Annotated in this window: 54 protein-coding genes and 1 rRNA gene (1 of these 55 running past the window's edge); 40 read left to right on the top strand and 15 right to left on the bottom strand. The window is 67.1% G+C overall.

The window, feature by feature from the left end:
* Positions 1-38 carry the beginning of a MarR family winged helix-turn-helix transcriptional regulator gene (locus J2X42_RS14420; protein ID WP_310166250.1) on the bottom strand. The gene continues 493 nt to the left of window position 1, outside the view, so 38 of the gene's 531 nt are visible here — the first part of the coding sequence; the start codon lies at positions 36-38; its stop codon lies beyond the left edge, outside the window.
* Positions 39-79: 41 nt separating this feature from the next.
* On the opposite strand from J2X42_RS14420, the gene J2X42_RS14415 reads away from it, so the two are divergent.
* The 6 genes from J2X42_RS14415 (at position 80) to dapF (ending at position 5,731) form a co-directional block, all read left to right on the top strand.
* Positions 80-304 (top strand): DUF3046 domain-containing protein, encoded by a 225-nt coding sequence (locus J2X42_RS14415; protein WP_131132454.1) that lies wholly within the window; start codon positions 80-82, stop codon positions 302-304.
* A gap of 191 nt (positions 305-495) precedes the next feature.
* Positions 496-1,551, top strand: a complete 1,056-nt coding sequence (recA, locus tag J2X42_RS14410) for a recombinase RecA (protein WP_131132453.1) — start codon at positions 496-498, stop codon at positions 1,549-1,551.
* Between the two features lie 175 nt (positions 1,552-1,726).
* Positions 1,727-2,212, top strand: a complete 486-nt coding sequence (locus J2X42_RS14405) for a regulatory protein RecX (RefSeq protein WP_310166512.1) — start codon at positions 1,727-1,729, stop codon at positions 2,210-2,212.
* Positions 2,213-2,272: 60 nt separating this feature from the next.
* Positions 2,273-3,820 carry a tRNA (N6-isopentenyl adenosine(37)-C2)-methylthiotransferase MiaB gene (gene miaB / locus J2X42_RS14400; RefSeq protein ID WP_310166247.1) on the top strand — a complete coding sequence of 516 codons (1,548 nt, stop codon included), beginning with the start codon at positions 2,273-2,275 and terminating at the stop codon, positions 3,818-3,820.
* A 3-nt stretch (positions 3,821-3,823) separates the two neighbouring features.
* Positions 3,824-4,720 carry a tRNA (adenosine(37)-N6)-dimethylallyltransferase MiaA gene (gene miaA / locus J2X42_RS14395; RefSeq protein ID WP_310166245.1) on the top strand — a complete coding sequence of 299 codons (897 nt, stop codon included), beginning with the start codon at positions 3,824-3,826 and terminating at the stop codon, positions 4,718-4,720.
* Between the two features lie 66 nt (positions 4,721-4,786).
* Positions 4,787-5,731 (top strand): diaminopimelate epimerase, encoded by a 945-nt coding sequence (gene dapF, locus J2X42_RS14390; RefSeq protein ID WP_310166243.1) that lies wholly within the window; start codon positions 4,787-4,789, stop codon positions 5,729-5,731.
* Here dapF and J2X42_RS14385 read toward each other — a convergent pair.
* The gene (locus tag J2X42_RS14385; RefSeq protein WP_310166240.1) at positions 5,712-6,326 is read right to left on the bottom strand and encodes a methyltransferase; all 615 of its coding nucleotides are present in this window, start codon (positions 6,324-6,326) and stop codon (positions 5,712-5,714) included. The genes dapF and J2X42_RS14385 overlap by 20 nt on opposite strands.
* 428 nt (positions 6,327-6,754) lie before the next feature.
* On the opposite strand from J2X42_RS14385, the gene hflX reads away from it, so the two are divergent.
* Both hflX and J2X42_RS14375 read left to right on the top strand, forming a co-directional pair.
* Positions 6,755-8,323, top strand: coding sequence for a GTPase HflX (hflX, locus tag J2X42_RS14380; protein WP_310166237.1), 1,569 nt, complete (start codon positions 6,755-6,757; stop codon positions 8,321-8,323).
* A complete protein-coding gene (locus J2X42_RS14375) occupies positions 8,316-10,373 on the top strand; it encodes an ATP-dependent DNA helicase (protein ID WP_310166234.1) in 2,058 nt (685 codons plus the stop codon). Before hflX ends, J2X42_RS14375 begins: the two co-directional genes overlap by 8 nt.
* Before the next feature lie 90 nt (positions 10,374-10,463).
* Here J2X42_RS14375 and lexA read toward each other — a convergent pair whose 3' ends face one another.
* The gene (gene lexA, locus J2X42_RS14370; RefSeq protein ID WP_310166232.1) at positions 10,464-11,213 is read right to left on the bottom strand and encodes a transcriptional repressor LexA; all 750 of its coding nucleotides are present in this window, start codon (positions 11,211-11,213) and stop codon (positions 10,464-10,466) included.
* 337 nt (positions 11,214-11,550) lie between these two features.
* On the opposite strand from lexA, the gene J2X42_RS14365 reads away from it, so the two are divergent.
* From J2X42_RS14365 to J2X42_RS14330, 8 genes are all read left to right on the top strand, one after another.
* Entirely contained in the window at positions 11,551-11,961 is a 411-nt protein-coding gene (locus tag J2X42_RS14365) for a LysM peptidoglycan-binding domain-containing protein (RefSeq protein ID WP_310166231.1), read from the top strand.
* A 73-nt stretch (positions 11,962-12,034) separates the two neighbouring features.
* Positions 12,035-13,153 carry a histidinol-phosphate transaminase gene (locus J2X42_RS14360; RefSeq protein ID WP_310166230.1) on the top strand — a complete coding sequence of 373 codons (1,119 nt, stop codon included), beginning with the start codon at positions 12,035-12,037 and terminating at the stop codon, positions 13,151-13,153.
* A gap of 62 nt (positions 13,154-13,215) precedes the next feature.
* Entirely contained in the window at positions 13,216-13,842 is a 627-nt protein-coding gene (hisB, locus tag J2X42_RS14355) for an imidazoleglycerol-phosphate dehydratase HisB (protein ID WP_131132443.1), read from the top strand.
* A complete protein-coding gene (gene hisH / locus J2X42_RS14350; RefSeq protein ID WP_310166229.1) occupies positions 13,839-14,573 on the top strand; it encodes an imidazole glycerol phosphate synthase subunit HisH in 735 nt (244 codons plus the stop codon). The genes hisB and hisH overlap by 4 nt, the downstream gene beginning before the upstream one ends.
* Positions 14,574-14,732: a hypothetical protein gene (locus J2X42_RS14345; RefSeq protein WP_310166227.1), complete on the top strand. Its 159-nt coding sequence runs from the start codon at positions 14,574-14,576 to the stop codon at positions 14,730-14,732. It begins immediately after the preceding gene.
* Positions 14,733-14,786: 54 nt separating this feature from the next.
* Positions 14,787-15,533 carry a bifunctional 1-(5-phosphoribosyl)-5-((5-phosphoribosylamino)methylideneamino)imidazole-4-carboxamide isomerase/phosphoribosylanthranilate isomerase PriA gene (gene priA, locus J2X42_RS14340; RefSeq protein WP_310166225.1) on the top strand — a complete coding sequence of 249 codons (747 nt, stop codon included), beginning with the start codon at positions 14,787-14,789 and terminating at the stop codon, positions 15,531-15,533.
* Between the two features lie 21 nt (positions 15,534-15,554).
* Positions 15,555-16,451: an SseB family protein gene (locus tag J2X42_RS14335; RefSeq protein ID WP_310166222.1), complete on the top strand. Its 897-nt coding sequence runs from the start codon at positions 15,555-15,557 to the stop codon at positions 16,449-16,451.
* Between the two features lie 56 nt (positions 16,452-16,507).
* Positions 16,508-17,800: an MFS transporter gene (locus J2X42_RS14330; protein WP_310166220.1), complete on the top strand. Its 1,293-nt coding sequence runs from the start codon at positions 16,508-16,510 to the stop codon at positions 17,798-17,800.
* 83 nt (positions 17,801-17,883) lie between these two features.
* Here the strand turns inward: J2X42_RS14330 and J2X42_RS14325 are convergent, their stop codons facing one another.
* The gene (locus J2X42_RS14325; protein WP_310166219.1) at positions 17,884-18,270 is read right to left on the bottom strand and encodes a DUF1844 domain-containing protein; all 387 of its coding nucleotides are present in this window, start codon (positions 18,268-18,270) and stop codon (positions 17,884-17,886) included.
* Between the two features lie 10 nt (positions 18,271-18,280).
* On the opposite strand from J2X42_RS14325, the gene J2X42_RS14320 reads away from it, so the two are divergent.
* From J2X42_RS14320 to J2X42_RS14300, 5 genes are all read left to right on the top strand, one after another.
* The gene (locus J2X42_RS14320) at positions 18,281-18,613 is read left to right on the top strand and encodes a hypothetical protein (RefSeq protein ID WP_310166217.1); all 333 of its coding nucleotides are present in this window, start codon (positions 18,281-18,283) and stop codon (positions 18,611-18,613) included.
* Between the two features lie 43 nt (positions 18,614-18,656).
* On the top strand, positions 18,657-19,703 hold the full coding sequence (gene infC, locus J2X42_RS14315; protein WP_310166216.1) for a translation initiation factor IF-3: 1,047 nt from the start codon (positions 18,657-18,659) through the stop codon (positions 19,701-19,703).
* 116 nt (positions 19,704-19,819) lie between these two features.
* Positions 19,820-20,014 carry a 50S ribosomal protein L35 gene (rpmI, locus tag J2X42_RS14310; protein ID WP_009358635.1) on the top strand — a complete coding sequence of 65 codons (195 nt, stop codon included), beginning with the start codon at positions 19,820-19,822 and terminating at the stop codon, positions 20,012-20,014.
* A 117-nt stretch (positions 20,015-20,131) separates the two neighbouring features.
* Positions 20,132-20,596, top strand: coding sequence for a 50S ribosomal protein L20 (gene rplT, locus J2X42_RS14305; RefSeq protein ID WP_310166214.1), 465 nt, complete (start codon positions 20,132-20,134; stop codon positions 20,594-20,596).
* A 57-nt stretch (positions 20,597-20,653) separates the two neighbouring features.
* The gene (locus J2X42_RS14300) at positions 20,654-21,565 is read left to right on the top strand and encodes an RNA methyltransferase (protein ID WP_310166212.1); all 912 of its coding nucleotides are present in this window, start codon (positions 20,654-20,656) and stop codon (positions 21,563-21,565) included.
* A gap of 60 nt (positions 21,566-21,625) precedes the next feature.
* Here the strand turns inward: J2X42_RS14300 and J2X42_RS14295 are convergent, their stop codons facing one another.
* Positions 21,626-21,901 (bottom strand): GlsB/YeaQ/YmgE family stress response membrane protein, encoded by a 276-nt coding sequence (locus J2X42_RS14295; protein WP_056342958.1) that lies wholly within the window; start codon positions 21,899-21,901, stop codon positions 21,626-21,628.
* A 203-nt stretch (positions 21,902-22,104) separates the two neighbouring features.
* Between J2X42_RS14295 and J2X42_RS14290 the strand changes: the two genes are divergently transcribed.
* Positions 22,105-23,082, top strand: a complete 978-nt coding sequence (locus J2X42_RS14290; protein ID WP_310166209.1) for a cation diffusion facilitator family transporter — start codon at positions 22,105-22,107, stop codon at positions 23,080-23,082.
* A gap of 89 nt (positions 23,083-23,171) precedes the next feature.
* Here J2X42_RS14290 and J2X42_RS14285 read toward each other — a convergent pair whose 3' ends face one another.
* Positions 23,172-24,380, bottom strand: coding sequence for an MFS transporter (locus tag J2X42_RS14285; protein ID WP_310166207.1), 1,209 nt, complete (start codon positions 24,378-24,380; stop codon positions 23,172-23,174).
* Between the two features lie 81 nt (positions 24,381-24,461).
* Between J2X42_RS14285 and J2X42_RS14280 the strand changes: the two genes are divergently transcribed.
* Positions 24,462-24,914, top strand: coding sequence for a (deoxy)nucleoside triphosphate pyrophosphohydrolase (locus tag J2X42_RS14280; RefSeq protein ID WP_310166203.1), 453 nt, complete (start codon positions 24,462-24,464; stop codon positions 24,912-24,914).
* 22 nt (positions 24,915-24,936) lie between these two features.
* Here J2X42_RS14280 and J2X42_RS14275 read toward each other — a convergent pair whose 3' ends face one another.
* The 3 genes from J2X42_RS14275 to J2X42_RS14265 all read right to left on the bottom strand — a co-directional run bounded on the left by J2X42_RS14275 (position 24,937) and on the right by J2X42_RS14265 (position 27,287).
* On the bottom strand, positions 24,937-26,064 hold the full coding sequence (locus J2X42_RS14275) for an Rv2578c family radical SAM protein (protein WP_310166201.1): 1,128 nt from the start codon (positions 26,062-26,064) through the stop codon (positions 24,937-24,939).
* Positions 26,065-26,157: 93 nt separating this feature from the next.
* Positions 26,158-26,802 carry an SIMPL domain-containing protein gene (locus J2X42_RS14270; RefSeq protein ID WP_310166199.1) on the bottom strand — a complete coding sequence of 215 codons (645 nt, stop codon included), beginning with the start codon at positions 26,800-26,802 and terminating at the stop codon, positions 26,158-26,160.
* Between the two features lie 2 nt (positions 26,803-26,804).
* Positions 26,805-27,287 carry a hypothetical protein gene (locus J2X42_RS14265; RefSeq protein ID WP_310166196.1) on the bottom strand — a complete coding sequence of 161 codons (483 nt, stop codon included), beginning with the start codon at positions 27,285-27,287 and terminating at the stop codon, positions 26,805-26,807.
* A 225-nt stretch (positions 27,288-27,512) separates the two neighbouring features.
* Between J2X42_RS14265 and pheS the strand changes: the two genes are divergently transcribed.
* Genes pheS through J2X42_RS14250 form a run of 3 tightly spaced genes read left to right on the top strand, consistent with a single transcriptional unit; the run spans position 27,513 to position 31,786 of the window.
* The gene (pheS, locus tag J2X42_RS14260) at positions 27,513-28,574 is read left to right on the top strand and encodes a phenylalanine--tRNA ligase subunit alpha (protein WP_310166192.1); all 1,062 of its coding nucleotides are present in this window, start codon (positions 27,513-27,515) and stop codon (positions 28,572-28,574) included.
* 2 nt (positions 28,575-28,576) lie between these two features.
* Positions 28,577-31,120, top strand: coding sequence for a phenylalanine--tRNA ligase subunit beta (gene pheT / locus J2X42_RS14255; RefSeq protein ID WP_310166190.1), 2,544 nt, complete (start codon positions 28,577-28,579; stop codon positions 31,118-31,120).
* Between the two features lie 9 nt (positions 31,121-31,129).
* Positions 31,130-31,786: a 4'-phosphopantetheinyl transferase superfamily protein gene (locus tag J2X42_RS14250; protein WP_310166187.1), complete on the top strand. Its 657-nt coding sequence runs from the start codon at positions 31,130-31,132 to the stop codon at positions 31,784-31,786.
* An 18-nt stretch (positions 31,787-31,804) separates the two neighbouring features.
* On the opposite strand, the gene J2X42_RS14245 is transcribed toward J2X42_RS14250, so the two are convergent.
* The 4 genes from J2X42_RS14245 to J2X42_RS14230 form a co-directional block, all read right to left on the bottom strand.
* Positions 31,805-33,190 (bottom strand): M1 family metallopeptidase, encoded by a 1,386-nt coding sequence (locus tag J2X42_RS14245; RefSeq protein ID WP_310166186.1) that lies wholly within the window; start codon positions 33,188-33,190, stop codon positions 31,805-31,807.
* 42 nt (positions 33,191-33,232) lie between these two features.
* Positions 33,233-37,183: a Pls/PosA family non-ribosomal peptide synthetase gene (locus tag J2X42_RS14240; protein ID WP_310166182.1), complete on the bottom strand. Its 3,951-nt coding sequence runs from the start codon at positions 37,181-37,183 to the stop codon at positions 33,233-33,235.
* Between the two features lie 92 nt (positions 37,184-37,275).
* Positions 37,276-38,241 carry a quinone oxidoreductase gene (locus J2X42_RS14235; protein WP_310166179.1) on the bottom strand — a complete coding sequence of 322 codons (966 nt, stop codon included), beginning with the start codon at positions 38,239-38,241 and terminating at the stop codon, positions 37,276-37,278.
* 144 nt (positions 38,242-38,385) lie between these two features.
* A complete protein-coding gene (locus J2X42_RS14230) occupies positions 38,386-39,477 on the bottom strand; it encodes an acyl-CoA desaturase (protein WP_310166176.1) in 1,092 nt (363 codons plus the stop codon).
* Positions 39,478-39,651: 174 nt separating this feature from the next.
* On the opposite strand from J2X42_RS14230, the gene argC reads away from it, so the two are divergent.
* From argC to J2X42_RS14180, 10 genes are all read left to right on the top strand, one after another.
* Positions 39,652-40,683, top strand: a complete 1,032-nt coding sequence (gene argC, locus J2X42_RS14225; RefSeq protein WP_310166173.1) for an N-acetyl-gamma-glutamyl-phosphate reductase — start codon at positions 39,652-39,654, stop codon at positions 40,681-40,683.
* Positions 40,680-41,846: a bifunctional glutamate N-acetyltransferase/amino-acid acetyltransferase ArgJ gene (argJ, locus tag J2X42_RS14220; RefSeq protein WP_310166170.1), complete on the top strand. Its 1,167-nt coding sequence runs from the start codon at positions 40,680-40,682 to the stop codon at positions 41,844-41,846. The genes argC and argJ overlap by 4 nt, the downstream gene beginning before the upstream one ends.
* A 36-nt stretch (positions 41,847-41,882) precedes the next feature.
* Positions 41,883-42,842 (top strand): acetylglutamate kinase, encoded by a 960-nt coding sequence (gene argB / locus J2X42_RS14215; protein WP_310166169.1) that lies wholly within the window; start codon positions 41,883-41,885, stop codon positions 42,840-42,842.
* The gene (locus J2X42_RS14210) at positions 42,839-44,197 is read left to right on the top strand and encodes an acetylornithine transaminase (RefSeq protein ID WP_310166166.1); all 1,359 of its coding nucleotides are present in this window, start codon (positions 42,839-42,841) and stop codon (positions 44,195-44,197) included. Before argB ends, J2X42_RS14210 begins: the two co-directional genes overlap by 4 nt.
* The gene (gene argF / locus J2X42_RS14205) at positions 44,194-45,222 is read left to right on the top strand and encodes an ornithine carbamoyltransferase (RefSeq protein WP_310166165.1); all 1,029 of its coding nucleotides are present in this window, start codon (positions 44,194-44,196) and stop codon (positions 45,220-45,222) included. Before J2X42_RS14210 ends, argF begins: the two co-directional genes overlap by 4 nt.
* The gene (locus J2X42_RS14200) at positions 45,222-45,758 is read left to right on the top strand and encodes an arginine repressor (RefSeq protein ID WP_310166164.1); all 537 of its coding nucleotides are present in this window, start codon (positions 45,222-45,224) and stop codon (positions 45,756-45,758) included. The genes argF and J2X42_RS14200 overlap by 1 nt, the downstream gene beginning before the upstream one ends.
* Positions 45,759-45,836: 78 nt before the next feature.
* On the top strand, positions 45,837-47,042 hold the full coding sequence (locus J2X42_RS14195) for an argininosuccinate synthase (protein ID WP_310166162.1): 1,206 nt from the start codon (positions 45,837-45,839) through the stop codon (positions 47,040-47,042).
* 4 nt (positions 47,043-47,046) lie between these two features.
* Positions 47,047-48,495, top strand: coding sequence for an argininosuccinate lyase (argH, locus tag J2X42_RS14190; RefSeq protein ID WP_310166160.1), 1,449 nt, complete (start codon positions 47,047-47,049; stop codon positions 48,493-48,495).
* 179 nt (positions 48,496-48,674) lie between these two features.
* Positions 48,675-49,211 carry a pyridoxamine 5'-phosphate oxidase family protein gene (locus J2X42_RS14185; protein ID WP_310166158.1) on the top strand — a complete coding sequence of 179 codons (537 nt, stop codon included), beginning with the start codon at positions 48,675-48,677 and terminating at the stop codon, positions 49,209-49,211.
* A gap of 10 nt (positions 49,212-49,221) precedes the next feature.
* Positions 49,222-49,962, top strand: a complete 741-nt coding sequence (locus tag J2X42_RS14180) for a maleylpyruvate isomerase family mycothiol-dependent enzyme (RefSeq protein WP_310166157.1) — start codon at positions 49,222-49,224, stop codon at positions 49,960-49,962.
* 3 nt (positions 49,963-49,965) lie between these two features.
* On the opposite strand, the gene J2X42_RS14175 is transcribed toward J2X42_RS14180, so the two are convergent.
* Both J2X42_RS14175 and J2X42_RS14170 read right to left on the bottom strand, forming a co-directional pair.
* The gene (locus tag J2X42_RS14175) at positions 49,966-50,487 is read right to left on the bottom strand and encodes a methylated-DNA--[protein]-cysteine S-methyltransferase (protein ID WP_310166154.1); all 522 of its coding nucleotides are present in this window, start codon (positions 50,485-50,487) and stop codon (positions 49,966-49,968) included.
* Entirely contained in the window at positions 50,484-51,995 is a 1,512-nt protein-coding gene (locus tag J2X42_RS14170; RefSeq protein ID WP_310166153.1) for an AlkA N-terminal domain-containing protein, read from the bottom strand. Before J2X42_RS14170 ends, J2X42_RS14175 begins: the two co-directional genes overlap by 4 nt.
* A gap of 89 nt (positions 51,996-52,084) precedes the next feature.
* Between J2X42_RS14170 and J2X42_RS14165 the strand changes: the two genes are divergently transcribed.
* The 4 genes from J2X42_RS14165 to J2X42_RS14150 form a co-directional block, all read left to right on the top strand.
* On the top strand, positions 52,085-52,750 hold the full coding sequence (locus tag J2X42_RS14165) for a DNA-3-methyladenine glycosylase (protein ID WP_310166152.1): 666 nt from the start codon (positions 52,085-52,087) through the stop codon (positions 52,748-52,750).
* A 52-nt stretch (positions 52,751-52,802) separates the two neighbouring features.
* Positions 52,803-55,031 (top strand): AAA family ATPase, encoded by a 2,229-nt coding sequence (locus tag J2X42_RS14160; protein WP_310166151.1) that lies wholly within the window; start codon positions 52,803-52,805, stop codon positions 55,029-55,031.
* An 81-nt stretch (positions 55,032-55,112) separates the two neighbouring features.
* Positions 55,113-56,426, top strand: a complete 1,314-nt coding sequence (gene tyrS, locus J2X42_RS14155) for a tyrosine--tRNA ligase (protein ID WP_310166149.1) — start codon at positions 55,113-55,115, stop codon at positions 56,424-56,426.
* A 505-nt stretch (positions 56,427-56,931) separates the two neighbouring features.
* Positions 56,932-57,113 (top strand): 16S ribosomal RNA (locus tag J2X42_RS14150); the annotation flags it as partial.

Below are 57,113 nucleotides of genomic sequence, written 5' to 3'. Positions count from 1 at the left end.
GGGCCGGCGGGAGCGGGAACGTCGGGGGAGTTGCTCATGGCAACAATTCTAAGGTCCTGCTTCATGAGAGACTCTATTGGTGCGAATCAGTGACTACTGGCGTCTGATGGACGACGAATTCGGCTCCGGATACTCACGCGTCGTGAGCGGTTCCCTGATCCTTGCCGGGGTCGGCGGACGCACCGCGGACCAGGCACTGGCCGCGGGCGTGAGCCCCCGGCAGGTATGGCTGGCGGTCTGCGACGTCCAGGACGTCCCGCCGGAACGGCGCCTGGGCCGGGACATCAAACCCCTCCGCGACTGACCTGAACTGCGCTGACACGCCGCAGGATTGTTCGAATATCTGTTCGGGTAAAGCTATGCTTTTCCTAGTGGGTTATCCACATAGCCGATGTCATCCGGCCAGAATGTCAGTGGGTGCCATTAGCGTCAGAGATGACCAAGAAACGGCCGCTCAGGCCACTCCAAAGCGAGAAAGCATTAGAGGTGTGAACCATGGCGGCAGCCCCGGATCGTCAGAAGGCGCTCGACGCAGCACTGGCACAGATTGACAAGCAGTTCGGCAAGGGCTCGGTCATGAGGCTGGGCGACGAAGTCCGCGCCCCCATCGAGGTCATCCCCACCGGATCCATCGCATTGGACGTCGCCCTGGGAATTGGCGGCCTGCCCCGCGGCCGCGTGGTGGAGATCTACGGTCCGGAATCCTCAGGTAAGACCACCGTTGCGCTCCACGCCGTAGCCAACGCCCAGCGCCTGGGCGGCATCGCAGCCTTCATCGACGCCGAGCACGCCCTGGACCCCGAGTACGCCGCAAAGCTGGGCGTGGACACGGATGCGCTGCTGGTTTCCCAGCCGGACACCGGCGAGCAGGCCCTCGAAATCATGGACATGCTGATTGGCTCCGGCTCGCTGGATGTCATCGTCATTGACTCCGTGGCCGCCCTGGTGCCGCGTGCGGAAATCGAAGGCGACATGGGTGACAGCCACGTGGGCCTGCAGGCCCGCCTGATGAGCCAGGCGCTGCGTAAGATCACCGGCCGCCTGAGCCAGACCAAGACCACCGCCATCTTCATCAACCAGCTCCGCGAAAAGATCGGCGTCTTCTTCGGATCCCCTGAAACCACCACCGGTGGTAAGGCCCTGAAGTTCTACGCCTCCATCCGCATTGACGTGCGCCGCATCCAGACGCTCAAGGAAGGCGCGGATTCGGTCGGTAACCGTACCAAGGCCAAGATCGTCAAAAACAAGATGGCCCCGCCCTTCAAGATCGCCGAGTTCGACATCATCTACGGCCAGGGCATCTCCCGCGAGGGCGGAATCATCGACATGGGCGTGGAGCACGGCATCATCAAGAAGTCCGGTTCGTGGTTTACGTACGACGGCGACCAGCTGGGCCAGGGCATGGAGAACTCCCGCCGGTTCCTGCGTGACAACCCGGAACTCGCTGCCGAGCTTGAGCGCCTGATCAAGGAAAAGCTTGGGGTCGGGGTCAAGCCTGCCGAAGCCGATTCAAAAGACACACCGAAGCTGAAGGCTGTTGACGGCTTCTAGGGACACCGCGGACCTCACGGACGGTCCGGGCTTCGGCCCGGACTCCGGCACCGGTCCAGGCCGACGCCGGCGGGGCCGGGGCGGCGGACGCTCCGGTTTCGGACCGGACGGGCCCAGTCCGGATTCTTCGGTCGCGTCAGACCCGGAACCGGATCCTGCTTCAGTTGCACGTGCGATCGTGCTGCGGCAGCTGACCAGCTCGGCCAAGAGCCGGCTGCAGCTGTCGCGCAAGCTGGCCGAGCGCAACATCCCCGAGGACGTTGCCGAGGCCGTGCTGGACAGGTTCCAGGAGGTGCGACTCATCGACGACGCCGAGTTTGCGGACATGTGGGTGCGCAGCAGGTCCCAGTCCCGGAAGCTCGCCAAGGGCGCGCTTCGCCGCGAGCTGGCAGACAAGGGGATTGATGCGGACACGGCTGCCTCGGCGTTGGAACAGCTCTCCGACGAAGACGAGGAAAGTGCCGCGCGCCTGCTCGTGGAGCGGAAGCTGCGGCCCGGCACCGATCTCTCGGACCAGGCCGAGCGGGACAAGACCACCCGGCGGCTCGCGTCAATGCTTGCGCGCAAGGGGTACCAGCCGTCGCAGGCCTTCCGGATTGTCGGCGAGGTGCTCGCCTCGCGTTCGGACGGCGGGGACGGGGACAGCCTCCCTGAGGAGTAGGCCCATTGGGAGGACTTCCCGCCGGAGCGGCGATTTCCGCCGAACCGGTACCCTTAACAGGTGAGTTTGACCATTCCTTCCCCCGCATCCGGTACCGCCCCTTCAGCCGACCCTGCGGCGCCGCCCCGTACATATCAGGTGCGCACGTTCGGCTGCCAGATGAACGTGCACGATTCCGAGCGGATGGCGGGCATGCTCGAGGACGCCGGTTACGTACCGGCCGCCGGGGACCATGCGGACGTGGTGGTGTTCAACACCTGCGCTGTCAGGGAAAACGCTGACAACAAGCTGTACGGCAACCTGGGCATGCTGGCGCCGGTGAAGGCCGCCAACCCGGGCATGCAGATCGCTGTCGGCGGCTGCCTGGCACAGAAGGACCGCGAAACCATCCTCAAAAAGGCGCCGTGGGTGGACGCCGTCTTCGGAACCCACAACGTGGGGGCGCTTCCTGCCCTGCTGGACCGGGCACGGCACAACAACGAAGCCCAGCTGGAGATCCTCGAATCGCTGGATGTCTTCCCCTCCACGTTGCCTACCAAACGGGACTCGGTGTATTCCGGCTGGGTGTCCATCTCCGTCGGCTGCAACAACACGTGCACTTTCTGCATCGTCCCCGCCCTTCGCGGCAAGGAGAAGGACCGCCGCCCGGGTGACATCCTGGCCGAGATCCAGGCCCTCGTGGACGACGGCGCCATCGAAGTCACCCTGCTCGGCCAAAACGTCAACTCCTACGGGGTCGAATTCGGCGACCGCCAGGCCTTTTCCAAACTCCTGCGCGCCTGCGGTGAAATCGAAGGCCTGGAACGGGTCCGCTTCACCAGCCCGCACCCGGCGGCCTTCACCGACGACGTCATCGAGGCCATGGCCGAAACGCCCAACGTCATGCCACAGCTGCACATGCCGCTGCAGTCCGGCTCGGATAAAGTCCTGCGCGACATGAAGCGGTCCTACCGTTCCACCAAGTTCCTCGGCATCCTGGACAAAGTCCGGGACAGGATCCCGCACGCCGCCATCTCCACCGACATCATCGTGGGCTTCCCCGGCGAAACCGAAGAAGACTTCCAGGCCACCCTGGATGTGGTGGAAAAGTCCCGCTTCGCCACCGCGTTCACGTTCCAGTACTCCAAGCGGCCCGGCACCCCTGCTGCCGACCTTCCGGACCAGCTGCCCAAGGCCGTGGTCCAGGAGCGCTTCGAACGGCTGACCGCCCTCCAGGACAGGATCGCTGCCGAGGAAAACGCCAAACAGCTCGGCCGCCGCGTCGAAGTCATGGTCACCGCCCAATCAGGGCGCAAGGCAGGCGAAACCCACCGCCTTTCCGGACGCACCCAGGACCAGCGGCTGGTGCATTTCTCCGTTCCTGCGGGAGCACCCGCACCCCGTCCCGGCGACCTCGTGACGGTCACGATCACCGAAGCCGCTGCATTCCACCTGGTGGCCGACCCCACGGCGGAGGACTACAGCCTCCGTCGTTCCCGCGCTGGCGACGCCTGGGACAGGTCGCAGGCCGACTCGTGCGGGGCCCCGGCGCCGAGCGCGGCGAAGAATGCAGCCGGCCGCTCCGGCGTTTCGCTGGGCATGCCCTCGTTGCCGGTCCGCAGCGCCTGACCGGTGGCCAGTCCTCCGGTCATCGCCGTCGTTGGTCCCACCGGGTCGGGTAAGTCCGACCTCGCCGTCAGCCTCGCCCTTGCCTTGGACGGGGAAGTGATCAATGCCGACGCCATGCAGTTCTACCGCGGCATGGACGTCGGGACGGCCAAAATCACCCAGGCTGAACGCAGGGGAGTGCAGCACCATCTGCTGGACACCCTGGACGTGACCCAGGAAGCGAGCGTCTCGGACTTCCAGCAGCAGGCCCGCGCCATCATCGCCGACATCCACGCACGAGGGAAGCGGGCCATCCTGGCCGGCGGGTCCGGGCTGTACGTCCGGGCAGCGTTGGATGTCCTGGAATTCCCCGGAACCGACCCCGACGTGCGCGCGGTGCTGGAAGCAGAGCACGCAGCGGAGGGCACCGGACCGCTGCTGGCCCGGCTGCGGGCCGTTGACCCTGTGTCGGCGGCACGCGTCTCGGACACCCGCCGGATCATCAGGGCACTGGAAGTCCACCAGCTCACCGGCCGGCCATTCAGCTCCTTCATGCCCCGGCGGGAGTATTTCCAGCCCGCCATCCAGATCGGCCTGGCCGTGGACCGGGAACAGTTGCGTGAACGGCTTGCCCAGCGTGTCCACGCCATGGTGGACAACGGCCTGCTTGAGGAGGTCCGGCAGCTGGACAAGGCAGGCCTGCGCCACGGCAAGACCGCCCCGCGGGCGTTGGGCTACTCCCAGTTCCTTAGGGTTCTCGACGGCGGCGCCACCGTTGAGGAGGCCGCCGAAGAGACCATCGTGGCCACGCGGCAGTTCGCCAGGCGGCAGCTCACCTGGTTCCGTGCCGATCCCCGGATCAGCTGGCTGGACTGGAAAGACCCCGAACTGGCAGCACACGCGCTCACGCTCTGCGGCTGAACCGGCGCCTGCCCGCCGGGCGCAGCGGGTTTCTGATGCCCCGCAGTCGGCCGGTAACCTTGGAACATGGACGCTACCCCCGCAGAGACCCTCGAGCCCGCCATCTCCACCCTGGGCGGACTCCGCTTCTCGAAAGGCCACGGCACAGGCAACGATTTTGTCCTGATCGCCGATCCTGACGGCATCCACACCATCGGCCCCGACCAGGTTGCCGCGCTGTGCGACAGGCACCGCGGCATCGGCGGGGACGGACTCATCCGCGCCGTACCGTCGCGCTTCCTGCCTGAGGGCCGGGAACTGCTGGGCACAACCCCGGACGCCCAATGGTTCATGGATTACCGCAACGGGGACGGCTCCCTGTCCGAGATGTGCGGCAACGGCGTCCGGGTCTTCGTCCACTTCCTCCGCGCCGAGGGCCTGGTTGACCTGCCCGACGGCGGCGCCCTCACCATCGGAACCCGCGGCGGAATCAAAACCGTTGTCCGTACCGGCGAGGACTACGCCGTCGACATGGGCCCCTGGGAGTTCATTTTCCCCGGGGAAGCCTCCGCCAAGGCGATGGACTCCCTGGTCACGGCCGACGGCCTGGAAGTGCCGCGCCCCGCCCTCTCCGTCAGCATGGGCAACCCGCACACCGTAGTGGCCCTCGCCGAGCTTTCCGAACTGGAAGCCACCCGCCTGTTCACCGCCCCGCACGTGGATCCCACCCCGGCCAACGGAACCAACGTCGAGTTTGTGGTCCCCTCAGAGCCGCTGGTGCATGACGGTGTGGGCACTGTGACCATGCGGGTCCACGAACGCGGCGTCGGCGAGACCCAGTCGTGCGGCACGGGCGCCTGCGCTGCCGCCGTCGCCATCAGGCACTGGGCCGGGGCCGGGGCGCCTGACGCCTGGAACGTCAAGGTGCCGGGCGGCGTCGTCGGCGTCAAGTTCTTTGCCGGAGCCGGCGGGCACGAGCACGTCGAGCTCAGCGGCCCGGCGGTGATTGTGGCTAGCGGGACGCTTTCCTGACCCGCAGGATCCTGAAGGCTTTGGCTGTGGCTTCCCGGGTGACCGTGAACGAGCCGTCCAGTTCCTGTGACAGCCAGCGCTGCAGGGAGTCGGAACCAAGGTTTTTCTGGACTACCAGCCATGCGGAGCCGCCCGGTGCCAGCCGCGGAATCCACAGCTTCAGCAGTGAGTGCAGTTCGTCCTTCCCGATCCGGATGGGCGGGTTGGACCAGATGGTGTCGAAACGCAGGTCCGGGTCCACCTCGTCCGGCGTGCTGGCGGTAACGTTCCGCAGGCCGAGCGAAGCCGCGTTTTCGTTCGTCAGTGTGATGCAGCGCTCGTTGACGTCCACCGCGTAGACCTTCGCATCGGGCGAGTGCAGGGCCATGGTGATCGCGATGGGACCCCAGCCGCAGCCGATATCCAGCAGGTTCCCTGACTGCGCCGGCGCCGGGACCTCAGCCAGCAGCACGGCCGTACCCTTGTCGATTCCGTCAGGGCTGAAAATGCCGCCGGATGTCTGCAGTTTGCGCGTCTCCCCGGCCAGGTCCACCGTGAGCGGCTTGCGGGTGAACGGCCCTGCGGGCGATGCGCTGAAATAGTGTGCGGACTCCATAACTGGCCAGATTAGTTGGCCGTGAAGCGTAAGGGAAACCGCGCCGGACCGGGTCTGCTAATCTGGAAGGCATGTTCCTGATCTTCGAGTAGCCGGCACGGGTTGAACCCGTCCCGCAGCCACGTCCCGCAGCGATGCAGGTTTTCACCTTCCGCAGATGCGTCACCGACCAGGCCTTTGGCGCCCGGTTCGACCGCCGGGCAATACTCGAAGCCAGCCCTCACGCTGTGCCCTTCCCGGTGTTGCCTGCGCCTTTACCCACTCCACTACTTCGATGGATGTGGATCTACGTTGCGTGCCACCGCCTTGCACGGCGCGCGCAGCAGACCGGAGCCAGGATGACCGCCAGCCGTCAGCCCAGCGCGAATACGTCCCCACTCACCAGCAATCGGCACTATTCTGGAAATGCCGAATCTTCAAAGGAGACCATGACCAGCCAGCCCAACACCGGATCCGATCCAGCAGCCCAGGATATGAGCCCGGAGGAAATCCAAGCTGTCATCGACCGGATTCTCTCCAAGGATGTTCCGGCAAAACGCGGCGCCGCCGCTGAAGGCGACGGCAGGGCGGTGTTCGGCAAAGCCCAGGCAATTTCCCGCCTCGACGAAGAGCACAGCGCCTTCGACGGCGACCAGCAGGACCTCGAAGAGCGCAGGGCGCTCCGTCGTACCGCCGGCCTGTCCACGGAACTCGAAGACGTTACCGAAGTCGAATACCGGCAGTTGCGCCTGGAACGCGTGGTGCTTGCCGGCCTCTGGGCCGAAGGAACGCTCGCCGACGCCGAAAACTCACTGCGTGAGCTCGCCGCCCTGGCAGAGACTGCCGGTTCGGAAGTCCTGGACGGCATGGTGCAGCGCAGGGCAAAACCGGACCCAGGCACGTTCCTCGGGTCCGGCAAGGCCCAGGAGCTCAAGGAAATCGTGATGTCCACCGGTGCGGACACCGTGGTGGTGGACGCCGAGTTGGCGCCTTCCCAGCGGCGCGGCCTGGAGGACATCGTTAAGGTCAAGGTCATCGACCGCACGGCCCTGATCCTGGACATCTTCGCCCAGCACGCCAAGAGCCGCGAGGGCAAAGCCCAGGTGGAACTGGCCCAGCTCGAATACCTCCTGCCGCGCCTGCGCGGCTGGGGCGAGTCGATGTCCCGCCAGGCCGGTGGCCAGGTGGGCGGCGCCGGCGCCGGCATGGGTTCCCGTGGCCCCGGTGAGACCAAGATCGAACTGGACCGCCGCCGGATCCGGACGCGGATGGCCAAGCTGCGGCGCGAGATCGCCGCGATGAAGCCTGCGCGGGAAACGAAGCGGGCCAACCGCCGTCGTAATTCCGTGCCGTCCGTTGCCATCGCCGGGTACACCAACGCCGGGAAATCGTCGCTGCTGAACCGGCTGACCGACGCCGGCGTGCTGGTGGAGAACGCCCTGTTCGCCACCCTGGACCCCACCGTGCGCAAGGCAGAGACCGCGGATGGCCTGGGCTACACCCTGGCTGACACCGTGGGCTTCGTCCGTTCCCTTCCCACCCAGCTGGTGGAGGCCTTCCGCTCCACGCTGGAGGAAGTGGCGGACGCCGACCTCATCCTCCATGTGGTGGATGTTTCGCATCCGGATCCCGAAGGACAGATCGCCGCAGTCCGCAAGGTGTTCAGCGAAGTGGACGCCCGCAAGGTGCAGGAAATCATCGTCCTGAACAAGGTGGACGCCGCGGATCCGTTTGTGGTCGAACGCCTCAAACAGCGCGAGCCCCGCCACGTGGTGGTGTCGGCCCGGACCGGTGAGGGGATCGCCGAGCTGCTCCGCGAAATCAGCAGCTCCATCCCGCGGCCCAGCGTCAAGCTTGAGCTCCTCATCCCGTACAACCGCGGCGACGTGATCAGCAAGCTGCACAACACCGACGCCGAAATCCTGAGCCTTGACCATGGCGAGGACGGAACACGGGCCGTGGTGATGGTCCGGGAAGGCCTCGCGGCGGAACTGGAATCATTCGTCAGCAATGACTGAAACAGTGGCAAGTGAGTCCTCGGGTACGGCCGGCGAGCAGTTCGTCATTGAACTGCTCGACCGTGCCGTGGCCGGGATGGGCGGGCAAAGCCGCAGCGGACAGCACGAGATGGCCAGGCAGGTGGCCCGGGCCATCGAAACCGGCGACCACCTGCTGGTCCAGGCCGGCACCGGAACCGGAAAGTCGCTGGCTTACCTGATCCCGCTCATTGCGCATTCGCTCGTGAGCAACAAGCCCACCCTGGTTTCCACTGCCACCCTCGCCCTGCAGACGCAGATTGTGGGCCGGGACCTGCCGCGCCTGCTGAAAACCATCACCCCGGCCCTGGACCGCCCCGTGAAGGTGGCGCTGGTCAAAGGCCGCTCCAACTACGTGTGCCGGCACAAGCTTGAGGGCGGATTCCCCTCCGAGGAACCCGCCGAAGGGCAGCTGTTTTCCCTCGGCGAGGACACCAGCGTGCCGCACTTCGCCGCCGCGCTGGGGGGACCGTCCTCGCAGCTGGGCAAGGAAGTGGTGCGCCTGCGCGAATGGGCGCAAAAAACGGCCACTGGCGACCGCGATGAACTCCTTCCCGGCGTCACGGACCGGGCCTGGCGCCAGGTCTCCGTCACCTCGATGGAATGCCTGGGGGCACAGAAGTGCCCGATGGCGGCCGAATGCTTCAGCGAGCTGGCCCGCCAGGACGCCGCCGACGCCGACGTTGTGGTCACCAACCATGCCATGCTCGCCGTCAGTGCCTTCGAGGGCCTGGCCGTCCTGCCTGAATACGACGTTGTGGTGGTGGATGAGGCCCACGAACTCCAGGACCGGGTGACCGGGGCCGTATCCGGGCAGCTGTCCGTCGCCATGGTCCATGCCGCGGCGTCCGGCGCGCGGAAGCACACAGCCATCACGGTCGACGCCCTCAACGCCGCCGCTGCCAACCTGGAACTCGCCCTCGCCGGGGTGCCCAACGGGCTGCTTCCCAACGGACTCAACGACGAACAGCTGGACTGCATGGACCAACTGCGGGACGCCTGCCGGGCTGCCCTTTCCGACTCCAAGGGAGACAGCAGCCAAACCGCGGACGGCGGGCGCCAGCTCGCCCGCTCCCGCCTGATGCTCATCCTCGAACTCTGCGAACGGCTCATCGCGGCCCGTGAAAACCGGGAGGTGGTGTGGTTCTCCCGCGCCAGCACCTTCGATCCTCAGCAGGGCTACGCGCAGCCCGACGACGCCTCACCGGCGCTGATAAACATCGCGCCCCTCAGTGTCGCGGGAAGGCTGCGGGAGGGCCTGTTCGAAGGCCACACCGTGGTACTCACCTCGGCCACGCTGGCCATCGGCTCGGCGTTTGAACCGGCCGCCGGCGGACTGGGCCTCGTGGGCCAGGGCGCCCCGAGCTGGACCGGCATCGATGTCGGTTCCCCCTTTGACTACCCGAAGCAGGGGATCCTGTACGTTGCCGGACACCTGCCCAAGCCAGGCCGCGGAGTGTCGCCGGAAGCGCTGGAGGAACTCGAGGCGCTGATCAGGGCCTCCGGCGGCGGTGCACTGTGCCTGTTCTCCTCGCGCCGCGCCGCGGAAGAGGCAGCCGAGGCCCTGCGGCCCCGGCTGGGACTGAGCATCCTCTGCCAGGGCGACTCGACGATGACCGCGCTCGTCAAGCAGTTCGCCGACGAGCCTGACACCTGCCTCTTCGGCACCATGTCGCTGTGGCAGGGTGTGGACGTTCCTGGCGGCTCGTGCCGCCTGGTGGTGATTGACCGCATCCCGTTCCCGCGGCCGGACGACCCCCTGATGACCGCCCGCTCCAGGGCCGTGGCCCAGGCCGGCGGGAACGGCTTTATGTCGGTCTCCGCCACCCACGCCGCCATCCGGCTGGCACAGGGCGCCGGCCGGCTGATCCGGTCCACGGGCGACAAGGGCGTGGTGGCGGTGCTTGATTCGCGGCTGGCCACGGAGCGCTACGCCGGCTTCCTGCGGGGCGCGCTGCCGCCCTTCTGGCCCACCACGGACCGGAAGATCGCGTTCGCTGCCCTTGAGCGGCTGGCCAAGGAGCACACCTGAGTTAACTGCAGGGAGTTAAATGCAAAAGATCAGCTGGGACCGCCCCTCGCGGCGGGCCCGGCTGATCTATTTTTGCGGTAACTGACGGGCCTAGAGCGAGCGCAGGACCGAAACAACCTTGCCCATGATGGTGGCGTGGTCGCCAAGGATGGGTTCGTATTGGGTGTTCTGCGGCAGGAGCCACGTGTGGCCGTCCCGCTGGCGGAACGTCTTGACGGTCGCTTCGTCGTCCAGGAGAGCCGCAACGATGTCACCGTTGACGGCGTCAGCCTGGCGCCGCACCACCACCCAGTCGCCATCGCAGATTGCCGCGTCCACCATGGAGTCTCCGGCCACTTTGAGCATAAAGAGCTCGCCCTGCCCCACCAGCTGGCGCGGCAGGGGCATAACGTCCTCCACGACCTGGTCCGCGAGGATGGGCCCGCCGGCCGCGATCCGGCCCACCAGCGGGACCATGGCAGTGTCCATGGCGGTGGGCAACTCAGTCACTTTGCCCCCGCTGATGCCGCGCAGGGCAGCCGGCGCGGCTGAACCTGCGGCTTTGGATGTCCCGCCGTCCAGCGTCAGCGGCATCAGGACCTCCATGGCCCGTGGCCGCTTGGGATCCCGGCGAAGGTAGCCCAGCTTTTCCAGCTGCGAGAGCTGGTGGGTCACGCTGGACAGGCTGGCCAGGCCCACGGTGTCACCGATTTCACGCATGGACGGGGGATACCCGTTGTCATTGACCGAGCGCTGGATGGTTTCCAGGATCTTCTTTTGCCGGGCAGTCAGCCCTTTGGGAGTCCTTTGGGGCTGCTGACCCCGCTGGGTCGCCCTGCCGCCCGCGGCTGCTGCTGCCATGTTTGCCAATGCCTTTCCGTTGCCCCGGAGCCTTCCGGCCGCGGGTGCCGGGAGTCTCCGGCATTGATTGTCAGACCCTGCTGATCAACTACAGAGGTGGTTGATCTTTGGTTCAAACGTAGGCCAGCCACAACCCTTTTTCAAACATTTGTTCTAGCGAGTCTCGACAATGTTCGTTGATAAGTGCTAAAACAGAAGAAGCAAAGTTCGAACATGTGTTCTATTCGCTTCCCGCGGTATTCGAATATTCGAAACGGCAGGGCCAGCCCGCCGAGGCAGGCAGGCGGGCGGAAAGAACACTCCGGGCAGCACAGCATGGTCCAGGAGGGCTCATTTCATGTCAGCTTTTTCAGCATCGCAGGACTCCCGTCCGCAGTTCGTCTCGGTCCAGCACCTCACAGCAGTGCCCGATGTGCTGGTCCGCAAGGAACCGCTGCCGCCCCTTCGCCTGACGCGGCGCGGCCGGGTGGTCCTGATCGGCATTCCCCTGGTCCTGCTCGCGGCGATGCTCTTCCTGCTTGCGGGATTCCTGAACGCACCTGCCAAGGCCGCCGACTCCGCTGCGGACCTCTCGCTCACGCCGACGGTCTCAGTAACTGTGCAGCCCGGTCAGTCGCTCTGGGGGATCGCCGCCGCGGTGTCCCCGGAGCGGGATCCCCGGGATGTGATAGCGGACATCGTCCAGCTCAACAACCTCACGGCCGGAACGGTGCTGCCCGGCCAGCAACTGTTTGTACCTGCAAAGTAGCCCTGCAGGTTGTCAATGGCAGCCGGGAACCGTCACATTTTCGGGGTCCGCGCTTCGGCACTAAACTGTTCAGGTGAATGACCAGCTAGAGCGTCTGAACCGCCTTCCCCTCCGGACCAACCTTCGTGGCCTGTCCCCGTACGGGGCTCCGCAGCTCGATGTTCCCATCCTGCTGAACGTCAACGAAAACACCCATGGTGTTCCTGCGGACGTCCGGGCGGCTATCAGCGCGGCAGTCACCGAGGCCGCGGCGGGTCTGAACCGGTACCCGGACCGGGAGTTCTCAGAGCTTCGCGACGCGTTGGCGGAGTTCCTCGGCCACGGACTGGACGCGTCGAACATCTGGGCAGCCAACGGTTCCAACGAAGTGCTGCAGCAGATCCTCCAGGCCTTCGGCGGGCCGGGCCGGACGGCTCTTGGCTTCCCTCCCACGTACTCCATGTACCCGCTGCTGGCCAGCGGTACGGACACTGAATACATTGCTGGACAGCGTGAGGCAGACTACGGACTGAGCGCCGAATCGGCAGGCCGCCAGGTCAAGGAGCTCCAGCCCAACGTTGTCTTCCTCAGCTCACCCAACAACCCCACCGGAACAGGACTGGGCCTGGATGTGGTGGAAGCCGTGTACGCCGCCGGCGAAGCCAGCCAGACCATCGTGATCGTGGACGAGGCCTATCACGAGTTTGCCCACGACGGCACACCCAGCGCCCTGACGCTCCTGCCGGGCCGGGAACGCCTCATTGTCACCCGGACCATGAGCAAGGCGTTTGCCCTGGCCGGGGCCCGGCTGGGCTACATGGCCGCCGCTCCCGAAGTCACGGACGCCCTGCGGCTGGTCCGGCTCCCGTACCACCTCTCCGCCGTCACCCAGGCCACCGCCCTGGCCGCCCTGCAGCACCGCGAGGCGCTGATGGCGGACGTCGAGGACATCAAGGTCCAGCGCGACCGGATCGTTTCCGAACTGACCCGCCTGGGCCTCTCGCCCGCCGCGTCGGACTCCAACTTCGTCTTCTTCGGCGGACTGGACCGGTCCCACGACGTCTGGCAGCAACTGCTGGACGCCGGCGTGCTGATCAGGGACGTCGGCATCCCGGGCCACCTGCGGGTCACCGCCGGCACTGAGACTGAAACCACAGCCTTCCTCACTGCCCTGGAAGCCATCCTGGCCGGCCAGGCAAAGCTGCCCGCCTAAACTTGACCATAGCCGCGCCGCGCGCGCGGGACTTCCTCCTTCTCCGCAAAGGACATATGACCATGAGTTCCACCGGATCCAGCACTGCCGCGACCCGCACCGCACGCATGGAGCGTGCCACCAGCGAATCGTCAGTGCTTGTGGAGATCAACCTCGACGGAACCGGTGTCTCAAACATCGACACGTCCGTCCCGTTCTATGACCACATGCTCACGGCGCTGTGCAAGCACTCGCTCATTGACATGACGGTGAAGGCCACCGGTGACACCCACATCGACGTCCACCACACCGTGGAGGACGTTGCCATCACTTTCGGGGAAGTCCTGCGGACGGCCCTCGGCAACAAAGCCGGGATCCGCCGCTTCGGCGAAGCGACGGTTCCGCTGGACGAGGCACTGGCCCACGCGGTGGTGGATGTCTCAGGCCGGCCCTACCTGGTCCACGGCGGCGAGCCCGCCGGACAGGAATACCACCTGATCGGAGGCCACTTCACCGGGTCGCTGACGCGGCACGTCTTTGAGGCGATCACGCTGCACGCAGGCATCTGCCTGCACATGAACGTCATCGCCGGCCGGGATCCGCACCACATCGTGGAGGCACAGTTCAAGGCATTCGCCCGCGCACTGCGCGCAGCCGTGGAGCCGGACCCGCGCGTTGAAGGAATTCCGTCCACCAAGGGTGCCCTGTGAGTGGCCAGATCCTGCGCGACGGCGCTGTGATCGACCCGGCGGCCCTGAAGAAGCCGGAATCGCCGGAGGGCAAGCCCACGGTCACCGTCCTCGACTACGGGTCCGGGAACGTCCGCTCCGCAGTGCGTGCGCTGGAGCGGGCAGGCGCCGAGGTCATCCTCAGTTCCAGGCCCGAGGACGTCCTGAACGCCGACGGCCTGGTCGTGCCGGGCGTGGGAGCATTCGAAACGGTGATGCGCGAACTCAAGGCCGTGGACGGCATCCGCCTCATCGGCCGGCGGGTCGCCGGCGGACGCCCCGTGCTGGGCATCTGCGTGGGGCTGCAGGTCCTGTTTGAGGCCGGTGTGGAACACGGCACCGAGGCTGAAGGCATGGGGGAGTGGCCCGGAAAGGTGGAGCTCCTCCCGGCCGAGGTAGTGCCGCACATGGGCTGGAACACGGTTAAGGTCCCGGAGGGGTCCAAGCTGTTCGAGGGCGTCGAGGGCGAGCGTTTCTACTTTGTGCACTCCTACGGCGTCCAGGAATGGAATTTCGACGTTGTGCAGCCGAGGATGGCTCCGCCCTTGGTCACGTGGTCCGAGCACGGTGCGCCGTTCATCGCCGCCGTGGAGAACGGCCCGCTCTGCGCCACCCAGTTCCACCCGGAAAAATCCGGCGACGCCGGAGCCCGGCTCCTCCGCAACTGGGTGGATGCCCTGCGGAAGCCGGCGGCCGCGGACGGCAACGCGTAGATGTGGTCAATAGTCCTGATGGGGCTCGCCGGCCTTCTGGTCGGCGGCGCCCTGTCCTTCCGGCAGCAGCAACGGCCGCTCTGGACCCAATTAGGCTTCTACGTCCTGGCCGGCATGTCGCTGCTGGCTGCCTCCCTCCTGACGTTTTCCGGAAGCTAGCCTGCACCGGCGCTCCCGCCCCCACCAGCCGCACAACTACCTGAGGATTTTGAGATGACTACCGCAAACGATCTGCCGGTCCTTGAACTGCTGCCCGCCGTCGACGTCGTGAACGGCCAGGCCGTCCGGCTGGTCCAGGGCGAAGCCGGCAGCGAAACCAGCTACGGTACACCGCTGGAGGCTGCCCTTAACTGGCAGCAGCAGGGCGCCGAATGGGTGCACCTGGTGGACCTCGACGCCGCGTTCGGCCGCGGTTCCAACTCGGAACTGCTCCGCGAAGTCGTGGGCCGCCTGGACATCAAGGTGGAGCTCTCTGGCGGACTCCGGGACGATGAGTCCCTTGAAGCCGCACTGGACCTCGGCGTGGCACGCGTGAACCTGGGCACCGCTGCCTTGGAGAACCCCGAGTGGACAGCACGCGCAATCGACCGCTTTGGCGACAAGATCGCCGTCGGACTCGACGTCCGTGGAACCACGCTGGCAGGCCGGGGCTGGACCAAGGAGGGCGGCGACCTCTGGGAGGTACTCGGCCGGCTCGAAGAGGCCGGCTGCGCCCGGTATGTTGTCACCGACGTCACCAAGGACGGAACCCTGCAGGGGCCCAACGTTGAACTGCTGCGCCAGATGGTGGAGAAGACCGGAAAGCCCGTCGTGGCCTCCGGCGGCATCTCCAGCCTCGATGACCTCAAGGTGCTCCGCTCGCTGGTGCCGCTGGGCGTCGAAGGTGCCATCGTGGGCAAGGCGCTCTACGCCGGAGCCTTTACGCTGCCCGAGGCCCTCGACGTCGCCGGCCGCCGCTAGGCCCGCCGGACCCGCTGACCGATGGAACACAACGGCAGTGCACACGGTCACGACGGTGCGCCGGCGCCGCGCCACCTGCCCGGCCACATCGCCGCAGCCCTCGCCGGGGCCGGCGGGCCCACGGACTCGGCAGGCCGGCCGTGGCAGGGCCGCAGCCTGGCCGGGGACGACGGGAAGATCCACAACTTTGAGGACGACGACGGCACGGCCGACGCCGGATACCTCGCCGCTGTCTCGGCACTCCGGAACGGAAGAGGTGACGAGGCCGCTGTCATAGCCTCGCTGGCCACGGCCCGGGTTTTCATCCCGATCATCGCGCAGCTGGCGGAGGAATCCGAGGGCCATGACGGCCTGGTTTCGGACAAGCAGGCGGACATGGCGCTGGTGATGCTGAAGGCAGCCGACGGCAGGACCGCGATGCCCGCCTTCACCTCGGCCCAGGCGCTTGCCAGCTGGCATCCCGACGCGCGGCCGGTGGCCGTCTATGCCGCCCGGGCCGCCCTCTCCGCCGTGTCGGAGCAGGCAGAACTCCTGGTGCTTGATCCCGGCTCCGAGGTCACCTTTGTGGTCCGGCGGCCCGGTTTGTGGGCTCTGGCGCAGCAGCAGACCTGGGTGCCCTCGTACCTGGACGGGGAGGTGGCCGGCACCATCTCGGAGGCAGCTGCCGCGTTCCCCGCGGTCCGGAACATCGGGCTCCTCCCGGGCGCCGGCGTCACCACCACGACAGCGAACGGCGAAACGATGGCCGGCGGCGGCGCCGGACCCGAGTTGCAGGTGGTGCTCTACCTCGAGGACGGCCTTGATGCAGCCGCAGTCCAGGACCTGGTGGCCGGGCTCCAGGCCGCCTGGTCGCGGAATGTATTGTTTGGGGAGCGCGTTGACTCGATCGAAATCAAGTTGAGGCGCGCTGTTCAATAGCTGACGGTCAGCGGGGAGATCCCTCGGGCTGCCCGCGGCAGACCAAAGGATTTTCCGTGAACTTCGCTTTATACCGGGAGCTGCTCGCCGTCCGGCCGATCAGGCGGCTGCTGCTGGTGGGCATGATTGCCCGCATCCCGCACTCCGCTGCCGGGGTCCTGCTGACCCTGCACATCGTCCTTACGCTGGACAAGGGCTACGCGGCCGCAGGTGCCGCCGCCGCCGTCATGACCATCGGCATTGCCCTGGGTGCGCCGTGGCGCGGCCGGCGCGTGGACACCGTTGGCCTGCGCAGGGCCCTCATCCCGTCGGTGGTGTCCGAAACCGTCATTTGGACGGCAGTGCCGCACGTAACCTACGAATGGCTGCTGCCGCTGGTCTTCATCGGCGGTCTGCTGACCCTCCCCATCTTCAGCGTGGTCCGCCAGTCCCTCGGTGTCCTGGCTGACGGTGACCAGCGGCGCACCGCCTTTGCCCTGGACGCCATCACCACCGAGATGGTGTTCATGATCGGCCCGGCCGCCGGAGCCGTCGTAGCCACCAGCGGCTACTCGGTCCTGGGGCTGACCATCGTGGGAGTGTCCACCTCGCTGGCCGGACTGTTCCTGATGTGGTTCAACCCGCCCACCCGCAGCGCCACACAAACCCAGGAATGCGAGGCGGACCAGCGCCACGCGGCGGAAGTGGCAGTGGTCTCGGCCGCGCCCGCCCACCTCCAGGAAGCGGCGGCGGAACTCGTGCCCGCGGGAGCGCATGGCGGATCCGGTATCCGGGGCAAGGTGGCCCACAACTTCGCGTGGTTCACGGCCACTGTGGCGGCCGTCTTCGCGGTCGCCGCGGGCGCGGGCATGGTGCTCAGCGGAACCGACGTGGGCATCGTCGCCGCGCTGGAAACGGGCGGGCACCAGGGCGAAATCGGCATCGTATTCCTCTTCTGGTGTGCCGCGTCGGTGATTGGCGGCCTCATCTACGGCGCCATGCACCGCCCGGTCTCGCCCATCATCCTGCTGCTGGGAATGGCAGCCCTGACCATCCCGATGGGCTTCGCGCACGACACCTGGTCGCTGGCGCTCGTCTCGGTCCTGCCCGGCCTCCTCTGCGCGCCCGTACTGTCGGCCGCGTCCGAAAAGGTGGCAGACCTCGTGGCTGAGGACCGCCGCGGTGAGGCGATGGGCTGGTACGGCTCCGCGCTGACCGGCGGCGTGGCACTCGGGGCTCCGCTCGCCGGAGTCTTCATCGACGTCGTGGGATCCTCCGGCGGCTTTGTCTCCGTCGGCGTCGCCGGCGTAGCGCTGTGCCTCGTGGGACTGGTGCTGCAGCAGCGCCGCCGCAGCCGCACCGCCGCCTGACACCCGGGGGACATAACGACGGCGGGCGGACCGCCATGGTCCGCCCGCCGCCGTCGTGGTTTATATCAGTTAGCTGTGCCGGCTCAGTTGACCGCGCCGGTGTACTTCTCGCCCGGGCCCTTGCCCGGGGCGTCGGGGATGATCGACTCTTCGCGGAAGGCGAGCTGCAGCGAACGCAGGCCGTCGCGCAAAGGCCCGGCGTGCTGGGACCCGATCTCGGGCGCAGCGGCGGTGACCAGCCCGGCGAGTGCGGTGATGAGCTTCCGGGCCTCGTCCAGGTCCTTGAGTTCCTCGGCGTTGTCCTCGGCAGCGAGGCCAAGTTTTACCGCTGCTGCGCTCATGAGGTGGACTGCCGCGGTGGTGATGACCTCGATGGCCGGTACCTCGGAGATGTCGCGGATTTGCTGGGCGACGTCCCCCTGGGCGTCGGCAGCCTGGTAAACGTGTGAATTACTGTCTGGGGTGCTCATACTGGTAAGCTTGTCACAGACCGACTGGATGTCGTTATTTGTTATGGATGATCCCCACCGGCGCTGGGATGCGCTGGGCGGGTATTTTTTCTGTAGAATGGCACCCAGTTTGCAAGCGGAGTCCTCTCCCACCCGCGTCAGCCGTTTTCCTACCGGAAGCAATTCCCAAGGAAGCAAGGTTGCCGGGTATCTGGTCGGGCATTACCCAGCTTTTGCGGGGATGATGCGTGCAGCCTCCGCGGGGGCCGGCACATCCGATCTTCGAGGCCTTCGATTGCTCCGGCAATTGGGGGCCTTCTCTATTTTGCCGGTGGAATACCCACAACAATCACAGGAGCTTTAACATTAGCGAGCCAAGAATCAATGAGCGTATCCGCGTCCCCGAGGTGCGGCTGGTCGGCCCTGCAGGTGAACAGGTAGGAATCGTCCGTATTGAGGACGCCCTGCGTTTGGCTGCCGAGTCCGACCTTGATCTCGTTGAAGTTGCACCTCAGGCAAAGCCTCCGGTGTGCAAGCTGATGGACTTCGGCAAGTACAAGTACGAGGCCGCCGTCAAGGCACGTGAAGCCCGGAAGAACCAGACCAACACTGTTCTGAAGGAAATCCGCTTCCGCCTGAAGATTGACACCCACGACTACGAGACAAAGCGCGGACACGCACTGCGCTTCCTCGGCGCGGGTGACAAGGTCAAGGCAATGATCCAGTTCCGCGGCCGTGAGCAGCAGCGTCCGGAGATGGGCATCCGCCTTCTCCAGCGCTTCGCCGACGACGTCGCCGAAGTTGGCGTTGTGGAGTCCAGCCCGCGCATCGATGGCCGGAACATGGTCATGGTCGTAGGTCCGCTCAAGAACAAGGCCGAAGCCAAGGCAGAAGCCCGCCGCGCCACGCAGCGTGCAGAAGCCAAGGCCCAGAACGAAGCCAAGGCGACGGGGCGCGTCGACGTCTCCGGCGACGACCAGGCACCGTTCACGCAGTCTCTGGCTGACCTCCTTCCGGAAGGTTTCGCCATCACCACGGAGCCCGAAGCCGAGGCACCCGAGGTGGAAGCTCCCGCTGCCGCTGTTGCTCCCGAAGCACCCGTGGAAGCCGCCCCTGCAGAAGAAGCTCCCGTGAAGGAAGCCGCACCGCAGGAAGCGCCGAAGCAGGCTGCCCCGAAGACTGAAGCTCCGAAGACTGAAGCCCCCAAGGCAGCAGCCCCCCGGCGTGAGGCACCGAAGGCAGCTCCCGCGCCCGCAAAGGCACCGGAGGCTCCCAAGGCACCGGTCGCCGCCAAGGCTCCGGAAGCAGCCAAACCGGCAGCGGTTCCGGCCCCGGCAGCTCCGAGGCCGCCAGTCCCGATGCCGAAGCCGGTGGCCAGGCCTGCAGCGCCGAAACCTCCTGCCCGGCCCGCCCCCAAGGCGGCGCCGAAGCCGGCTGGCAAGAAGACCACCTAGTTCAAAGCTGCCGGAGGTTGTCCTCCGGCAGCAAGCAACCAGCACGCCGCCCGCAGGGGTGGCTGCACGAAGAACTGCAGACCCTGGTCTGTGGATACGTAAGGAGATCGGTTCCCATGCCGAAGATGAAGACCCACAGTGGTGCTAAGAAGCGCTTCAAGCTGACCGGCAGCGGCAAGCTGCGCCGCCAGCAGGCCAACCGCCGCCACTACCTCGAGCACAAGTCCTCCAGGCTGACCCGCCGCCTCGCCGGCGACAAGATCGTCTTCAAGGGCGACGCCAAGGTCATCCGGAAGATGCTCGGCATCTAATTTCCAAGTATTTTGGCTGATGCCTCCTGGCAGCAGTCACCTACCAAAAAGCCTTCTCAGGCCGGCCGGGTTTCCGGCAGTAGACGCTTGGGATCAGAATTCTGAAGGAGTACGCACGTGGCACGTGTGAAGCGGGCGGTAAACGCCCACAAGAAGCGCAGGGTTATCCTCGAACGCGCAAAGGGCTACCGGGGACAGCGTTCACGCCTGTACCGCAAGGCCAAAGAGCAGCTGCTGCACTCGTTTGTGTACAGCTACGGTGACCGCAAGAAGAAGAAGGGCGACTTCCGTCGCCTGTGGATCCAGCGCATCAACGCGGCATCCCGCGCCAACGGCCTCACCTACAACCGCCTGATCCAGGGCCTGAAGGCCGCTGAGGTTGAGGTTGACCGCCGCATGCTGGCCGAGCTGGCCGTTTCCGACGCCAACGCTTTCGCCGCCCTGGTGAAGGTTGCCAAGGACTCCCTGCCTGCAGACACGTCCGCTCCGGCTGTCCAGGCTGAAGCACCCAAGGCCAAGGCGCCGAAGGCTGCAAAGGCCAAGGCTGCAAAGAAGCCTGCCGCTGACGAGGCCACTGAGTAGCAGCTCCCCGTTCTGGGTAGTTCGAGAACCTGCTTCAACAGCAACTAAGGTTCTTATATGAACGAAACCGGGCGCCCGCAAGATTTTCCACTTTCCAACCCTCGAGCTGATCGGGTGAGGAAGGTGGCACAACTTGCCGGGCGCCCGGCCCGTTTAAAGCGCAGTGAGTTCCTGGCGGAGGGCCCGCAGGCTGTCCGGGAGGCCCTGGTCCTGCACCAGAAGAGGATTGCCGCAGGGGAGCCCGGCATCGTCTATGAGGTTTACGCGAGCGAGGCCTGCCTCGACAAGCACCCGGACCTGGAGACACTCGCTGAGGGCACCACCGCCTACCTGGCCACCGACGAAGTGCTGGCCGCGATGGCGGACACTGTCACCCCGCAGGGCATTCTCGCGGTCTGCGGTTTCCTGGACGTAAGCCTTGAGCAGGTACTCGACGCCGGCCCGCAGCTGGTCGCGGTACTGTGCCAGGTCCGCGACCCCGGCAACGCCGGAACCGTGCTCCGGGCAGCCGACGCGGCCGGAGCGGACGCCGTCATCCTGACCGCATCCAGCGTTGACATCTACAATCCCAAGGCCGTGCGCTCGACGGCGGGATCCCTCTTCCACCTGCCCGTGGTGCTCGGCGCCGACGTCGAGGAGCTGGTGGCGCGCTGCAAGGAACGCGGCATCGGGGTCCTCGCGGCGGACGGCCAAGGCCAGCTGAACCTGGACACGCTGCAGGACGAGAACGCGGCCCGCCGGCTGGGTGCCTCCGGCGCCGGATCGGCCTACCCCTTGGAAAACCCCACAGCGTGGCTGTTTGGAAACGAAGCGCAGGGGTTGTCGGAAGCTGAACTGGGACTGGCCGACCACCGCGTGGCCGTTCCGGTCTATGGGGCGGCAGAGAGCCTCAACCTCGGCACCGCAGCAACCGTCTGCCTCTACGCAAGCGCCCGGTCCCAGCAGGAGAGCCTGCCCGCTCCGGCTTAAAGGGCAGGGCCCCGGATGATCATCCGGGGCCCTTGCTGATTTCAAATAGTGGGACGGGAATCAGGGTGCGCGCGTGCTCTTGCTGCGTCCCGTAATTGCGCCGTAGACGCCGGCTACTACGAGGCCGCCAACAATGGCGAGAATCCACGTGCCGAGGTCAAAGAATGCAAGGTCTCCCTTGCCGAAAAGCAGGCTGCCGATCCAGCCGCCCACAATTGCACCAACCACGCCAAGAACAAGGCTGGTGACCCAGCCGCCGCCCACTTTGCCGGGCATAACGGCCTTAACTATGGCCCCCACTATGAGGCCGAGAATAATCCAAGCAAGAAAACCCATGTCTCCTCCTTATATATTCGCCGGGACTTAATCTTCCCGATATTGCTTCAAGCTAACACACAGCCCCCTTATTGTCAGTAGGCTTACGGCCAGTCCGGGTGTGTGTCTTACGCCGCTGCAGGTACGGTATTCATGGGCGCAGCCGAGTCCGGCTTCGCGTTTTTCCTGTCCTGTTCCCGTAACGCTGAAGAGGTGAAGCCCCCGTGGCTGCAAACGGCGGTACCAAGGCAACCGTCGCGGCCCTTGCCGCAAACCTGACGATTGCCGCCCTCAAATTCGTCGCCTACCTCCTGACGCTGTCGTCATCGATGCTCGCCGAGGCCATCCACTCCCTGGCCGACTCCGGGAACCAGATCCTCCTGCTGGTGGGCGGCAAGCGGGCGAAGCGGGCAGCAAGCCCGGAGCATCCCTTCGGGTACGGCCGTGAGCGCTATATCTACGCCTTCATTGTCTCCATAGTGCTGTTCAGCGTCGGTGGCCTTTTTGCCCTCTACGAGGCCTGGGAGAAGCTGCAGCACCCGCACGCCATCGAGGGCGATTTCTGGTGGGTTCCGCTGGCCGTGCTGGCGGGCGCCATCATTGCGGAGTCCTTCTCGTTCCGCACCGCCATCATCGAGTCGAACCACCTCCGCGGGAAACAGGGCTGGGTCAGCTTCGTCCGGACCGCCAAGCAGCCCGAACTTCCGGTCATCCTGCTGGAGGACCTCGGCGCGCTCATAGGCCTGGTCTTTGCCCTCTTCGGTGTGGGGCTCACCCTGATCACGGGCAATGGCGTGTGGGACGCCGTGGGTACCGGCATGATCGGCATCCTCCTGGTGCTGATCGCCGTCGTGCTGGCGCTCGAAACCAAGTCCCTGCTCCTGGGTGAATCCGCCACCAAGGATGACAGCGAAAAGATCCACCGCGCCATCGAAGACGGCGGAACGCGCGTCATCCACCTGAAGACCCTCCACCTGGGTCCGGAGGAACTGCTGGTCGCGGCGAAGATTTCGGTCGGTGCAGCAGATGCCGGCCGTGACATCGCGGCGGCCATCGACGGCGCCGAGGAGCGGATCCGGGCGGCGGTGCCTATCGCACGCGTCATTTACCTGGAACCGGACATCCACCGGGCGGACGCAACGGGCGCAGCGGCGCCGGACGCTTCGGCAGGCACCGCCGGAGAGCAGGACGCCAACGCCTGATAGCTGGGCCCCGCCGCAGGCACAGGCGGGCTGTGCCTGAATGACTGGCCGCTGGCCGCCCTGTCCTCCGGATGACGTGTCTCCCGGGATCAGGCGGTCAGCGGTTTTTTGCGTTCCAGCAGTCCGCTGACGATGGCCACGCCCAGGCCAAGGATGGCCAGGACGGCCCCCACCAGGGCAGGGGCAACATAGCCCCAGCCCCAGGCAATCACCACGCCGCCAAGGAATGCACCCAGTGCGTTGGCCACGTTCAGCGCGGCATGGTTGAGGGAGGAAGCCAGCGACGGCGCGTCCGGTGACGCGTCCAGCAGCCGGGTCTGCAGGGCCGGCACCAGCATCGAGCCGGCCGCGCCGACCACAAACACCATGACAAACGCGGACCACGGCCACTGGACGGCGACGGCATAGACCACCAGGGCAACGGCGATCCCGGGGAGCACCCGGTAAATGGTTCCCATCACGGACCGGTCCGCGATCCGCCCGCCAACGATGTTGCCGGCCACCATGCCCAGGCCATAGAGCGCAACCACCAGCGGGATCAGGGACGACGGGATGCCGGCCACCGACGTCATGGTGTGCGCGATGTAGGTGTAGGTGGCGAAGAACCCGCCGAAGCCGACAATGCCGATCAGGATGGCAAGCCAGACCTGCAACCGCTTCAGCGCCCCGAGCTCGCGCCGGATGCTGGCATCGGGGTGGGCCGCCTGGAACGGCACAAACCGCCAGAGCAGCGCCAGGGTCAGCAGGCCGATGGCCCCCACCAGGACAAAGAGGAGGCGCCAGCCGAATGCCTGGCCCACCCAGGTGGCCAGGGGAACGCCCACCACGTTGGAGACGGTCAGTCCCGCCATGACCATGGAGATGGCCCATCCCCGGCGGGTTGGTGAGACCAGGGACGCGGCGATGACGGCGGCCACGCCAAAGAAGGCGCCATGCGGCAGTCCGGCGGCAAAACGGGAGACCAGCATGGTGGTGTAGTCAGGAGCGAGGTACGAGGTCAGGTTGGCGACGCTGAAGAAGAACATGAGTCCCAGGGCCAGGTGTTTGCGGGGCAGTTTGGCTCCGACCGCGGCCAGCAAGGGTGCGCCCACCACCACGCCCAGGGCGTAGGCGGAAATCAGGTGCCCCGCTTCAGGGGTGCTGATGCCGAGGCCCGTTTCCACCTCCTTGAGCAGGCCCATCATGGTGAACTCAGTCACGCCGATCCCGAACCCACCCATCGCCAGGGCAACGATCGCCGGAGCGATCCTGGGGGACGGGGTCTTTTTGGCCGGGGGTGACTGGACAGCGCTGCTCATATGCCTGCTTTTCGAAAGGGGAGTGGATCGTGGCGCACGCCCGCGGGGCGCCTCATCAATTGTCCCCCATAGACTGGAGCGGTGACTGGACGGATACAGGTAGTTGGCGGCGCAATACTTGACTCGTTGACCGAGCCCACCCGGATGCTGGTGGCCAGGCGGACAGCTCCCGAGCAGTTCGCCGGACTCTGGGAGTTCCCCGGCGGGAAGGTCGAAGACGGGGAACAGTGCGAGGCTGCGCTGCACCGTGAACTCAGGGAAGAACTGGGCGTGGGGGTCAAACTGGGGCCGGAACTGGCCGGCGGGGCGCCAGCCGGCTGGCGGCTGAATGAGCGGGCCAGCATGCGCGTGTGGCTGGCAGAAATTTCCGACGGCGATCCCCGGCCGCTCGAAGACCACGACGAGCTGAGATGGATCAGCACCACTAACCGTGACGAAGCTCTCGGCCTTCCGTGGATCCCGGCCGACTTCCCGATTGTCCGGGCACTGCTTGAATCCCTCGGAACGCTCGTGGATTCAAACGCTCCCCGCTGAACTGGTTACCTGGGAGCGTCCCCTAGAACAGGGTGGGTTGCTGGCGCAGCCCCGCGGCGGCCGGTTGGGATTCCCCGGCAGGCCGTTTTTGCGTTCCGGCGGAGTGGGCTGCGGGGATACTTCCCGCCGGGTACTGTGCTTCCTCGCCGCGGGGATCGTCCTCCAGATCGCGGTGGCTGAAACCGTGCGTACTTGCAAAGCCATGCCGCTGCTTGAAGTAGCGGACCTTCCCGGCAAGCCAGGTGCGGTATTCCTTGGACGCGTAGGAACCAGTGCCGTAGAGACGCCGGTACCTGCCCGCGAGCTCCGGATGGTTCCTGGCGATCCACTGCATGAACCATTCACGGGTGCCCGGCTTCAGGTAGAGGGCGCCGGCGGTCACTCCCGTGGCCCCCGCAGCTGCCAGGGAGCCGAAGAGGGAATCAAGGGCTTCGTCGCTGTCCGACAGCCACGGCAGGATGGGCATGGCCATCACGCCGCAGGGGAGCCCGGCGTCGCGCAGGCGGGAGACCAGTTTCAGCCTGGCGCGCGGCCCCGGCGTTCCCGGCTCCACCGCCTCGGACAGGGCTTCATCCGTCATGGCAAGTGAGATGCCGACACCCACCGGGACCTGGGCGGCTGCACGTTTCAGGAACGGAATGTCCCTGGCCAGCAACGTGCCTTTGGTGAGGATAGACAGCGGTGTACCGGAGTCGGCCAGCGCGGTGATGATGCCCGGCATCAGCTGGTAGCGGCCCTCGGCGCGCTGGTAGGGATCGGTGTTGGTGCCCAGGGCCACCTGGTGGCGGCCCCAGGACGGCTTGGCCAGTTCCTTCCGGAGGACTTCCGCGGCGTTGACCTTGACCACCACCTGGCTGTCGAAGTCGAGGCCGGCGTCGAAGTCCAGGTACGTGTGGCTCTTGCGGGCAAAACAGTACACACAGGCATGGCTGCAGCCGCGGTAGGGGTTGACTGTCCACTCAAACGGCATCCGTGAACCGGCAACCACCTTGTTGAGCACCGATTTGGCAGTGACCTCATGGAAGGTGATGCCGGCGAATTCGGGAGTGGTGACGGAGCGGACCAGTCCGGCGAGGGGGAGCAGCGCGGGTGACGCGCCGTTTCCGGCCCCGGCGGGCCCCGGCATCAGCGCTTGTGCATCCCATCTCATGCCCTCTATTCGAAGATATGTTCGAACTTAAGTCAAGGACCGACGCGCAGTGCCTGCGTGGCGGGCCCCGGGCCGGACCCGGCCGCGGGGACGTCAGTCCAGCAGTTCCCACACCACCGTGACGCCCGCGCCGACGCTCGCGTGGCCTGCCTCCACGCTGATGGCGTCCGTGGCTGCGGCCCGTTCAAGCCTCGCCACCGGAACCGGCCCGGATGCGAGGGGGTGTTCGGCAACGGACACCACGGCGCCCAGCCGTGCCGAGGCCATGGACGCAAACTGTTCGGCCGCGGCAGCGGCATCCTGCCAGGCCGCGGTGCGGGCCCGGGCCATCACAGCCGACTCATCCGAGAATCCGAGTTCCAGGCCGTTCAGCCGCACGTCATCGCCGCCGGCATCAACCACGGCCGCAATGACGGCTGACGCGGCAGCGACGTCCCGGAGGCGGACGGTCAGCACGCTCGATGCCACGTAACCGGCCACTTTCTGGCCTTCGCCCTCGCGCCAGACGAGCTCCGGCCGGACGTTCAGCCCGGACGTCCGGATGTCAGCGTCCGAGACGCCGTGCCTGCGGAGGGCGCCGGAAACGGCGCCGGACGCTGTGCCGGCGTCAGCGTAGGCGGTGCCCACGCCGTCCCGCCGGCATTCGACGCCAACGGAAATTGTCAGGAGGTCGGGCGGGGCCTCGGCCGATCCTGTTCCTGTTACCGTGATGGTCCGGGGAAGGTTTTCGCCCGCCATGGTCAGACCTCGATTCCTCCGGCGCCGCGCGGGGCCGGCCTTGGTGTCCTGGTATCAACGTAGCCGCCGGCTTCCAGGCCGGCCAGCCGTTCGAAGAAGTTGGCCGACCCCGGGTTTCCGGTCCGTAGCTGTGACCACGCGGCGGCAAGGAAATACAGCGGAAGGAACGGCAGCCCAAGGCAGCAGGCGTACTGGCTGCAGTGCTTTTCCTCATGGCCGAGAAGCGCCGCGTTGGACGTCAGCAGCGCTGCGGGGGCCCGGGAAAGGATGACATTTCCCACGGTGAATGCGCCTGCGTGGGGCAGGCGCCACCGGTAGCCGGCGGCGATGACCAGCCCGCGGGGGCCTTTGCTCACGGTGGTTCCCGCGGCCCGGGCAAGGGCCAGGCCAAGCAAGGTTGTGCCGTTGGCCAGGTTCGCGAGCTGCCGTGCCCGCTGACCCGCCGTCAACGGCCGGGCCGGCGCCCGGCGCTGCCGCAGTGTCATGAGGCCATGGTAGCCGGAGCCTTCACTTAGACTGGAGGATAGTGGCCGCCGGCAGTTCCAACCGGTACTGATCCAGTGGCCCGGACCTGGCCACCAAGTGCGTTCATCCTGGATGAATTCGCTTTTGTGGCCTGCCAGTGACGGATACGCTGCCGGGAAACCGCGCAGTGCTGTCCAGTTCATTGAGGAAATACGTCAGCCCCGACTCGTAGCTAAGAACAGTAGATGACTGAAACTTTGCCGGGCGCCGCCATCCCGAACCCTACGGATGAAGCCGCCATCACTGCCGCTGTAGACCAGGCCATCGCCGCCATTGCCGGCGCCGGCTCCCTCGACGAGCTCAAGGCGGTGAGGCTGGCGCATACCGGTGAGAAGTCACCGCTCAGCCTGGCCAACCGCGAAATCGGTGGCCTGCCGAAAGACCAGAAAGCCGTCGCCGGCAAGCTGATGGGTTCCTCCCGCGGCCGGGTCAACAAGGCGCTCGCGGACCGCACGGCGGAGCTGGAAGCCGAAAACGACGCCCGGATCCTGCTGGAAGAGACAGTGGACGTCACGGCGGCCCCGCGCCGCCGTCGGGCCGGAGCCCGGCACCCGCTGTCCACCCTGCAGGACCGCGTGGCGGACATCTTTGTTGGCATGGGCTGGGAAATCGCCGAAGGCCCCGAGGTTGAATCCGAGTGGTTCAACTTCGACGCCCTGAACTTCAAGCCGGACCACCCGGCCCGCGAAATGCAGGACACGTTCTTCGTCGAGCCGCCCGAGGCGCACCTCCTGATGCGTACGCACACCTCGCCGGTCCAGGTCCGCTCCATGCTCGAACGCGAAGTCCCCATCTACGTGCTCTGCCCGGGCAAGGTGTTCCGCACCGACGAGCTGGACGCCACGCACACCCCGGTGTTCCACCAGTTCGAGGGCCTGGCCATCGACAAGCACCTGAGCATGGCGGACCTCCGCGGAACACTGGAGCACTTCGCCCGGCAGATGTTCGGCGACGAAGCCCAGATCCGGCTGCGGCCCAACTACTTCCCGTTCACCGAGCCGTCCGCCGAGCTGGACATCTGGCACCCGGGCGCCAAGGGCGGCCCGCGCTGGATCGAATGGGGCGGCTGCGGCATGGTCAACCCCAACGTGCTCCGCGCGGCGGGCATCGACCCGGACACCTATTCAGGTTTTGCCTTTGGCATGGGCATCGAGCGCACCCTTATGTTCCGCAACGAGGTGGGCGACATGCGCGACATGATCGAAGGCGATGTACGTTTCAGCGAGCACTTCGGGATGGAGATCTAACAGTGCGTATCCCACTTTCCTGGCTGCGTGAATTCGCAGCAGTACCGGCCGGCGCAACGGCCGAAGACCTGATGGCCGAACTGGTCAAGGTTGGCTTTGAAGAGGAAGCCGTCCACCGCCCCACGGACACCCTGCAGGGCCCGATTGTGGTGGGCCAGGTCCTGAGCATCGTCAAGGAACCGCAGACCAACGGCAAGACCATCAACTGGTGCCAGGTCCGGGTTGTCCCCGAAGGCCAGGAGCAGACCCTCACCGGCGACGGCATCGACCCCTCCGGCGTGCAGGGGATCATCTGCGGCGCCCACAACTTCGTTGAGGGCGACAAAGTGGTGGTCACGCTGCCCGGCGCCGTCCTGCCGGGCGATTTCCGCATCTCCGCGCGGAAGACCTACGGCCACCTCTCCGCCGGCATGATCGCCTCCGTCCGCGAACTGGGCATCGGGGAAGACCACGACGGCATTCTCGTCCTGTCCCGGATCGGGCTGGATCCCGAAATCGGCACGGACGCCATGGACCTGCTGGGCCTCTACGACGAAGCCGCCGAGATCAACGTGACCCCGGACCGCGGCTATGCATTCTCCATCCGCGGCGTGGCCCGCGAATACGCGCACGCCACCGGAACCGCCTTCACGGACCCCGCCACAAAGGTCCAGGCCCCGGCCGAACTCACCGGCGGCTACGGCGTGAAGCTCAACGACGACGCGCCCATCTACGGCAAGCCCGGCTGCGACCGCTTTGTGGCCCGCACCGTCCGCGGCGTCGACGCCACCAGGCCCACGCCGCCGTGGATGGTGTCGCGCCTGCGCCTGGCAGGCATCCGCTCCATCTCGCTGCCGGTGGACATCTCCAACTATGTGATGCTCGAGCTTGGCCAGCCCACGCACTGCTACGACCTGGACAAACTGTCCGGCGACATCGTGGTCCGGCGCGCCGTCGCCGGCGAGAAGATCACCACCCTGGACGACAAGGAGCGCACGCTCGACGTCGAGGACCTCCTCATCACCGACGGTTCCGGTGCGATCGGCATCGCCGGCGTGATGGGCGGCGCGGCCACCGAGGTGAGCGACTCGACGTCGAACGTCCTGGTTGAGGCGGCGCACTTCGACGAGGTGTCCATTGGCCGTTCCCGCCGCCGGCACAAGCTGCCGTCCGAGGCATCCAAGCGCTTCGAGCGCGGCGTTGACTGGCACGTGGCGGACATCGCTGCCCAGCGTGTTGTCGACCTCCTGGTGGAACTCGCCGGCGGGGTTGCTGACCAGGCCGGGACCGACGTCGGGACCGCGCCGGACGCCGTGACCATCGCCTTGCCGTCGGGCTTCGCTGCCCAGCGCATCGGCATCGATTTCACCGAAGAACAGATCACCACCTCGCTGGTGGACCTCGGGGCGGCCGTGGAAAAGAACGACGGCGGCTGGACAGTAACGGCGCCGAGCTGGCGCAACGACCTGGAAACCAAAGAGGACCTCTCCGAGGAAATTGCGCGGCTGGTGGGCTACGACAACATCCCCGCCACCCTCCCGGTCGCCCCTCCGGGACGTGGCCTCACCCGCCTGCAGCAGCAGCGCCGTCGGCTTATCCAGGCACTGGCTGACGCCGGGCTGACCGAAGTCCTGGCCTACCCGTTTGTCTCCAAGGCCGCCAACGACACATTCGGCGTGGCCGAGCAGGGCGCGCCGCGGAGCGCGGTCAAGCTGGCCAACCCGATCAGCGAGGAACACGGCTACCTGCGGACCTCCATCCTCCCCGGGCTCATCGAGGTGGCCAAGCGCAACCACTCCCGCGGCTTCCGCGACCTGGCGCTTTTCGAGTCAGGCCTGGTCTTCCTGCCCGGTGGGACCGTGGGCACTGCCTCCATCCCGCCGCTGGGCGTCAAGCCCGCCGACGAGGTGCTGGATGCACTGTACGACGGCGTTCCGGACCAGCCGCTGTACGTCGCCGCTGTCCTCACGGGCCATGATTCACCAGCTGCTGCAGCGCACACGCCACGCGCCTGGGACTGGTCCGACGCACTGGACATCGCCCGGCTCGCCGGTGACGTCCTGGGCGTGGAGATCGTGGTCAGCCAGGGCGCGCACCAGGCGTTCCACCCGGGCCGGGCCGCGCTGCTTTCGCTGCGGACCGGCGAGGTTGTGGGTTACGCCGGCGAGCTGCACCCGAAGCTCCTGGCCGCGCACGACATGCCTGCCCGTTCGGTGGCGCTGGAGTTCAACGCCGATGCCCTGTTCGAGGCAGCCGCGGACGTCATTGTGGCCCGCCACATCTCCACGTTCCCGGTGGCCACCCAGGACGTCGCACTCGTGGTGCCGCAGGACATTCCGGCGGACCACGTCCTTGAGGCACTCCGCGAGGGAGCCGGCGAGCTGCTGGAGGACGTTGCGCTGTTCGACGTCTACGCCGGCAAGGGCATCGAGGACGGCAAGAAGTCGCTGGCCTTCGGGCTGCGTTTCCGTGCCACGGACCGGACCCTGACGGCAGACGAGGCGTCCGCCGCACGCGAAGCCGCCGTGGCACTGGCCGCCGAGCGCTTCGGTGCCGTCCAGCGCTAGCTGACTGAGGTGGAGCCCGGACTCGTCCTGCACGCCGTGGATCTCCGCGGCCATCCTGCAGGCGGTCCGGGTTCCGGCTCGGTGCTGCTGGAGCCTGTGGAAGCCGCCCGGGCGGCCGCCATGGAGCCCGGCGCGCGGGCGCGTTTCATCGCCGGCAGGGCTGCCCTGCGGCGCTTTGCCGCGGCATTGCTGGACCTGCCGGCAGGGGAGCTGGAGGTGTCCTATGCCTGTCAGCGCTGCGGCTCCGGACCGGACATTGCCCACGGCAGGCCGGGCTACACCCGCGGGGGAGAACCGCTGCCGCTGCTGCTCAGCATGGCCAGGACGCAACAGTGGATCCTGCTCGCCGGGCTGCCGGCACCATGTGCCGGGATGCGGCTCGGCGTCGACGCCGAGGACCCCGCGCGGCTGGACTTTGACGGCTTCGACACCGTGGCCCTGGGCCCGGAGGAACGTCACGCCGTCGAAAACCTGGCCGGGCCGGAACTGCTCCGTGAGCGTGCCCGGCTCTGGGCCCGCAAGGAGGCCTGGCTCAAAATGACGGGCGAAGGACTCCGGCGCGATCCCCGCACCGTCGACGTCCTCGGCAATCCCGGACTCGCAGACCTTGACCCGGCGGACACCGGCCTGCCGGGAACGCTGGTGGCCGCCGTCGCCATCGGGTGACAGCCGCCTGTGCAGCAGCTAGCTGGCGACGTGCCGTCCGCGCTTTGGCAGCGGCGGCAGGGCCTCTTCAAACAGCCAGGGATGCAGCAGCGTCTCTGAGTCGAGTCCGGCTACCCGGTCCGCCATCAGGATGAACTCCGCGGTGGACACCGATCCGTGCCGGTGCGTCCTGGTCCACTCCTGCAGCAGCGTAAAAAACGCGAGGTCCCCGCACCGCAGCCGCAGGGCGTGCAGAGCCAGGGCGCCCCGCTTGTAGACACGGTCATCGAACATCAGCTCCGGGCCGGGGTCCCCGATCACCAGGTCCTGGCCCGCGGCCGAGAGCCGGCGCCAAGCCGTCGCCGCCCGGTCCTGGACGCCCATCACCCCGGCAGCCTCCGACCAGATCCACTCCGCGTAGCAGGCGAACCCTTCATGCAGCCAGATATCGCCCCACCCGCTGACCGTCAGGGAATTGCCGAACCACTGGTGTGAGAGCTCATGGGCGATCAGACGCTGTGAATCCCAGTCCGGACTGAGGTGGTTCCGGCCCAGGATGGACAGGGTCTGGGCCTCCAGCGGTATCTCCAGGACATCGTCCGCCACCACTACCGTGTACTCCGCGAACGGATAGGGTCCAAAGCAGCTGACGAACGTACGCATCATCTCCGGCTGCAGGCGGAGCCCCTGCAGGGCGTCCCCTGCCAGGCCCGGCGGAACAGCCGCCGACTGCAGCACCCCGCCGGGGGAGTCCCCGGCATCGAGGATCACGGACTGGTACCGGCCGATCTGGACGGTGGCCAGATAAGGAGCCATCGGCTCTTCCTGCTCATAGGTCCAGGTTTCACGGCTGGCCCGGATGCTGTGCCCTACCAGCCGGCCGTTACAGACAACACGGTAGTTGGCGTCGGTGGTGACGGTGATCCGGTAGCTGGCCTTGTTCCCGGGGTGGTCGTTGCAGGGAAACCAAGACGGGGCACCGTTGGGTTGCCCCGCGACCAGTACACCGTCGGTGAGTTCTTCCCAGCCCACTTCGCCCCACAGCCCGCGGCGCGGCGAAGGATTGCCTTCGTAGCGGATGTCCAGCGTGAAGGTGTCACCGGGGAGGAGATCGGCATCGAGATGCACCACCAGTTGCTCGCCACGCTGCACGAAGCGCCGGACGCGCCGCCCGTTGAACTGCACCTTGCCGGCGCGCAGGCCCACCAGGTCCAGTACGACGGCGGATGCCTGGCGTGCCGCCGTGGCGTGGAGGAGGGCGCGGCCGCTGAGCCGGTTGGAGGAGAGCCGGTAGTCCAGGTCCAGTTCATACCGTCCAACGCTGTAGGCGCTGGTGCCGTGGCCAGGCATATACCGGTCGGACCGCACGCCGGTTTCGGCCGTTCCCACGGCGGTGCCGGAGCTGGCGGGTTCTGGGACACTCATGGGGCGGGGCCTCAATCACAAACGGTGGCGGACTGGCAGGTACTACTTCAGGCGGGGTGCTGGAACGTCCGGCCCGGCCCACGGACTGACCGGATTGCCCATCCAGTACGTCCCCGCGGGAACCGTCTCCCCGCGCATCACCAGCGATGCCGGACCCACTGTTCCGCCATGGCCGATGCGTGCCTGCGGGAGGATGACGCCGTGCGGTCCCATGGTTGCTCCCTCCTCGAGCGTAACAGTGTCAATGCTCATGATCCGGTCATGGAACAGATGCGTCTGGACCACGCAGCCGCGGTTGACCGTGGAGTTCGCGCCCAGGGTCACAAGGTCCGCTTCGGGCAGCCAGTAGCTCTCGCACCATGTCCCGGAACCGATCTTGGCTCCCAGTCCGCGGAGCCACCACACCAGCGCCGGCGTCCCGCTGGCCGCGCGGGCGAACCACGGGGCGCTGACCATCTCGATGAACGTGTCCACCACCTCGTTGCGCCAGATAAAGGAACTCCAGAGCGGATGTTCTCCGGCGCGGATCCGGCCCACGAGCAGCCATTTGGCCACCACGGCGCTGCCGGCCGCCACGGCTCCCGCCAGCAGCATCACGAACCCGCCCAGGACCGCGGCCACGCCGTAGCCCACTGCGCCGGCCAGCCAATCGAACGCCAGGAGCACCCCCGCGGCAAGGCCCACGGTAAGGACCACGGGCACAAAGCGGCAGAGCTCCCACAGGGCCCTGGCTATTTTCAGCCGGCGCGGGGGCCGGAACGTCAGGGTGGTGTCAGAGGCGATGGCTGTGCGGCGAAGCCTGACCGGCGGGCTGCCCAGCCACGACGTTCCGGATTTTGCCTTCGAAGGGGTCGCGGACAGCACCGCCACGAGGGAGTTCTTCGGGACGCTCCGGCCCGCTGCCGTCATGCCGGAATTCCCCAGGAAGGAGCGTTTGCCGATCTTCGCCGGTGCGATCTTCAGCCAGCCGCCGCCGAGCTCGTAGGAGGCCACCATGGTGTCGTCGGCCAGGAAGGCCCCTTCGCCAACGGTGGTCATTTTGGGCAGCAGCAGTACGGTGGACGCCTCCACGTTTTTGCCGACCCTGGCTCCGAGCAGGCGCAGCCAGACGGGGGTGAACAGGCTCGCATAGATGGGGAAGAGCAGATCACGGGCGAGGTCCAGGACGCGTTCGGTGGCCCAGACCTGCCAGCCGATCCGGCTCCGCACCCGGTAATAGCCTTCTTTCAGCCCGGTCCCCAGCAACCGGGTGGTGCCCAGGACCAGCAGCAGGTTGGCGGTGAACCAGGCAAACGCGGCCAACGGCAGGGAGGCGAGGAGCTGCGGCCACGCCGCGGCCAGGGAGCTGCTGCCCTGGATGAACAGGAAGACTATCCCGGCAGCGGCGGCCGCCGACGCGTAAGGGATCATGGCCAGGACGGCGGAGGCCGAGGCGAAGGCAGCGAACCACAGGCGCCCGATCAGCCGGCTGCTGGGCGGGGTGTCCGGCCAGTCATTTTTGGCCTTGCCGCGGCGGCGGGCCGGTGACCCTGCCACCAACTGTCCGGCTTTCACCTTGCCGAGCACTGCCGAACCCGCTTCGACCTGTCCGCCCGCGCCGACGCTCGCGCCCGGCATGAGGGTGCTGCGTGCGCCCACTGTTGCCCCGGCGCCCACGTGGATAGCCCCGATCCGGACGTGGTCACCGTCGATCCACCAGCCGGAAAGGTCCACCTCGGGCTCGATGTTCGCTCCGCTGCCCAGGGACAGCAGGCCTGTCACCGGCGGCAGGGAATGCAGGTGCACATTGGTGCCGATTTTCGCTCCGAGGGCCCGTGCGTAGTAAGGCACCCACGGTGCGCTGGCCAGGCTCACGGCCCCGGCCAAATCCTGGATCTGTTCGGCCAGCCAGAGCCTCAGATGGACTTTCCCCGAGCGCGGGTAGGTGCCCGGGCCGACGTTGCGGAGCAGGAGCCGGGCGGCCCCAATGGAGAGGCCCATCCGGCCAAGGGGACTGACGAAGACCAGCCACGATGCCCCGACCCACCACCAGGACACGGTGGGCGCAGCAGCAAAGCCGGCCAGGCCGGCGAGGAGGTTGTTGCCTGCCATCAGGTAGGTCAGCCAGCGCATGCCCACCAGGATGTGCAGGGGAATCCCCATCAGGGTCTGGAAGACCTGCGACTTGCGGGCTGTCGGCCGGACAAATCGTTCCTTCGCCGGGCCGGCCGCAATGCCGTCGGGAAGCGACTGCCGGGCCGTGTCGATCAATGCGCCGATCCGCGGGGTGGCGTAGATGTCCGCGACCGTGATCGTGGGGTAGCGGAGGCGCAATGCGGACACCAGCTGTGCCGCGGCGAGGGAGCCCCCGCCGTGGGCGAAGAAGTCTGCGTCCAGGCTTGCCGCCGGGCTGCCAAGCACGGCGCCCCATTGTTCGACGATCCAGGCGGCGTCGTCAGGCAGGTTCAGGGGAGCGCGGTCGCTTTCGGCCGCGCCGGATCCGGCCAGCGGCCAGGGGAGTGCGTGCCGGTCGACTTTGCCGCTGGTTTTGGTCGGCAGCGACTGGACGACGGTCAGCAGAGGAATCAGCGCTGCCGGGAGGCTGGAGGCCAGCATGTCGCGTGCCGCGGCAAGGTCAGGTTCCACGTCGCCGGCCGGCGCGAGGTACCCCACCAGCACCTGGTTCCCGGCCGCCGTCGTCTGCACAGCGGCCGCGGCGCCGGCAACACCCGGGAGGGCCTGCAGGGCGGCGTCGATTTCTCCGAGCTCGATCCGGCGGCCGCCCAGTTTTACCTGTTCGTCGGCGCGGCCCATAAAGACCAGCCCGGCGGCTTCGTATCGGACGAGGTCGCCGGACCGGTAGGCGCGGTCCCAGCCCAAGGCAGGCATGGGAGCATACTTTTCCGCGTCCTTGGCCGGGTCCAGGTAGCGGGCAAGGCCCACGCCGCCGATGATGAGTTCGCCGACGGCGCCCTCCGCCACCGGGCGGCCGTCACCGTCCACCACGGCCAGGTCCCAGCCGTCCAGCGGCAGGCCGATCCGGACCGGCCCCGGTCCGCCCAGTTCGGCCGCGCACGCCACCACCGTGGCTTCGGTGGGCCCGTAGGTGTTCCAGACCTCGCGGCCTTCCACCGCCAGGCGCTCGGCAAGCTCCGGCGGGCACGCCTCGCCGCCGAAAATCAGCAGCCGCACGTTTTCGAGCGACTCCGCGGGCCAAAGCGCAGCAAGGGTGGGGACGGTGGACACCACCGTGATGCCGTGGCTGATCAGCCACGGGCCGAGGTCCATGCCGGTGCGGACCAGGGCGCGCGGCGCAGGGACCAGGCAGGCGCCGTGCCGCCACGCGAGCCACATCTCCTCACAGGAGGCGTCAAAGGCCACTGACAGTCCTGCCAGGACCCGGTCCTGCGGTCCGACCGGTTCCGCAGCCAGGAAGATCCGGGCTTCCGCGTCGACGAAGGCGGCAGCCGACCTGTGCCGGACGGCCACTCCCTTCGGAGTTCCGGTGGAGCCTGAGGTGAAGATGACCCAGGCGTCGTCGTCGGGGGTGGCAGGCCGTGCCGCCGGGAACGGCGCGGCCCTGGCTTCGGTCAGAGCCAGCCCCTTGGCGGTCACCACGGCGCTAACCTTTGCTTCGCCGAAGACGAGCCGGGCCCGCTCGTCGGGGTCATCGGCGTCGACGGGAACATAGGCGGCACCGATGAGCATGATCGCGAGGATCCAGACGTACAGCCCGTTGGTGCCGGAGGGGATCCGCACGCCGATCCTGTCGCCGGCTCCGAGCCCTGCCAGGTGAAGTTCCCGGCCGGCTGAGCGCACGGCGGTCATCAGCTGCGCATAGCTCAGCGACTCACGGCCGTCGTCGAGGGCGGACGCGTCCGGATGGCGCTTCGCGGTCTCCTGCAGGATCTCCACCAGCGTCCGCACCGGGGGTGCCACGTCCGACCCGGGCAGCTGGGGCTGATATTCGGCAAGGCCGTCGGGCACAGGGCCGCTGAGTTGTAGCTCGGTCACCCCTGCAGTGTCCACTGGCAAGGTGAACGGAAAGTGACGCCGTTTGCGTGGCGTCCACTTTCCCTTCACCGGACGTTTTCCCGGACCGGGGATCAGGGGACCAGGAGGACCTTGCCGGTGGTCCGGCGGCCCTCAAGGTCCTCGTGTGCGCGCCGGGCGTCAGCCAGCGGATACGTGGCGCCGATCCGGACCTTGAGGTGCCCGTTTTCTGCAGCGGCGAAGATCTCACCGGACCGCCAGCGGCGCTCCTGCTCGTTGAGCAGGAAGTGGCCCAGGGACGGGCGGGTCAGCGTCAGTGAACCGCCGGCGTTGAGTCGCTGGGGATCCACCGGGGGCACGGCGCCCGAAGCGGCTCCGAACAGGACGAGCGTGCCACGGGTCCGCAGGCAGGACAGGGAGCCATCAAAGGTGTTCCGGCCGACGCCGTCATACACCACGTCCACGCCCTTTCCGCCGGTGAGCTCGCGGACGTGGTGGGGGAAGCCCTCATACCGCAGCACATGGTCGGCGCCGGCCTCCCGGGCAAGTTCCTCCTTGGCGTCCGAGGAGACTGTGGTGATGACGCGGGCGCCGCGTTCCTTCAGCAGCTGTGTCAGCAGCAGGCCGACGCCGCCTGCGCCGGCGTGCGTCAGCACGGTGTGGCCCGGTTCGACCCGGAAGGAGGAGTTGATCAGGTAATGGGCGGTCATGCCCTGGAGCGGCAGGGCAGCCGCCGTCAGGTCGTCGACGCCGTCCGGCACCGGGAGGGCCTTGGCCGCATCAAGCACGGCGTAGCCGGCATAGCATTTGCTGCCTTCTGCGGTGGCCACCCTGCTGCCCACCGTGAAGTTCTCGACGCCGTCGCCGACCTCCTCGACCGTTCCCGCGGCTTCCGAGCCGGGCGTGAACGGGAAGGGGACCTGGTACATGCCCCCGCGCTGGTAGGTTTCGATGAAGTTGACGCCCGCCGCCGCCACCTTGATGAGCAGCTGGCCGGGGCCGGGCACCGGACGTTCGGCCTCTGCCAGTTCCAGTACTTCGGGTCCTCCGGGCTCGCGGACAACAATTGCGTGCGTCATGTATCTCCTTCCCGGGGCTGGGATTTCCTCGCCCCGGTCCTGGATCCATCCTAGGGAAACCGGCACCAACGGCGAAGTGACGGCCGGTGGGGGCCGTCACTTCGGGTCAAACGCGGAGGGGCGGCTGTGGTTTGCCGGAGCCGCTCAGTAGCGGCGGGTGACCGTGGCCATGGGGCACTCGAAGTGGCGCCCGGCGGAAAGTCCGACGTCGTTGAGGTAACGGACGATGATGCCGTAGGACTGCAGCAGGGTGGTTTCCGTGTACGGAACCTGGTGCTTCCGGCAGTACTCGCGGACGATCTTGGCGGCCTTGTCCAGCTGGGGCCGTGCCATGTCCGGGAAGAGGTGGTGCTCAGCCTGGCGGTTCAGGCCACCGAGCAGGATGTCCATAAAGCGGCCGCCGGAGATGTTGCGCGATGTCAGGACCTGACGGCTGAAGAAGTCAACACGGCTGTCCGCCGGAATGACGGGCATGCCCTTGTGGTTGGGCGCAAATGACGCGCCCATGTAGAAGCCGAACACGGCGAGCTGTACGCCGATGAACGCAAACGCCATTCCCAGCGGCAGGAACGTGAAAGCCAGGACCGGCAGCACGCTGAGCCGGACCAGCAAAATGGGCAGCTCCACCCAGCGGTGCGTCACTTTGGCGCGGCGGAAGATGAACTTCACCGAATCGATCTGGAGCCCCAGGCCCACCAGGAACAGCAGCGGAAAGAAGAACCAGCCCTGCTTGCGGGTCAGGAACGAAAACCGGCCCTGCCGCGTGGCTGCGGCTTCGTGGTGGAAGGCGATCGCGCCGGTGGCGATGTCCGGATCCTTGGAAATGACGTTGGGATGGTTGTGGTGCGCGCCGTGTTTCTGCTCCCACCAGGAATAGCTCATGCCTGCCACCGAAGTGGCCAGGATCCGGGCGGTCCAGTCGTTGGCGCGGCGGGACGCGAAAATCTGGCGGTGTCCGGCCTCATGGGCCAGGAAGCTGAGCTGGGTGCAGATGATGCCGACGGCGGCGGCGATGAGGAGCTGGAACCAGCTGTCGCCGATCAGGGCGAAGCCGAACCATGCGGCGGTCATCAGGAGCACCAGGCAGGAAAAGACGGTGATGTAGAAGCCCACGCGGCGTTCCAGCAGGCCTGCGGCCTTGACGCTCTTAAGCAGTTCCGAATAGCTCAGGACAACTGCATTGGGCTGCCGGACGCGCGATTGGGGGCGCTCCGACGTTGGGAGGGTGGTGGTCAAAGCCGGGGCCTCGTAACTGTTACGGGCAACGCTGCAGCCGACATTCGGACTGCGCGGTCAGGATCACCCTCCCCCCATCGTACGCCTGCCTGTCTAACCGGTCCGGAAACGGAGAAAAGGATGGAGTGCATAAATATCGGACACACTGAATACTTTTGCTGTAGGATTTCCGGTATGACTATTTCTGTTGCCGTCTCCGGAGCCAGCGGCTACGCCGGGGGAGAAGTCCTGCGCCTCCTCGCGGGGCATCCCGACGTGACCATCGGCGCCATCACAGCGCACAGCAACGCGGGCTCCCGCCTCGGCGAGCTGCAGCCCCACCTGCACGGGCTCTCCAGCCGCATCCTGGAGGACACCACGGTGGAAAACCTCGCCGGCCACGACGTGGTGTTCCTGGCCCTCCCGCACGGGGCTTCCGCCGAGATCGCGGCCCAGCTGCCCGAAGGCACCATCGTGATCGACGCCGGCGCCGACCACCGCCTCGAAGACGCCGCCGCGTGGGAAAAGTTCTACGGTTCTGCCCACGCCGGAACGTGGCCTTATGGCCTGCCGGAACTTCCGGGCCAGCGTGAGGTCCTCAAGGCCGCCACCCGGATCGCCGTCCCCGGCTGCTACCCGACGTCGGCCCTGCTGGCCCTCACTCCCGGGTTCGCGGCCGGACTGCTCCAGCCCGACGACGTCGTCATAGTTTCCGCCTCCGGCACCTCGGGTGCGGGCAAGGCCGCGAAAGTAAACCTCATCGGCGCCGAGGTGATGGGTTCCATGAGCCCTTACGGTGTGGGCGGCGGCCACCGCCACACGCCCGAGATCGAGCAGGGGCTGTCCAAGGCCGCCGGGGAAGGCGTCACCGTGTCCTTCACGCCCACGCTCGCCCCCATGAGCCGCGGGATCCTCACCACGGCCACGGCAAAGGTCAAGGCGGGCACCACCGCCGCCGACCTCCGTCAGGCGTGGGCTGAGGCCTACGACGACGAGCCGTTTGTGCACCTGCTGCCGGAAGGGCAGTGGCCGGCCACCAAGTCGGTCCAGGGCTCCAACCACGCGGCCATGCAGCTTGCCTATGACGCGCACGCCGGCCGCGTGATCGTGACCTGTGTCATTGATAACCTCACCAAGGGAACCGCCGGCGGCGCCGTGCAGTCCATGAACATTGCCCTTGGCCTGGCGGAGACCGCCGGCCTTAACCTGCAGGGAGTTGCACCGTGACCGTTACCGCCCCCAAGGGATTCCGGGCCGCCGGCGTCACCGCCGGCCTGAAGGCGTCCGGCAAGCCGGACCTCGCCCTGGTAGTCAACGATGGACCGTCCAAGGCAGCCGCCGCCGTCTTCACCAGCAACCGCGTGGCCGCGGCCCCGGTCCATTGGTCCCGCCAGGTGGTCTCGGACGGCCGGGTGGACGCCGTCGTCCTCAACTCGGGCGGAGCCAACGCCTGCACCGGGCCCCAGGGATTCCAAAACACGCACAGCACTGCCGAAAAAGTGGCCGCTGTCCTGGGCATCTCCGCGACGGATGTTTTTGTCTGCTCCACCGGCCTGATCGGCGAGCAGCTGCCCATGGACAAGATCCTCCCGGGCGTCGAGGCTGCATCGGCGGCGCTCAGCACCGACGGCGGCCCTGAGGCGGCCAATGCCATCATGACCACCGACTCGGTCCCCAAGGCAGCACTGTTCATCGGCACCGATGCCGACGGCCAGGAGTTCACCATCGGCGGCATCGCCAAGGGTGCCGGCATGCTGGCACCCGGCCTGGCAACCATGCTCGTGGTCCTCACCACTGACGCCGACGTCGAGGCGGAAATGCTCGACGTCGTACTCCGCGACGCCACGCGGGTAACCTTCGACCGCGCGGACTCCGACGGCTGCATGTCCACCAACGACACCGTGGTGCTGCTGGCTTCCGGCGCTTCCGGCGCCGTCCCGTCCGCCGAGGCCTTCGGTGCCGGGCTGACCCAGGTGTGCGCCGAACTGGCACGCAAGCTGATCGGTGACGCCGAGGGCGCGAGCCACGACATCGCCATCCGCACGTTCAACGCGGCCAGCGAGCGGGACGCCGAAACCGTCAGCCGCTCCGTGGCCCGGTCCAACCTGTTCAAGGCCGCCATTTTCGGCAAGGACCCCAACTGGGGCCGTGTCCTCTCCGCAGTGGGAACCACGGATGCCGCCTTTGAGCCGGACCAGCTCAACGTCGCGATCAACGGCATCCAGATCTGCCGCAACGGCAGCATCGGCGACGACCGGAACCTGGTGGATCTGGAACCCCGCGAAGTCCACGTCGAGATTGACCTGCAGTCCGGCGACGCCGAGGCCACCGTCTGGACCAATGACCTCACGCACGATTACGTGCACGAGAACAGCGCCTACTCGAGCTGATCCCCGAGCTACTCAACCAGCCACCCTGGAGCAAGCATGAACACCCAGACCCGCGAAACCACGTCCATGACTGATGCGCAAAGCAAGGCCGGCACACTGATCGAGGCGCTGCCCTGGATCCAGCGTTTCGCCGGCACCACCATGGTGATCAAATACGGCGGCAACGCCATGGTCAACGAGGAACTGCGCCGTGCCTTCGCAGAGGACGTGGTGTTCCTGCATCACGTGGGCATCCACCCCGTGGTGGTCCACGGTGGCGGTCCGCAGATCAACTCCATGCTGGCGCGGCTGGGCATCGAGTCCGAGTTCAAAGGCGGCCTCCGCGTCACCACGCCCGAAGCGATGGACGTGGTCCGGATGGTCCTCACCGGCCAGGTGGGCCGCGAACTCGTGGGCCTGATCAACTCCCACGGGCCGTACGCGGTGGGGATGTCCGGGGAAGACGGCGGCCTGCTCCGTGCCGTCCGCACCGGAACCGTCATTGACGGCGAGGAAGTGGACCTGGGCCTGGTGGGCGAGGTCGTGGGCGTGAACCCGGAGGGCATCCTGGACATTCTCGCTGCCGGCCGGATCCCGGTCATCTCCACCGTTGCCCCGGAAATCGCCTCCGGCGGCGTCGAGACTGCAGCCGGAGAGGTCCAGACCACCGGCCAGGTCCTCAACGTCAACGCGGACACGGCCGCGGCCGCACTCGCTGAGGCGCTGGGGGCATCCAAACTGGTGATCCTCACCGACGTCGAAGGCCTCTACGCCAACTGGCCGGACAGGTCCTCCCTCATCTCCTCGCTCACGGCCTCGGAGCTGCGGCAGCTCCTGCCCTCACTGGAATCGGGCATGATCCCCAAGATGGAGGCCTGCCTCAAAGCCATCGACGGCGGAGTGGAACGCGCCCACATCGTGGACGGCAGGCTGCCGCACTCCATGCTCCTGGAAACCTTCACGACGGCGGGCATCGGCACGCAGGTCGTCCCCGACGAAGAAACGACTGAATCATGAACGAATCTGTTGGCTTGAGCCCGACCGGCGATGGGGGCCCCGCCCGCTTCGCGGTGCCCGACCACACCCGGGCCCCCATCGCCGGCTCGGCCTCTGAAAGTGCAGCTCCGATCGCTGCTCCGGACGCCGCGACCACCCTCGTTTCCCAAAGCAGCGGCGCCGACTGGCTCGCCCGCTACTCCTCATCGCTCATGGGCGTCTTCGGCACCCCGCAGCGCGTCCTGGTCCGCGGTGCCGGCTGCCTGGTCTGGGACGCCGACGGCAAGGAGTACCTTGACCTGCTCGGCGGCATCGCCGTCAACGCACTGGGCCATGCCCACCCGTTCGTGACCTCCGTGATTTCAAGCCAGCTGGCCACGCTGGGGCACGTCTCCAACTTCTTCACCAGCCCCACGCAGATCGCGCTTGCCGAAAAGCTGCTGGCCCTGACGCACGCCCCGGCCGGCTCGAAAGTGTTCTTCACCAACTCGGGCACGGAAGCCAACGAGGCCGCCTTCAAGCTGGCGCGGCGCAACGCAACAGGCCCGGACGGCGCACCCCGCACCAGGATCATCGCCCTGGAAGGTGCCTTCCACGGACGCACCATGGGTGCCCTGGCCCTGACCGCCAAGGAAGCCTACCGTGCTCCGTTCGAGCCGCTCCCCGGCGGCGTGGTGCACATCCCGTTCGGCGATGTGGCCGCCCTGGAAGCTGCCATCGACGAAACCGTGGCCGCCGTGTTCCTGGAGCCCATCCAGGGCGAAGCCGGGGTCCGGCCCCTGCCCGCCGGCTACCTGCGGGCAGCCCGCGAGGCGACCACCAAAGCCGGCGCCCTGCTGATCCTGGACGAGGTCCAGACCGGCATCGGCCGCACCGGCAAATGGCTCGCCAGCGCGGACGCCGGGATTGTCCCTGACGCCGTCACCCTGGCCAAGGGCCTGGGCGGCGGGTTCCCCATCGGCGCGCTGCTCACGTTCGGCGGGCAGGTCTCGTCGCTGCTGGGCGCCGGCCAGCATGGCACCACCTTCGGCGGCAATCCGGTGGCGACGGCGGCCGCCTTGGCTACGCTGCACGCGATCGAAAGCCAGCGGGTACTGGAAAACGTCGCGGCTGTGGGGGATTACCTCCGGACCGGGCTCGCCGCCGTCGACGGCGTCACCGAAGTACGCGGCGAAGGGCTGCTGATCGGGTTCGACCTGGACGCCGACGTGGCCGCTGCCGTCGTGACCGCCGGACTCGATGCCGGCTTCATCATCAACAGCCCCGGGCCGCGCACCATCCGGCTCGCCCCGCCGCTGGTCCTCACCACGGACCAGGCCGGCGCCTTCCTTGCCGCACTCCCGGCAATCCTCCAGACAGCTAAGGACGCGCAGTGACCCCTGTAGTTTCTTCCGCCGGCACGGCCAGCAGCACCCGCCACTTCCTCAAGGACACGGACCTCAGCCCCGCTGAGCAGGCCGAAGTCCTGGACCTGGCGGTCCGCATGAAGGCCGCGCCCTACAGCGTGCAGCCCTTCGCCGCGGACGGCAATGGCCGCAAAACCGTAGCCGTGATCTTCGACAAGACCTCAACCCGTACCCGGGTTTCCTTCGCCACCGGCATCGCGGACATGGGCGGCAACGCCCTGATCATCAACCCCGGCGAGGCCCAGATCGGCCACAAGGAATCGGTCGAGGACACCGCCAAGGTCCTCGAACGCATGGTCTCCACCATTGTGTGGCGGACCGGCGCGCACTCGGGCCTGGTGGCCATGGCCGAGAACTCCAAGGTGCCGGTGATCAACGCCCTGTGCGACGACTACCACCCCTGCCAGCTCCTCGCTGACCTGCTCGCGGTCAAGGAGCACAAGGGCGACCTGGCAGGCCTCACCATGGCCTACCTTGGCGATGCCGCCAACAACATGGCCAATTCCTACCTGCTGGCCGGGGTCACCGCCGGGATGCACGTCCGCATCGCCGGCCCGGAAGGCTACCTCCCGGCCGCGGAGATCGTTGCCGCGGCCGAGGAACGCGCCGCCCAGACCGGCGGATCCGTGCTGATCACCACCGACGCCGCGGAAGCCCTCCAAGGCGCCGACGTCGTCGCCACGGACACGTGGGTCTCCATGGGCCAGGAAGCCGAAAAGGAAGCCCGGATGCAGCTGTTCCGGGAGTACTCCGTCGATGAGGCGGCCATGGCACACGCGGCGGACGACGCCGTCGTGCTTCATTGCCTGCCCGCGTACCGCGGCTATGAGATCTCCGCGGGTGTCATCGACGGCCCGCAGTCCATCGTCTGGGACGAGGCCGAAAACCGGCTGCACGCCCAGAAAGCACTGATGGCCTGGCTCATGCACCGGTCCGGACTCGCCTTCGTCGACGGTCTTTCCCCCGTTGAAGGCACCGGGGAGAGCACGTTCTAGTGTCCACCAACCCGTCGGTGCCGGGCTCCAGCCCGGCCACCAAAACGGCCCGCCAGGCGCGCATCACCGCCATCCTGACGGGTGAATCGGTGCGCTCCCAGGCGGAGCTCGCAGCGTTGCTGGCCGACGACGGCGTCCAGGTCACCCAGGCCACACTGTCCAGGGACCTCGTGGAACTCGGCGCCGTCCGGGTCCGCGGGAAGGAAGGCGTCCTGGTCTACGCCGTTCCCGGCGAAGGCGGCGAACGCGCCGCCAAGAGCGGCGTCAGCCAGGAAATCCTGGATGCCCGCCTTGCCAGGCTGTGCAGCGAGCTGCTGGTCACGGCGGAGGCCTCGGCCAACATCGCCGTGCTCCGGACCCCGCCGGGCGCAGCCAACTTCCTGGCCCTGGCCATCGACCACTCGGTCATGCCGTCCATCCTGGGAACCATCGCCGGTGACGACACCGTGCTGCTGGTCTCCCGCGACCCCCAGGGCGGGCAGGACCTCGCCGTGCGGTTCCTGCAGCTGGCAGAGGAAGCCGGCGGCAGCCAGTAACACCATTTCCCAAGGTGTGACAGGCTTTCCGTAACCAATTCTTAAACAACGCAACCCCCAACACAGAGGAGCATTTTCGTGACTGAGCGTATTGTTCTGGCCTACTCCGGTGGCCTGGATACTTCCGTAGCCATCGGCTGGATCGGTGAAGCCACCGGCGCCGAGGTCATCGCCGTGGCGGTCGACGTCGGACAGGGCGGCGAGTCGCTGGAGACCATCCGCCAGCGCGCCCTCGGCTGCGGCGCCGTCGAAGCCTACGTGGCCGACGCGTCCGACGAGTTCGCCGACGAGTACTGCATGCCCACGCTGAAGGCCAACGCCCTCTACCAGGGCCACTACCCGCTGGTTTCCGCCATCTCCCGCCCGGTGATCGTCAAGCACCTGGTCAAGGCCGCCCGCGAGTTCGGCGCCACCACCGTTGCGCACGGCTGCACCGGCAAGGGCAACGACCAGGTCCGTTTCGAAGTGGGCATCCAGACCCTCGGCCCGGACCTGAAGTGCATCGCCCCGGTCCGCGACCTCGCCCTGACCCGCGACAAGGCCATCGCCTTCGCCGAGGAAAAGGGACTGCCGATCGAGACCACCAAGAAGAACCCGTACTCGATCGACCAGAACGTCTGGGGACGCGCCGTCGAAACCGGCTACCTCGAGGACATCTGGAACGCCCCCACCAAGGACATCTACGACTACACCGCCACCCCGGAGTTCCCGCCGGCCCCGGATGAAGTCACCATCTCCTTCGAAGCCGGCGTGCCGGTAGCGATCGACGGCGTCAAGGTCACCCCGCTGCAGGCCATCAAGGAACTCAACCGCCGCGCAGGCGCCCAGGGCGTCGGCCGGATCGACGTCGTCGAGGACCGCCTCGTGGGCATCAAGTCCCGCGAAATCTACGAAGCCCCCGGCGCGATGGCACTCATTACGGCGCACAAGCACCTCGAGGACATCACCATCGAGCGCGAGCAGGCCCGCTTCAAGGCCACCGTTGGCCAGCGCTGGGCCGAACTGGTTTACGACGGCCAGTGGTTCTCCCCGCTCAAGCGCTCCCTGGACGCGTTCATCGAAGACACCCAGAAGTACGTTTCCGGCGACATCCGCATGGTGCTGCACGGCGGCCAGGCGATCGTCAACGGCCGCCGCTCCGAGACCTCGCTCTACGACTTCGACCTCGCCACGTACGACACCGGCGACACGTTCGACCAGTCGATGGCGCGCGGCTTCATCGAGCTGTGGGGCATGTCCGCCAAGGTTGCCTCCGGCCGCGATATTCGCGTCGCAGGAAAGTAAACCGTTGGCTGAGCAGACCCCGGTTTCGACAGGTTCGACCACCGGCTCGACGAACACGGGTGCCCTGTGGGGCGGCCGGTTCGCCGGCGGCCCCGCGGATGCCCTCGCGGCGCTGAGCAAGTCCACGCACTTTGACTGGCGGCTGGCCCGCTACGACATCGCCGGATCCAAGGCGCACGCCCGCGTGCTGCACAAGGCCGGGCTGCTGGACGACGCCGAACTCGAAGGCATGCTGGACGCCCTGAGCCGGCTGGATGACGACGTCGCCTCCGGCGCGTACCTGCCGGCGGACTCCGATGAGGACGTGCACGGGTCACTGGAACGCGGCCTGATCGAGCGCGCCGGCACCCAGCTGGGCGGCAAGCTCCGCGCCGGCCGGTCCCGCAACGACCAGGTGGCCACGCTGGGCCGCATGTTCCTGCGTGACCACGCCCGGATCATCGCACGCGGCGTGCTGGCAACCATCGAGGCGCTGGTGGGCCAGGCCAAGGCACACCAGGGTGTGGCCATGCCCGGCCGCACCCACCTGCAGCATGCCCAGCCCATCCTGCTCAGCCACCACCTGCTGGCCCACGCCTGGGCGCTGCTGCGCGATGTGCAGCGGCTGGCGGACTGGGACAAGCGCGCCGGGGTTTCGCCATACGGCTCCGGTGCTTTGGCGGGCTCTTCCCTGGGTCTGGACCCGGAGGCCGTCGCGGCCGACCTGGGCTTCTTTTCCGCCACGCACAACTCGATCGACGGCACCGCCTCCCGCGATGTCTTCGCCGAGTTTGCATGGGTCACGGCGATGATCGGCGTGGACCTGTCCCGTGTTTCGGAGGAAGTCATCCTGTGGGCCACCAAGGAGTTCTCCTTTGTGACCCTGCACGATTCCTACTCCACCGGCTCCTCGATCATGCCGCAGAAGAAGAACCCGGACGTGGCCGAGCTGGCCCGTGGCAAGGCAGGGCGCCTGATCGGCAACCTGACCGGGCTGCTGGCCACGCTCAAGGGCCTGCCGCTCGCGTACAACCGCGACCTGCAGGAGGACAAGGAACCGGTCTTCGACGCCGCCGACACCCTGGAGCTGCTGCTCCCGGCTGTCTCCGGAATGATCGCGACGCTGAAGTTCAACACCGAACGGATGGAGTCCCTGGCACCGCAGGGCTTTGCGCTGGCTACGGACATCGCTGAATGGCTGGTCCGCCAGGGCGTTCCGTTCCGTGAGGCCCACGAGCTCTCCGGCGCCGCGGTCAAGCAGGCCGAAAGCCGCGACGTCGAGCTGTGGGACCTGACGGATGAGGAGTACGCGGCCATCTCGGAGCACCTGACGCCGGAAGTCCGCACCGTGCTGTCCACTGAGGGTTCGCTGAACAGCCGCAACTCGCAGGGCGGAACGGCCCCGGCCGCCGTCGAACGCCAGCTGGCAGCGCTGGAAGCTGAGCTTGCGGGCGTGCGGGAGTACGCGTCCTAACCATCAGACGCTCTCGCATTTAATGCGGGTTTTCAGGCAATGCTCTCTCACTTTCTTGAGGAAAGTGAGAGAGCGTTGCCGCTTTTGTTGCATTACGTGAGAGAGCATTGCCGTTTTTGTTGCATTAAGTGAGAGAGCGTTGTGCCTTTGCCGCCGGGACTCCCCGCTACCATTGCGCCATGAGCGATGCCTTCCGCAGCCAACTCCGGGCCCTGCCCGACTTTCCCGGCGACCTGCCGGACTTCGACCCGGCCACAGCCCCGGCCGAACCGGTGGCGCTGTTCAAGCTGTGGCTGGATGAGGCCCTCGCCGCCGGGGTGCTTCAACCGCATGCGTGCAGCCTGGCCACAGCGGACGGAAACGGGCAGCCATCCGCCAGGATGCTGATCCTGAAAAACATCGACGACGACGGCTGGCATTTCGCCACGTCCAGGACATCCCGGAAAGGCCGGGAACTGTCCGTCAACCCGGGTGCGGCCCTGAACTTCTATTGGCCCCAGCAGGGCCGGCAGGTCCGGGTCGCCGGCCCGGTGGTTGAGCTGTCTGCCGAGGCGTCGGCGGCCGGCTGGCAGGCGCGCCCGGCCGCGGACGGCAGCGACAATCCAGACTGGCAGCTTTACGCCATCAGGCCCACGGAACTGGAGTTCTGGCAGGCCCGCCACGACCGCCGGCACGTCCGGCACCGCTACGGACCGGACGGCATCCCGCTCAGCTAGGATGGGCGCCATGACTGCCCCCGCACCGGCTGACGTGCTCGCCGAACTGCACAAAGCCGCCGCCATCGTTGCCTCAACCGCCGCGAAATTCACCGATGAGGACGTCAAAGCGCCCTCAGCCCTGCCCGGCTGGACCCGCGGGCACGTCCTGGCGCACCTGGCCGGGATCACCAACGCCATGGCCCGGCAGCTGGAATACGCCGCCCGGGGTGAAACCGTTGAGCTGTACGACGGCGGCCAGGACGGACGCAACAAGGCCATCGAGATGGCCGCACGGCACAGCGCTGACGCCCACCGCGCGGATCTGGACGCCGGCCTGGACCGGGCGCTGAAAGCCTTTGATGCGCTCGAATCCGGCTCGGGCTGGCAGGCAGCCATTGCCTACCGCGGGGGAGTGGTCCTCGACGGCGGGCTGGCGCTGTGGCGTGAACTGGTGATCCACACTGCCGACCTTGGCACCGGGTATGGCCCGGAGACCTGGAGCCGGCCATTCTGTGAACACCTCTTCGACTTCCTGGCCGCCCGGGTGATGCCTGGGGACAAGCTCGTGCTTCAGCCGCTCGGGCTCCCGCCAAGGACGGTCGGCACCGGCGGACGGTCCACCGTCATCAGCGGCATGATCACCGACATCGCAGCCTGGCTGGCCGGCCGTGAACCGTCGCTCGGCAGCCTGCGGGCATCGGCCGCTGCAGACGGCGTGGACCTCCCGGAACTGCTGCCGTGGCCGTCCGGGACGCCCGCAGCGAAGTAGCCGCTAGCCGGCTTCGCGGGCCAGCAGGCTTTCCGTTGCCTCACGTGCGAGCAGGCTCTCCTTAATGGCCAGGCCCCAGCGGAACCCGCCCAGGGAGCCGTCGGTGCGGATCACGCGGTGGCACGGCACAAACAGGGCTGCGGCGTTGAAGGCGCAGGCGCTGGCCGCAGCCCGGACCGCCTTCGGGTTTCCGGACAGCTCGGCGTACTCCGTATAGGTAACCGGGGATCCGGGGCTGACCGTCCTCAGCACATCCCAGGCGTGGGAGCGGAAGGGACCCGACTTCTGCCGCACGGGGATGGCCATGGCGGGCGCGGGGTCTCCGGCGTAGAAGGCCTCCACTGCCCGGGAAATGGCACCCAGATCAGACACGGGCTCAACCTCATCCGGACGGAGCTCAGGGTGGATCTGCCCGGTCAGCTCGCCGGACCCGGCGGTCCAGCCGGAGGCCAGGACCACACCGTCCTGCGCCAGGATGGTGAACGGGCCGTCCGGGGTGGACATCACTAACAGCTGGGCTTTCATTGCATCGCTTTCTCTGGAATGGCTTGTTCATGTCTGGGGGCTCTCGGCGCCGCAGCGGCGCGCCACAGGTGCATGGTGGCGTAGGACCGCCACGGGCTGACCTCACGGAAATCGGGGCTGGGCACATCGGGGCTCAGCGGATCGGGGCCGGGCGTCACGCCAAGGGCCCGGATCCCGTTTCGCACGGCGGCGTCGTTGGCCAGGAACACGTCCGGCGCGCCCAGGACGCGCATCGCCACATAGCCCACCGTCCAGGGACCCACGCCGGGAAGGGGAAGCAGTTTGGCCTCCAGCCGTGGCAGGTCGTCGCCGTAGCCGAAATCCAGCCGCCCTTCGGCCAGGGCAGAGGCCGCGGATCGGACGGCGTCGATCCGGCGCTGCGGACCGCGCAGCAGTGTGTATCCCTTCTCCGCGATCTCGGCCGCGGTGGGAAACAGCCTGTCGAGCCCTTCGGCGGGCATCAGGCTCGCAGTGCCGGCAGCGGACAGCTGCGTCAGCGCTGTCCGGGCGGCAGCCACCGTGACCTGCTGCCCGATCATGGCCCTGACCAGAAGTTCCTGCGGGTCGACCGCACCCGGCAGCCGGATGCCTGGGGCACTGGCCACAGAGGCGGCAAGCCTGCGATCCCCGGCCAGTGCGCCGTCGATCGCCACCGGATCGGCGTCGAGGTCGAAAAGCCGGCGCACCCTGCTCAGCAGGGCCGGCAGGTCCCGGAGGTCCACCGCGCCGATGGTGAGGGTCAGCGGCCGTCCGGGCGCGCCGCCGTCGTAATTCACGCTGAACCGGGCATCACCGTGTGGGAGCCGCAGCGTCCGGGCGTACGACGCCGGTGTCCCCACCTCGATCCCCGGGATCGCCCTGACGGCGAGGAAGGCAAAGATGCCGGGATCGAACGGTTCGCGGTAGGGCAGGGTCAGCGTCAGTGAGGTGGCCGCCGTTCCGGCCTTGTGGTGCCGCGCCGTGGCGCGCAGGGCGGTGGGCGTCATGGCGAACACCTCCACCATGGTTTCGTTGAACTGCCGGACGCTGCTGAAGCCGGACGCGAACGCGATGTCCGCCAGCTTCATGGCGGTGGAAACCAGCAACGTGCGCGCGGTCTGCGCACGGCTGGCCCGGGCCAGGGAGAGCGGTCCGGCGCCGAGTTCGTGGCTGAGGATCCGGTTCAGCTGGCGTGCCGAATAACCGAGCCGCGCCGCCAGGCCCTCCACGCCGTCCCGGTTGATGACGCCGTCGTTGATGAGGCGCATCGCCCGGCCGGCGAGATCCTGCCGGACGTTCCACGCCGGGGTCCCCGGCACCGCCTCGGGAAGGCATCGTTTGCAGGCCCGGTAGCCGGCATCGTGCGCCGCGGCGGACGTTTCGTAGAACGTGACGTTGGCCGCCTTGGGGGTCCGGGCAGGGCAGGACGGACGGCAGTAGATCCCGGTGGTCCGGACAGCGGTGTAGAACTGCCCGTCGAACCGGGTGTCGCGCGCATCGATCGCACGGTAGCGCTGCCAGAAATCCATGCCCCCTATCCTGCCAGCCCGGGACACCACCTGCTAGCGGAAATCGGACATGGCCGTGGATGGTCAGGACGCTTGGGTAGAGTCGGACCATGACCGCCCGCCCGACGCCGGCCGACCCGGACCAGCTGCGTGAACTGCTGTCCGGCGACGCGCGGCGGATCGCCCCGCAGCTGCTGGGGTCCGTCCTGAGCCACAACAGCCATGAGGGAACGGTGGCCGTGCGGATCACCGAAGTGGAGGCGTATATGGGGCCCGGCGATTCCCTGCACCCGGATCCCGGCTCGCACACGTTCCGCGGCCCGACGGCGCGCAACGCGCCCATGTTTGGACCGGCCGGCCACCTGTACGTCTACTTCACGTACGGCATGCACTACTGCGCCAACATTGTCTGCGGCCCGCCGGGCGTGGCATCCGCTGTCCTGCTGCGCGCCGGTGAGGTCGTGGAAGGTGTCCACCTGGCGGGGGTGAGGCGGCCGACGTCGAAATCTCCGCGTGACCTGGCAAGCGGCCCGGCCCGGCTGGCCGCCGCCCTGGCCCTGACAACGGCTGATAGCGGACGGGATGTGCTGAGCGAACCTTTCGAGCTGCAGCTGCCGGAAATCCCCGCAGCAGACGTCAGTTCCGGACCCCGGGTGGGCGTCTCCGGAGACGGCGGCTCCCGCGACTATCCCTGGCGCTTCTGGCTGCCTGGGGATCCCACGGTGTCCCGCTACAAGGCGGCAAAGCTGCGCCCGGCGAAGTTTCAATCACGTTAACCGAAATGGTTGTAGAATGGACGGTCTGTCTTTTGCGATAGGGGAACGTTTAATGCTCGACGCCGATTTGGCCCACGAACGGGACTATGTTGCTGGCCTGTATGCGCGGCTGGAAGAATTGCGCGCCGAAAAGCGCAAGCAGCTGGCGCAGGTCCGCCGCGCCGGTGCCGTAGGCACCATGCAGAATGTTTCCGAGCGTGACGCCTTCGCCGCGCTCTATGAGGACCGCCTCGCCCAGCTGGACGCCGTCGATGACCGTCTGGTCTTTGGCCGGCTGGACCTGGATTCCGGGGAAGCCCAGTACATCGGCCGCATCGGCCTCACCACCGAGGACCTGCAGCGGCTCATGGTGGACTGGCGCGCGCCCGAAGCCGGCCACTTTTACCAGGCCACCGCCTTTGACCGGCAGGGTGTGCGGCGCCGCCGGCACCTGATCCTGCAGGGACGGGTAGTCAAGGCAATCGAGGACGACGTCCTGGACGCCGACATGCTTACCGACAACCAGTCACTGCAGGGCGAAGGTGCGCTGCTCGCTGCCCTGGACTCCAAGCGGACCGGCCGCATGTCCGACATCGTGGGCACCATCCAGTCCGAGCAGGACCGCATCATCCGCTCCTCCATCTCCGGAGCTGTGGTGGTGCAGGGCGGTCCGGGCACCGGAAAGACGGCCGTTGCGCTGCACCGCGCCGCCTACCTGCTGTACACCCACCGCGACCGCCTGAAGACGGCCGGCGTGCTCCTGGTGGGCCCGTCGTCGTCGTTCATGAAATACATCGAACGCGTGCTGCCCTCGCTCGGCGAAACCGGTGTGGTGATGGCCAGCCTCGGCCGGCTGATGCCCGGCATCAGCGCCGTGGCCGAACCCGAGGCGGACGTCGCTGCCATCAAGGGACGCCTGGACATGGCGGACGTTGTGGCCAATGCCGTGGCCAACCGCCAGCGGACCTTCGCCGAAAACCGTGTCGTGGAGGTTGACGGGCGGAAGCTGGAGCTTACGCCCCGGCAGGTCCGCCGCGCCCGGGAACGCGCGCGCTCCACCGGCAAGCCGCACAACGAGGCACGCGTGACGTTCGTCAAGATCCTGCTGCGCGAGCTGACCGAACAGATGACCGAGCTCGTGGAAGCCGGGAGCCTTGGCAACAATGCCGACCGCTCCTATCTGGCCGAGGACGTCCGTACGGCCCGCGATGTGCGGATCGCGCTGAACCTGTGCTGGATGCCCATGACTCCGGAGAAGCTCATCAGTGAGCTCTTCAGCAAGCCGGCGATCCTGGAAGTGTGCACCCCGCACCTCACTCCTGCCGAGCGTGCCCTGCTGCTCCGTCCCGTGGACGCCCCCTGGACCGAGTCGGACGTCCCGCTCCTCGACGAGGCGGCCGAGCTCCTCGGCGAACTTGACCCCGCCGCCGGCCGGGGACTGGCACAGCAGGAACACGACCGTGCACGCGACCTCGCGAACGCCAAGCAGACCCTCGTGAACATGGAAGCTGCCGGCGTCGACGCACTGATGACGGCCGAGGAACTGGTGGACCAGAACCAGGAACGCGAGGCCCGGCTGACCGCAGCCGAGCGTGCCACGTCGGACAGGACCTGGGCATTCGGCCACATCGTGGTCGACGAAGCGCAGGAACTTTCGCCGATGCAATGGCGCCTGCTGGTCCGCCGCTGCCCGCTGAAGTCCTTCACGATCGTGGGCGACATTGCGCAGACCAGCTCCGTAGCCGGCGCGAACTCCTGGCAGGGTGCCCTGGGCCCGCTGTTCGGGGACCGCTGGCAGCTGGAAGAGCTGACGGTCAACTACCGGACGCCGTCGCAGATCGCGGAGGCCGCCGCCCGGATGGCCAACGCCGCCGGCCTCGTGGTGTCCGCGCCGAAAGCCGTCCGCGAAGGCCGCTGGTCGCCCATCATCGACAAGGTGGCGCCCGGCGGTGTCGTCAGCCGCCTCGTGGAGGCACTTCCGGAGGAGCTGGAAGCGCTCGACGGCGGCCTGCTGGCCGTGATTGCAGACGGCGACCTCCTGCCGCAGGCCACCTCAGCCCTGCGCGCCGTCTATGGCCGCCGCATCGGAACCGGGGCGGGAAGCTATGAGCAGGACATCGTGGTCATCAGCCCCCGCGAGGCCAAGGGACTTGAGTTCGATGGCGTTGTGGTGCTGGAGCCGTCCATGATGCTCAACCACGAGCACGGTCGGGTGGGGGATCTTTACGTCGCCATGACCCGGCCCACGCAGCGGCTCCGCCTGATCGCAGCAGAGGGCGTGCCTGCCGGCATCGAACGCTAGGCCGGCCGGCAGCGGTGCGTGGCGGCCAGCGGCCCGGTTCATCCGGCGCCGGTGGCCGCCAATCCTGCTAACTTAGAAGTCGTGTCAGAACTCAACGATCTTCAATCCCAGCAGAACGACCCCACCTTCGCCAATATCTGGCAGGAGCTGAAGTGGCGCGGCCTGGTCCACGTCTCCACCGATGAAGGGGAGCTGGAAAAGCTCCTCGCCGGTGAGCCGGTCACGTATTACTGCGGGTTCGATCCCACCGCGCCGAGCCTGCACCTGGGAAACCTTGTCCAGCTCCTGGTGATGCGGCGGCTCCAGCTTGCAGGCCACAAACCGCTGGGACTGGTGGGCGGCTCCACCGGCCTGATCGGTGACCCGCGCCCCACGGCGGAGCGGACACTCAATACCAAGGACACCGTCTCGGAATGGGTTGGCTACCTTCAGGCGCAGGTCCGCCGCTTCCTGAGCTTCGACGGCGCGAACGCTGCCCGCATGGTCAACAACCTGGACTGGACCGCCCCGCTGAGCGCCATCGATTTCCTGCGCGAGATCGGAAAGCACTACCGCGTCGGCACCATGCTCCGCAAGGATGCCGTGGCTTCCCGCCTCAGCTCCGACGAGGGCATCAGCTACACGGAGTTCAGCTACCAGATCCTTCAAGGCATGGACTACCTCCAGCTTTTCCGCGACCACGGCTGCGTGCTGCAGACCGGCGGCTCGGACCAGTGGGGAAACCTCACCAGCGGTACCGAACTCATCCGCAAGGTCGAGGGCAAGACCGTCCACGCCCTGGGGACGCCCCTGATCACCAACTCGGACGGAACCAAATTCGGCAAGAGCGAAGGCAACGCCATCTGGCTCGACGCCGGCATGTGCAGCCCCTACGCCTTCTACCAGTTCTGGCTCAACACCGCCGACGCCGATGTTGTGGACCGGCTCAAGGTTTTCACCTTCCTGAACCGGGCCGAGATCGAGCAGCTGGCGGCGGCCGTGGCCGAGCGTCCGTTTGCACGCGAAGGCCAGCGGAAGCTTGCGTTTGAAGTGACTTCGCTGGTGCACGGTGTGGAAGCGACGGAGAAAGTCATCGCCGCCTCAGCCGCCCTCTTCGGCAATGGTGATCTGTCAGCGCTGGACAAGCCGACCCTCGAAGCCGCAACGTCGGAGCTTCCCTCCGCCACCATCCAGGTGGATGGCCTCGGGATTATCGACCTGCTCGTGGCGTCGGGCCTGTCTGAGAGCAAGTCCGCCGCCCGGCGCACCGTCGGCGAAGGCGGAGCATATGTGAACAACGAGAAGGTTTCTGATCCGGAAGCCGTGATCTCCGAATCCGAGCTGCTGCACGGCCAGTACCTGCTTCTGCGGCGTGGCAAAAAGAACCTCGCAACCGTCGAAGTCCTGGTCCCGTAACGGCTGCCTGGACCCCATTGCACGCTCCTCTCTGGCAGATTTGCACGGCCGGAGGGGAGCGTGTATTGTTTTCTGAGTCGCCGCCGCTGAGTGGTGACAAACCCCCAACACCAGAGAAGCAATTCTTCGTGTGCACAGCACGGAAATGAAGAAATGCTTCACTTTTTGTTGGGCGGATTCGTTCCACAGAGTGAATATCGGGTAAATAACCCGGATTTGCAAAGTGAATATGAATGAAATAAGCTAGAAACATCGCAGCGAAGAAATGCGAAACAAAATAATTCATTGAAAATGAATTTGTTTCGGGAAGTATTCGAATGTGTCTGTTGTTTGAGAACTCAATAGTGTGCCAAGTTTGTTGATACCAATTGTTTTATTGATTGGTTGTTTTGGCCAGATTATGCCACCCCGTGGTGTGGTTTGGTTTTTACAGCTGGTTTCAAATTTTGCAGTGCGTGTGTCCCGTTTTCCCGGGGGCGCGTGTTGTTTCTGTTTTTGTTTTACTTCAACGGAGAGTTTGATCCTGGCTCAGGATGAACGCTGGCGGCGTGCTTAACACATGCAAGTCGAACGATGATCCGGTGCTTGCACCGGGGATTAGTGGCGAACGGGTGAGTAACACGTGAGTAACCTGCCCTTAACTCTGGGATAAGCCTGGGAAACTGGGTCTAATACCGGATATGACTC

Source organism: Arthrobacter sp. BE255, from assembly GCF_031457335.1.
GTDB lineage: Bacteria > Actinomycetota > Actinomycetes > Actinomycetales > Micrococcaceae > Arthrobacter.
The sequence above is the reverse complement of the archived record's forward strand: the minus strand, read 5'-3'. Positions and strand labels throughout refer to the sequence as shown.

Excerpts from the sequence above, each read along its gene's own strand:
- priA (WP_310166225.1), top strand. The coding sequence starts at position 14,787 with ATGACTACCGCAAACGATCTGCCGGTCCTTGAACTGCTGCCCGCCGTC.
- J2X42_RS14170 (WP_310166153.1), bottom strand. The coding sequence starts at position 51,995 with ATGGATTTCTGGCAGCGCTACCGTGCGATCGATGCGCGCGACACCCGG.
- J2X42_RS14295 (WP_056342958.1), bottom strand. The coding sequence starts at position 21,901 with ATGGGTTTTCTTGCTTGGATTATTCTCGGCCTCATAGTGGGGGCCATA.
- argB (WP_310166169.1), top strand. The coding sequence starts at position 41,883 with ATGAACACCCAGACCCGCGAAACCACGTCCATGACTGATGCGCAAAGC.
- dapF (WP_310166243.1), top strand. The coding sequence starts at position 4,787 with ATGGACGCTACCCCCGCAGAGACCCTCGAGCCCGCCATCTCCACCCTG.
- J2X42_RS14235 (WP_310166179.1), bottom strand. The coding sequence starts at position 38,241 with ATGACGCACGCAATTGTTGTCCGCGAGCCCGGAGGACCCGAAGTACTG.
- J2X42_RS14325 (WP_310166219.1), bottom strand. The coding sequence starts at position 18,270 with ATGAGCACCCCAGACAGTAATTCACACGTTTACCAGGCTGCCGACGCC.
- J2X42_RS14365 (WP_310166231.1), top strand. The coding sequence starts at position 11,551 with ATGTCAGCTTTTTCAGCATCGCAGGACTCCCGTCCGCAGTTCGTCTCG.
- lexA (WP_310166232.1), bottom strand. The coding sequence starts at position 11,213 with ATGGCAGCAGCAGCCGCGGGCGGCAGGGCGACCCAGCGGGGTCAGCAG.
- J2X42_RS14375 (WP_310166234.1), top strand. The coding sequence starts at position 8,316 with ATGACTGAAACAGTGGCAAGTGAGTCCTCGGGTACGGCCGGCGAGCAG.
- J2X42_RS14165 (WP_310166152.1), top strand. The coding sequence starts at position 52,085 with ATGACCGCCCGCCCGACGCCGGCCGACCCGGACCAGCTGCGTGAACTG.
- J2X42_RS14210 (WP_310166166.1), top strand. The coding sequence starts at position 42,839 with ATGAACGAATCTGTTGGCTTGAGCCCGACCGGCGATGGGGGCCCCGCC.
- pheS (WP_310166192.1), top strand. The coding sequence starts at position 27,513 with ATGACTGAAACTTTGCCGGGCGCCGCCATCCCGAACCCTACGGATGAA.
- J2X42_RS14270 (WP_310166199.1), bottom strand. The coding sequence starts at position 26,802 with ATGGCGGGCGAAAACCTTCCCCGGACCATCACGGTAACAGGAACAGGA.
- J2X42_RS14385 (WP_310166240.1), bottom strand. The coding sequence starts at position 6,326 with ATGGAGTCCGCACACTATTTCAGCGCATCGCCCGCAGGGCCGTTCACC.
- J2X42_RS14275 (WP_310166201.1), bottom strand. The coding sequence starts at position 26,064 with ATGAGATGGGATGCACAAGCGCTGATGCCGGGGCCCGCCGGGGCCGGA.
- hflX (WP_310166237.1), top strand. The coding sequence starts at position 6,755 with ATGACCAGCCAGCCCAACACCGGATCCGATCCAGCAGCCCAGGATATG.
- J2X42_RS14300 (WP_310166212.1), top strand. The coding sequence starts at position 20,654 with ATGAACGAAACCGGGCGCCCGCAAGATTTTCCACTTTCCAACCCTCGA.
- J2X42_RS14175 (WP_310166154.1), bottom strand. The coding sequence starts at position 50,487 with ATGAAAGCCCAGCTGTTAGTGATGTCCACCCCGGACGGCCCGTTCACC.
- J2X42_RS14245 (WP_310166186.1), bottom strand. The coding sequence starts at position 33,190 with ATGAGTGTCCCAGAACCCGCCAGCTCCGGCACCGCCGTGGGAACGGCC.
- J2X42_RS14160 (WP_310166151.1), top strand. The coding sequence starts at position 52,803 with ATGCTCGACGCCGATTTGGCCCACGAACGGGACTATGTTGCTGGCCTG.
- hisB (WP_131132443.1), top strand. The coding sequence starts at position 13,216 with ATGAGTTCCACCGGATCCAGCACTGCCGCGACCCGCACCGCACGCATG.
- J2X42_RS14180 (WP_310166157.1), top strand. The coding sequence starts at position 49,222 with ATGACTGCCCCCGCACCGGCTGACGTGCTCGCCGAACTGCACAAAGCC.
- rpmI (WP_009358635.1), top strand. The coding sequence starts at position 19,820 with ATGCCGAAGATGAAGACCCACAGTGGTGCTAAGAAGCGCTTCAAGCTG.
- recA (WP_131132453.1), top strand. The coding sequence starts at position 496 with ATGGCGGCAGCCCCGGATCGTCAGAAGGCGCTCGACGCAGCACTGGCA.
- argC (WP_310166173.1), top strand. The coding sequence starts at position 39,652 with ATGACTATTTCTGTTGCCGTCTCCGGAGCCAGCGGCTACGCCGGGGGA.
- J2X42_RS14285 (WP_310166207.1), bottom strand. The coding sequence starts at position 24,380 with ATGAGCAGCGCTGTCCAGTCACCCCCGGCCAAAAAGACCCCGTCCCCC.
- J2X42_RS14185 (WP_310166158.1), top strand. The coding sequence starts at position 48,675 with ATGAGCGATGCCTTCCGCAGCCAACTCCGGGCCCTGCCCGACTTTCCC.
- J2X42_RS14265 (WP_310166196.1), bottom strand. The coding sequence starts at position 27,287 with ATGACACTGCGGCAGCGCCGGGCGCCGGCCCGGCCGTTGACGGCGGGT.
- J2X42_RS14335 (WP_310166222.1), top strand. The coding sequence starts at position 15,555 with ATGGAACACAACGGCAGTGCACACGGTCACGACGGTGCGCCGGCGCCG.
- J2X42_RS14345 (WP_310166227.1), top strand. The coding sequence starts at position 14,574 with ATGTGGTCAATAGTCCTGATGGGGCTCGCCGGCCTTCTGGTCGGCGGC.